The sequence below is a fragment of the Streptomyces sp. Rer75 genome (assembly GCF_013414305.1).
In the GTDB taxonomy this organism is placed as follows: Bacteria; Actinomycetota; Actinomycetes; order Streptomycetales; family Streptomycetaceae; genus Streptomyces; species Streptomyces himastatinicus.
Genome location: NZ_CP058693.1, coordinates 5,852,451 through 5,909,200 on the forward strand (window position 1 = coordinate 5,852,451; position 56,750 = coordinate 5,909,200).

The window sequence follows — 56,750 nt, forward strand, 5'->3', positions numbered from 1 at the left end:
CTACGAGCTGGACGTTCCGGTCATCGTGGGCGGCTGCGCCACGTACACCGCCGCGCTGCACCTCATGCGCACCGGCGCGGCCGGGGTGCTCGTCGGGTTCGGCGGCGGCGCCGCCCACACCACCCGCAATGTGCTGGGCATCCAGGTGCCGATGGCCACGGCGGTGGCCGATGTCGCCGCCGCCCGCCGGGACTACATGGACGAGTCCGGCGGCCGCTATGTGCATGTGATCGCGGACGGCGGGGTCGGCTGGAGCGGCGATCTGCCGAAGGCGATCGCGTGCGGCGCCGACTCGGTGATGATCGGCTCGCCGCTGGCCCGGGCCACGGACTCGCCGGGCCGTGGCCACCACTGGGGCATGGAGGCCGTGCACGACGAGGTGCCGCGCGGCAAGCGCATGAACCTGGGCGTGGTCGGCACCACCGAGGAGGTCCTGCTCGGCCCCTCGCACACCCCGGACGGTTCGATGAACTTCTTCGGCGCGCTGCGCCGGGCGATGGCGACCACCGGCTACTCGGAGCTGAAGGAGTTCCAGCGTGTCGAGGTGACGGTGGCCCCGTCGAACGACAAGCGCTGAGCGCACCCACCGAATACGCATGGGGAAGGCCCCGACCGCGATGCGGTCGGGGCCTTCCCCATGTCTGCCGTGCTGTGCCCTGCGGGCGCTCCGGTCAGCGGTTGCTGAGCCGGAACGCGGTACCGGCGGCGGCGATCGGGGAGAGGATCATGAAGATCCAGGTGATCGCGTCGGCGTCTTCCTTCCAGGTGTCGAACAGGTCGCCGAAGTGCTCGAAGAAGATCTCGTTCGCGGACGGGATGTTGGCGGAGGCCGCGGCGGCACCACCCATCTTGTCCAGGTAGTTCGAGGCCGCCTCGTTCATGATCATGGCGTAGCCGTACAGCTCGCCGAGGAACACGGCGGCGAGCGCCAGAACCGCGCCGACCACCCACAGCGCCACGTTGCGGCCGCCGAGCTTGAAGACCACGAAGCCGACGAGCGCGCCGAGGGCGACACCCGCGTAGGCGAACTTCGTGACCTCCGGCGGGTTCGAGTCGGTGTCGGCGAGCGAGCTGAGCAGGAACGCGTACGCCACCGCACCGATGAGAGCGGCCACGATGGCGGCACCGACAGCGGCGAGCGGGTTGCCCTGGCGGCCGACCTGCGGCGCGGGCGGCGGGAAGCCGCCACCGGCGAACTGCGGCTGGGGAGCGCCGGGCTGCGGCTGCTGGGGCTGCGCCTGCGGGTAGCCGTAGCCGGGCTGCTGCGCACCGGGCTGCTGCGGGTAACCGCCCTGCTGCTGCGGGTAACCGCCCTGCTGCTGCGGCTGCTGCCAGTTCTGGCTCATGAAATCCCCCGGGGATGAAGGTGATTCGCGTTCAGGGACAGCCGTGGCCCAGGTGCGGCGACAGCGGGGAACGCGAATGATTCGAGCCATAAAGTAACAGGAGTGCATGACAACCAGACAAGTCGCGTCTGGGGTCCGTGACACGCCTGGGACCAGACGGAGACATGGTGTCCCGGTAAAGGCGGATATTGATCCGCTATTCGGCGATGCGCTTGGCGACCAGATAACTTTCCACGCCCGCCACGGCGTAGAAGGTGATGTCGTTGCGCCCCAGGACATCGCTTCGCCAGGAGTCCATGACCAGGCCGAAGTGTCCGATCAGGGTGTCCGCCGTGGGCCAGGAACTCTGGTCCCCCATCTGCACCGCGACGCCGATCAGTTGCGCGAGCGAGACGCCGACCAGCGCCAGCGGTATGCCGATCAGGGCGAGAAGCGGGGCCCGGCCGCCCAGTTTGCCGAGCGCGGCGCCGATCAACAGGCCGATGCATAACGCCCAATAGCCGACTTCCTGCCCGCGGTGGCCGATCTTTCCCTGTACAAAGCCGAAGAGGGCGGCTGCGAGGAGGGTGGTCGCGATGCCCGCGGCGAGGCCGCGGCCGGGTCGTGCGTCGGGCGAAGCGGATGATGCGCACGCGATCATGCCCGCAAGGTAGCAGTGAGGATCCGCACGGTGGAGCGAATCTCGGCGGTGGCAGGACAGAATCCGGCATAAGCAATAATGTCAACTTATGGCGCAGAACAAGTCGTTCACTGGGCGAGACATGGGCATCGACCTCGGCACCGCGAATACGCTGGTGTACCTGCGGGGCAAGGGCATCGTGCTCAACGAACCGTCGGTCGTGGCGGTCAACACGGCCGACGGCAATGTGCTGTCGGTGGGTTCGGCGGCAAAGGAGACCATGGGGCGGACCCCGACGAACATTGTCGCCGTTCGACCGCTCCGCGATGGGGTCATCGCCGATTTTGAGGTCGCCGAGCGCATGCTGCGGTACTTCATCAGGAAGGTGATGGGCAGCAGGCGGCTGGCCCGTCCCCGCGTCGTCGTCTGTGTGCCGTCCGGCATCACCGGTGTCGAGCGGCGCGCGGTGATGGAGGCCGCGACCCAGGCCGGGGCGCGGCAGGTGCATCTGGTCGAGGAGCCGATCGCGGCGGCGATCGGCGCGGGCCTGCCGGTGAGCGAGCCCACCGGCTCGATGGTCGTCGACATCGGCGGCGGTACGACGGAAGTCGCCGTCGTCTCGCTGGGCGGCATCGTCACGGCGCGCTCGGTGCGCACGGCGGGCGATGCGATGGACGTCGCGATCAGCACGTACGTCAAGAAGCAGTACGCGCTGGCCATCGGCGAACGGACCGCCGAGGAGATCAAGGTGTCCATCGGGTCCGCCTCACCGACCGGCTCGTGGTCGGCGCCGCGGGCCGGGGCCTTCGTCCGGCAGATCGAGCGCAACGTCGAAGTGCTCGACAACGCTGACAACGAGGACACCCAGGCGCTGCTGCCGCCCGACCGCTGCACCATCCGCGGCCGGGACCAGGCCACCGGACTGCCCAAGGTCCTCGAACTCACCGCGGACGAGGTGCGGCACGCGCTCGCCGAGCCGGTGGACAGCATCGTCGCCGCCGTCCGGTCCACGCTGGACGAGACCCCGCCGGAGCTGGCGGGCGACATCATGGACCGCGGCATCGTGCTCACCGGCGGCGGTGCGCTGCTGCGCGGTCTGGACGTACGGCTCGGCCGCGAGCTGGACATCCCGGTGCTGGTCGCCGACGACCCGCTGGACTGCGTCGCCGTCGGCACCGGCCGCTGCGTCGAGGACTTCGCGTCGCTGCGGGCCGCGATGGACGCCAGCCCGCGCCGCTCCGACACCGTGCGGGTCTGACGCCGTGCGCGTCTGAGGCCGTACGGTCCGATGCCGTGCGGGTCCGACGCCGCACCGTCCCACCATCGGGCCGCCTGGGCGTGCGGCCCGGGTGCCGCCGTGGTGGGCTGGTGAGCGGGCCGGATCGTCAGGCGGGAGGTACGGCGGCGAGGTGACGGCAGGAGCACGGGCGTACGGGCGGACGATCGCCGTGGCGATCGCGCTGCTCCTGCCCGGCGGGCCCGCCACCGCGGCCACCCCGCCCGTGCGCGCGCCCGCCGTACGGCATCCGCCCGCCACCCGGGACGCGGCCGCCCCGCGCCCGTACCCGCTCGCCGTCGCACTGCGGTCGCTGAGCCCCGCCGTGGTCCGCCACGACGGCGAGGTCAGGATCAGCGGCACCGTCACCAACACCTCCGGGCGGCGCGTCACCGGAGCCCGCATCGGCCTGCGCATCGGCGCGGCCGGGGCCGCCGACACCCGCGGCGCGCTCGCCGTCCACGCCGGGCGCACCGTCCTGACCCGCGCCGACGGCACCGAACTCACCGCCCACACCGCCCGCCTCGCCCGGCTCGACGCACACGCCGGGCGCCGCTTCCACCTCACCGTGCCCGTCTCCGGCCTCGGGCTGGAGGGCGCGGGCGCGTATCCGCTCACCGTGACCGCGTCCGGCGCGGACGGCCGGGTGCTCGGCCTGACCCGCGGTCAGCTGCCCGTCTATCCCGACGGCACCGCCCTGGAGCGGCTGCGCACCACCGCCCTGTGGCCCCTCACCGACGTTCCGCACATGGAGGCGCTGACCCGGCGCACCGGCGACGACAGCGTGCTGCCGGTCTTCCGCGACGATGCGCTGACCGCCGCGTTCGGCCCCGGCGGGCGGCTGCGGCGGCTGGTCGAACTGGGCGAGGACGAGCCGGTGACCTGGGCCATCGACCCCGATCTGATCGTCCAGGCGCAGGCCATGACGCGCGGCTACCGGGTGGCCCGCACGCCGGGCAGCAGCGACCCGCAGGAGGCCGGGCCGGGCAAGGGCGGCAAGGCGGCGGCGGGCTGGCTGGCCGCGCTGCGCAAGGCGGTGCGCGGCCGCGACGTGATCGTCCTGCCGTACGCGGACCCCGATCTGGCCTCGCTCGCCCGCCGCGGCGACCCGGCGCTGGCCGCGCTGCTGCGCCGCGCGTCCGCCACCGGCACCGCCGTGGTGAACCGGGCGCTGGACGTCCGCGCCCGCGACGGGCTGGCCTGGCCCGCGGCCGGTCAGCTGGACGCCGGGATCGCCGGGTACGCGCGGCGGCTCGGCCTGGACACGGTGCTCGCCTCCGGCGAAGGGCCCGGCCCGTACGGCGCGTCGCTCGTCGCCGGGGGCGCCACGGACGACGGCGCGGTCGCGCTCGGCGGCGGGAGCACCGCGCTGACGTACGACGCGACCATCGCCTCCCTGCTGTTCCGCAGCCACCCGGCCGCGGGCGCCGCCGGGGAGCCCGCCCGGCTCGCGCTGCGGCAGCGGCTGCTGGCCGAGACCCTGACGGCGGTACGGGAGCTGCCGTACGCGGCGCGCGACCTGGTCGTCGTACCGCCGCGCCGGATGCCGGTCGGGGTCGCGCGGACGCTGCTGTCGGCGCTGGCCGCGGGTCAGGAGGCGGGCTGGCTGGGGGCGTCGCGGTTCGAGGTGGCGCTGCGGGAGCCGGAGGCGGGGGAGTTGCGGGACAGCGGCGGCCAGCCGGCCGGGCTGCGCGCCTCCGAGCTGCCCCCGGAGCGGCTGGCCGCGGTCGCCCGGGACCGGCGGCGGCTGCGCGCGCTGGCGAAGGTGCTGTCCGACGCGCGGGCCACGGTGGCATCGGTGCGCGCGGCGCTGGCCCGGTCGGTGTCCACGGGGTGGCGGGGCGACGCGGCGGGGGCGCGCGCGTACCAGGAGGGCGTGGCCCGCTATCTGACCGCGTCGATCGCCTCGGTGCGGCTGGTGCCCAAGTCGCGGGTGGTGGTGACCGGCGGTTCCGCGACCATCCCGGTCACGGTCGCCAACGGGCTCCAGCAGGACCTCACCGGCGTCGAGCTGCGGGTGCTCTCCAGCCGCCCCGAGCGGGCCCGCGCGGTCGACCGCGCCGTGGCCGTGCGGGCGTCGCGGGCGGTGAGCCGTACGGTACGGGTCCGGGTGAGCGCGCACGCGAACGGGCCGGTGCGGCTCACCGCCCAGCTCTACACCCGCGCCGACGGGCGGCCGTGGGGAGCGCCGATGACGTTCACCGCCGATGTGCGCTCGGTGCCGTCGGGCGCGGTCGCGTTCGTGGCGGGCGGGCTGGGCCTGATCGCGCTGGCGGCGGCCCTGCGCCTGCGGACCGCCCGGCGCCGGGCCGGCGGCGGCTGAGGGCTTTACAGCCGGTGGGCGGTGCCCGCCGGGCTGGCGCCGCGGGTGTCCAGCAGCAGCTGTGCCTTGGCCGCCAGGCCCTGGAGGTCGTAGGTGCGGTGGTGCTGGAGCAGCACGGTCAGGTCGGCCTCGGCCGCCGCCTCGTACAGCGCGTCCGCGCGCGGCACCGGGCGGCCCAGGACCCGCCAGCCCGGCACATACGGATCGTGGTAGCCCAGCTGGGCGCCCAGCTCCATCAGCCGGGCGGCGATCTCGCGCGCCGGGGAGCCCTCCTCGTCCGCCACGTCCGGCTTGTAGCTGACGCCGAGCAGCAGGACGTGGGCGCCGCGCGCCGACTTGCCGTGCTCGTTGAGGAGCGCCGTACAGCGCTGGGTGACGTAGCCCGGCATCCGCCCGTTGACCTGCTGCGCCAGCTCGACCATGCGCAGCGGGAGGCCGAGCCCGCGCTGCGGGTGCGTCATCCCGTCGCACTCGATCGGCGCGCCGTGGCCGCCGACGCCGGGGCCGGGGCGGAAGGACTGGAAGCCGAACGGCTTGGTCTCGGCGCAGCGCACCACGTCCCACAGGTCGACGCCGTTGTCGTGGCAGAACGCCGCCATCTCGTTGACCAGGGCGATGTTGACGTGCCGGTAGTTGGTCTCCAGGACCTTCACGGTCTCGGCCTCGCGCGGCCCGCGGGCGCGGACGACCTTCTCGGTGAGGCGGCCGTAGAACGCGGCGGCCGCCTCGGTGCAGGCGGCGGTGAGGCCGCCGATGACCTTGGGGGTGTTGGCGTAGCCGTAGACGCGGTTGCCGGGGTCGAGGCGGCCGGGGGAGTAGGCGAGGTGGAAGTCGCGCCCGGCCCGCAGCCCGGATCCCTGCTCCAGCAGCGGGCGCAGGAATTCCTCGGTGGTGCCGGGGTACACGGTGGATTCCAGCAGAACAGTGGTGTGCGGGCGCAGCCACCCCGCCAGCGTGCGCGCCGCCTCGCCGACCGCGGACAGATCCAGCCGGCGGTCCTCGCCGAGCGGGGTGGGGGAGCAGATCACGGCGGTGCGGACCCGGCCCAGCTCGGCCGCGTCGGTGGTGGTCCGGAAGCCGCCGGAGATCATCCGGCGCAGCTCGGCGGCGGTCAGCGAGCCGTCGCCCGCCCCGGTGGGCAGCCGCCCGGCCCGCAGCTCGTCGGCGGCCCGGGAGTCCGGGTCGTAGCCGACCGTGCGGACACCGGCGGCGGTGGCGGCCTGGGCGAGCGGGAGGCCGAGGTGGCCGAGTCCGATGACGGCGAGATCTGCGGGCATGACTTCGAGCCGTCCTTCCCGAGGCGATTCCGGATGGCGCAAAGGCAGACTAAGCGGAAATATGACTCGTATTCAGTATTGACGGAGGGTGGCGACGCGGTGTTGCGGTCACCGGCAGGGGACGGTCTGCGCGGCGGCCCGCCCAGGGCCCGGACCGGCATGGCACAGCGGCATGGCACGGCGAGGAGAAAGCCAGGAAAATCATCAGGCGAGCGTCGTGACGTCGATCACAACGGGAGGCAGCGGTGAAGACACCGGCACTGGGACCGGCCGAGCGCGGCGAGGCGCTGGCCCGGATGGCGGACCGTGAGCTGGACGTACTGGTCGTGGGCGGCGGCGTGGTCGGCGCGGGCACCGCGCTCGACGCCGCGACCCGCGGCCTGGAAACCGGACTGGTCGAGTCCAGGGACTGGGCCTCCGGCACCTCCAGCCGCTCCAGCAAGCTGGTCCACGGCGGCCTGCGCTACCTGGAGATGCTCGACTTCGCCCTCGTCAGAGAGGCGCTGAAGGAGCGCGGACTGCTGCTGGAGCGGATCGCTCCGCACCTGGTCAAACCCGTCCCGTTCCTCTACCCGCTCAAGCACCGGGGCTGGGAGCGGGTCTACGCGGGGGCGGGCGTCGCGCTCTACGACGCGATGTCGGTCTCCTCCGGGCACGGCCGCGGACTGCCCGTCCACCGCCATCTCTCGCGCACCCGCGCGCTGCGCGTCGCCCCCTGCCTCCGCAAGGACGCCCTGGTCGGCGCGCTCCAGTACTACGACGCCCAGGTGGACGACGCCCGCTTCGTCACCTCGCTGGTCCGCACCGCCGCCCGGTACGGCGCGCACGTCGCCAACCGGGCCAGGGTGGTCGGCTTCCTGCGCGAGGGGGCACGCGTCGTCGGGGCCCGGGTGCACGATCTGGAGCAGGGGGGCGAGTTCGAGGTCCGGGCCCGCCAAGTGGTGAACGCCAGCGGGGTGTGGACGGACGAGACGCAGGCGCTGATCGGGGAGCGCGGCCAGTTCCATGTGCGCGCGTCCAAGGGCATCCACCTCGTCGTGCCCAGGGACCGCATCCACTCCACGACCGGGCTGATCCTGCGCACCGAGAAGAGCGTGCTGTTCGTCATCCCGTGGGGGCGGCACTGGATCATCGGCACCACCGACACCGGCTGGGACCTCGACAAGGCCCACCCGGCCGCCTCCAGCGCCGACATCGACTACCTGCTGGAACACGTCAACGAGGTCCTCGCGGTGCCGCTCACCCGCGACGACGTCGAGGGCGTCTACGCCGGGCTGCGCCCGCTGCTGGCCGGGGAGTCGGACGCGACCAGCAAGCTCTCGCGCGAGCACACGGTCGCCCATCCGGTGCCGGGCCTGGTGGTGGTCGCGGGCGGCAAGTACACGACGTACCGGGTCATGGCCAAGGACGCCGTGGACGAGGCGGTGCACGGCCTCGACCGGCGGGTCGGGCCCTGCGTCACCGAGGACGTGCCGCTGGTCGGCGCCGTCGGCTACCAGGCGCTGTGGAACGCGCGGGCGCGCATGGCCCGGCGCACCGGGCTGCACGTCGCCCGCGTCGAACACCTGCTGAACCGATACGGCGCACTCACCGAAGAGGTGCTGGAGCTGGTCGCCGCCGACTCGTCGCTGGGCGAACCGCTCACCGCCGCCGACGACTATCTGCGCGCCGAGGTCGTCTACGCCGCCTCCCACGAGGGCGCCCGCCACCTGGACGACGTCCTCACCCGGCGCACCCGCATCTCCATCGAGACCTTCGACCGGGGCACCCGCGGCGCCCGCGAGGCAGCTGAGCTGATGGCGCCGGTGCTGGGCTGGGGGCCGGAGCAGATCGACAAGGAGGTCGAGCACTACGAGAAGCGGGTGGAGGCGGAGCGCGAATCGCAGCGGCAGCCGGACGACCTGACGGCGGACGCGGCCCGGCTGGGCGCACCGGACATCGTGCCGCTGTAGGGCTCGCGCCGGTACGGGCCGGGCCCGGGGCACCGGCCCGGGGTCATCGGTCCGGGGTCATCGGTCCGGGCAGAACTCCGCCGTGAGCAGGGCGGTCTCGGCGTCCGGGTCCGGTGGCCCGTCGCTGTTGAGGCGGTAGACGAGGGTGTGGCTGCCGTCGCGGGTGGACACGGCCAGCGCATAGGAGCCGTTGACCTGGCCGTTGTGCCCCCAGACCGTCCTCCCGCACGGCAGCTTCACCGGGAACAGGCCCATCCCGTACCGGCCGCCGGACGCCGAGGTGTCCTCCATCCGCCGCAGCTGGGCCTTCGGCACCGCCTTGCCGCGCAGCAGCGAGCCGAGCAAACGGGACAGATCGTCCAGCGTGGATATCATCTCGCCCGCCGCTCCGGCGGCGGAGGGGTCGAGGTCGGTGACGTCGCGCCAGTCGCCGCCCTCCGCGTCGTACGCGTGGCCGTGCGGGGCCGGGAGGGTGGTGCGGGCGCCGGGGAACGAGGTGTTGCGCAGCGCGAGCGGAGCGAGGACCCGGCGCCGGGCCTCGGCGGCGTACGAGCGTCCGGTGACCCGCTCGACGATCATGCCCAGCAGGACGTAGTTGGAGTTGGAGTAGCTCCACTCCGTCCCGGGCGCGAAGGCCGGGCGGTGGGCGAGGGCGGCCCGCACCAGGGAGGCGGGGCTGTGGGTCTTCGTGTCGTCCGTGTCCTCCCCGGGCGACAGTTGAGGCGCCAGCACCGGATCGGCGGTGTAGTCGAACAGCCCGCTGGTGTGGGTGAGGAGCTGGCGGACGGTGATTTTTCGGCCATTGTTGCCGTGGCCGCGCACCAGTCCCGGCAGATGCTTCTCCACGGTGTCGGAGAGGTTCAGCCTCCCCTCGACGGTCAGGCGTAGCGTCAGCGCCGCGATGACGGTCTTGGTCACGCTGCCCGCCCGGAAGTGATCACCCCGCTGGATGCGCCGCCCGCTCCGGGTGTCCGCGACCCCCACCGTGGTGAACCGGGTCACGCCCCCGTCCCGGACCAGCGCCGCCGCCCCCGGTGCCTCACCGTCGGTCACCAGCCGCCGCAGGGCCGTCCGTACGGCCCGGCGCTTCTCCTCCGCGGCGGCCTTCCGGCCTCCGCCGCCGCTGCTGCCGCCCGCGCTCGCCCGCGCGTCCGCGTCCGCCGTACAGCCCATCAGTGCCACGGCCATGGCCGCGACCAGCGCCACAGCGGTCGGCATACGGCCTCGCCTGTGCCATCGTATGGCGGAGATGGGCATGACACGGGCCTTTCCGTTCCCTGCGGACCTCCGATGTTCGCAGGTGCCGGGACGGCCGCCGCACCGTGCCCGCTCCGCGCCCGGACCCCGGGCTTTCCCGGGGTCGTGGATGAGAGACAATGGGGGCTCTCCCAGGGTGGGTTCAGGGTGGGTTGATTTGCAGAGGGGTCGCATGTCGGAGGCTGAGAAGACGCAGGGTTCGACTGGGCGCCTCCTCGCCGGGCGTTACCGGCTGGGGGAGATTCTCGGTCAGGGCGGCATGGGCACCGTCTGGCGCGCGAGCGACCAGACCCTCGGCCGTACGGTCGCGGTCAAGGAGCTGCGCTTCCCGTCCAGCGTCGAGGAAGACGAGAAGAGACGGCTCATCACCCGCACGCTGCGCGAGGCGAAGGCGATCGCCCGGATCCGCAGCAACGGCGCCGTCACCGTCTACGACGTGGTCGACGAGGACGACCGCCCCTGGATCGTCATGGAGCTGATCGAGGGCCGCTCGCTCGCCGACGTCGTCCGGGACGACGGGCCGCTCACCCCGCAGCGTGCCGCCGAGGTCGGGCTCGCCGTCCTCGACGTGCTGCGCGCCGCCCACCAGGCGGGCATCCTGCACCGCGACGTGAAGCCGTCCAACGTGCTGATCTCGGACGACGGCCGCGTCGTCCTCACCGACTTCGGCATCGCCCAGGTCGAGGGCGACCCGTCCGTCACCTCCACCGGCATGCTCGTCGGCGCGCCCTCCTACATCTCCCCGGAGCGGGCCCGCGGCCACAAGCCCGGCCCGCCGTCCGACCTGTGGTCGCTGGGCGGCCTGCTGTACGCGGCGGTCGAGGGCGTACCGCCGTACGACAAGAGCACGGCCATAGCGACCCTCACCGCGGTGATGACCGAGCCGGTCGAGCCGCCGAAGAACGCGGGCCCGCTGGAAGAGGTCATCTACGGCCTGCTGAACAAGGACCCCGACCAGCGGCTTGACGACGCCGGGGCTCGGGCGCTGCTGGAGCACGCCCTGAGCGCACCCGAGGACACCGCGAAGACCCCGCCCGCCGACGCGACCCGCACCATGAGCCTGCCGCCCGCCCCCTCGGCGGAGGACGAGGCCGCCGCGGGGGCCAAGTCCGCGGCTGTCGCGGAGCGGGCCCGGGGTGCGCTGAAGTCCGTACGGAACGCGAAGACCGAGCAGAAGGCGGACACGGCGAAGAAGCCGGAGACGTCGAAGAAGGCCGAGTCGGCGAAGTCCGCGGCCTCCGCGCAGGCCGCGCAGGCCGCGCAGTCCTCGAAGGCTTCCGAGTCTTCGCAGTCCTCGCAGGCCGCGAAGTCCTCGAAGAAGGGGGAGTCGGCCGCCGGTTCGGCTTCTTCCGCTTCCGCTTCCTTCTCCTCTTCCTCCTCTTCGTCCTCCGGTTCCGGGAAGCCCGAGGGCGCGTCCAGCCCGTACCCCGCGGTGCCGCCCCGCGCACCGATCACCGATGTGGTGTCCAAGCGGACGCTGATCATCATCGCGGTGGTCGTGGTCGTCATCGTGGGCACCGTGCTCGCCGTCGCCTTCAGCGGCGGCGACGACGGCGACAGCGCCAAGGGCGGGTCCGGCGCCAAGGCATCCGCGTCGTCCGGGGCATCGGGCGACCGGCAGAACGGCAAGGACGCCGGTTCGTCCGGCCGGGCGAACACCCAGGCCCCGGACGGCAAGACCTCCGGGGGATCGACGGAGCAGGCCGACGCGGACACGTCCAAGGGCGGCGACGCGGACGACGACGGCGGCAAGGGCAAGGACGGGAGCGGGGACGACGGCGGAAGCGGCGGCAAGGAGGAGGGCAAGGGCGCCTCCGTGCCGTCCGGCTACGAGACCGTCAACAGCTCCGACTTCCCCTTCACCATGGCGATGCCCAAGGGATGGTCGGTGCACAACGGGAGCTACAGCGGCAGCCGAAAGTACTACGGCGGCTCCAGCATCCCGCGTATTCAGATCGACTTCACCTCCTCCCCGAAGTCCGACGCGGCGGCCGAGTGGCGCAAGGGCGAGGCCGCCGCGCGGAGCAGCATGTCCGGGTACAAGGGCCTGGGCATCAAGTCGGTCGAATGGCGGGGCTACCCGACCGTCGCGGACTGGCAGTTCGAGCGTGACCAGGACGGCAAGCACGTGCGGGTGCTCAACCGCGGCTTCAAGGTGGACGACAGCCATGGCTTCTCCATCATGATCACTTGCGAGGCGAGCAAGTGGGACGAGAAGGAGTGCCGGACGCTGCGCGACACCGCGTTCAAAACCTTCGACATCACGGACTGAGCACTCCTGTCGGCGAAGCGTCGCGCGGGCCCGTATCGTGAGTGCCCGTAGACCGTGCGCAGTCGCATGAACCCGCCAAAACGACCACAATTGACGGCTTAGCGCTGTGCTGATCGCATAAAGGGACGTTGATCGCGCTGATCGTGCGCTAGGGGAGGCGTCGTGGACGAGTACGCGGGCCGGGTGCTGGCCGGCCGCTATCGCCTGCCCCTGCCGCCCGCCGACGCGTACGAGTTCGCCGAGACCCGCGCCTTCGACACCTACAGCGGCCAGCAGGTCCATCTGCGGCAGATACCGCTTCCGGAAGTCGTCGACGCCGAGGTCGTCGACGACGACGGCCACCCCGGCGGGGCGCTGAACGGGACATCCCGTACCGCCCGGGGCGGCGGCGACCCCGCCGTACGGCGCGCCCTGGACGCGGCGACCGCCGCCGCGCAGGTCCCCGACCACCCGAGGCTCGGCCAGGTCTTCCACGTCTTCGCGGAGGCCGGAAGCCTGTGGATCGTCAGCGAACTCGTCGCCGGGCGCCCGCTCGCCGCGCTGCTCACCGAGCGGAACCTGTCCCCCCACCGCGCCGCCGAGGTCGCCAACGACGTGCTGACGGCGCTCCGCGCGCTCCACGCCCACGGCTGGACGCACCGCAACATCACCACCCGCACGGTGCTGTTGTGCGACGACGGCCGCGCGATGCTGACGGGCCTGGCGGCGGGCGCCGCGGAGGAGGCGCTGTGCGGCTACGACCCGGTGCCGGGGCCGCCGGACGCGGACGCGGGCGCGGCCGGGCCCGGTGCCGGGCCCGGGACCGGCACCGCGGCCGGACCCGCGTCGCCGCGGGGCACGGCCGCCGAGGACGAGGGGTATACCCCCACGCCGCCCGACGGCACTCTCATCGGCGGCACCACCCCCACCCCGGCACTCCCGCAGGGTTACGAGAGCGCCGCCCCCGACCAGCGGCCCGGCGGGCGGGGCGCGGTCTACCGCGACCAGGGCGCGGCGGGCGGCTTCCCCGCTCCGCGCGCCGCGGACGACGCCGACCGGGGGGCCGGGCCGGGCGCCTGGGACGGGCCGGAACCGGACGCCGCATGGGCCGCCGACGGGGCCGGGTACATTCCGGCGCAGGGCGCGGGCGATGACGTACAGGGCGGCGCCGCGGACGACGCGCAGGGCGCGGCCGCGCGCGCCGCGCGGGCGAGGGCCATCGCCGCCTATGCGGCAGGAGCCCGTGCGGCCGCCGCACGGATCGGCGTCGACGCCCCCCACCACCACCCCGTCCAGGAGCCGGAGCCGCTCACGGGCGGCGGCGCGCCCTGGCCCGACCCTTCGTCCACCGCCGACTCCGCTTCCGGTTCCGGTTCCGGTTCGCCGGAAGGCGCCACGGTGCCCCGGCAGCCGAACGGGGAGGACGGCGGCGTTTCCTGGGACGGCGGCGGTACGGCGGACGACGGCCCGCCGCGCGGCCCCACCACCGCGCTCGCCGCCGAACGGGCCCGGCATGCGCGGATCGTCGTGGTCGGCGCCGTCACCGAGCGCTGGGCGCCCGAGCAGGCCGGTCCCGTCCACGAGAACTGGCGGCTGGCGCCGCCCGTCGGACCCGCCGCCGACCTGTGGGCGCTCGGCGTGCTGCTCTTCCGCGCCGTCCAGGGCCACGCCCCGTACCCGGAGGAGAACGCCGCCGAGCTGGTGCAGATGGTGTGCGCGGAGGCACCCGCCTACGCGGAGGAGTGCGGTCCGCTGCGCCCCGTCGTCGAGTCGCTGATGCGGCAGGACCCCACCGAGCGGCCCGACTTCGAGGAGCTGCGCGGCTGGCTGCGCTCGCTGATCAGGTCGGCGCCGGAGCCGGACGTCGGCAGCAGTACGGTCACCGTTCCGTCGATCGGTCCGGGCGGCGCGTCCGATCCGAAGCGGCTGCCGATCGTGCGCCGCCGCGGCTGGCTGGTGCGCAAGGGCCGGGCCCGCCCGGACCGGGCGGCGGCCGCGCACGGGCGGCACAAGCGGGCGAAGCAGGCCGCGCGCGAACCGGGCCCGGCTCCGCGGCGGGAGCGGGCCCCCGGCCGCAAGCCGCGCAGGCTGGGGCGGGTGCTGCTCCTGCTGATACTGCTGGGCCTGGCGGCGGCGGTGCTGTACGCGATGATGTTCATGCCGCGCGCCGAGGACACCGGTGGCCAGGACCGTACGGGGTCGGCGGGCGCGGGGAGTCCGGCGCCCACCAGCGCCCACGACCCGGCGTCACCGTCCGGCCAGGACGGCGAGGGCAGCCAGGGCGGCGACGGTGCGTCGGATCCGGGCTCCGACGAGCCGCAGTCCACCGAACCGGCCGGACTCGCGAAGGGCTTCGCGGTCCGCAAGGACCCCAAGGGCTTCGCCGTCGCCGTCCACGAGGGCTGGACCCGGCGCGGCGAGAACGCGCGCGGCCAGATCCGGTACATCGGCGGCGACATCGAGCTGGTGATCGTGGCCGGGCGGGACAAGGTGTCCGAGTTCGGCGCCGACCCGATGGCGTACCAGCAGAACCGGGAGTCCGAACTGGCCGCCTTCCGCGACTCGGCGTGGGCGTCGTCCTCGGGGCTGAAGCGGATCGACGTCGGGAAGACGGCGATGGCCGAGGGCCAGTTCAGCTGGCGGGACAGCAGCGGCCGCAACGTGTACGCGCGCAACCTGGCGATGCTGATCGGCGGCCGCTACCACGTGGTCCTGGCGATAGGCCCCGCCGACGAGCGCCGCGCGGTCAACCGCCACTTCGAGCAGGCGACGGCCACGTACAGCACATCAGGCTGACACGCGCTAACGGACCGCTCCCCCGAACCGCTCCCGCAGCCGGTACTTCAGCACCTTCCGCAGCGTCTCGTTGCGCGGCAGGGCGTCCACCACCTCCACCCGCTCCGGCACCTTGTGCACCGACAGCCCCACCCCCCGCAGATAGGACCCGACCCCCTCCACCGTCAGCGGCGCCGCCCCCACCGGCTGCTCCACCACGGCGCACACCACCTCCCCGCGCTCCGCGTCCGGCAGCCCGATCACCGCCACGTCCCCCACATCCGGATGCCGGTACAGCAGTTGCTCGATCTCCTTCGCGGAGATGTTCTCGCCCTTACGGATGATGATGTCCTTGGCACGCCCCGTGAGCACCAGATGACCGCTTGCCGTCAGATGGCCGAGATCGCCGGTGCGGAAGAAGCCGTCGGCGTCGAACGCCTCCCGGGTCTGTGCCTCGTCCAGATATCCGGCGCACACCGCCTCGCCCCGCAGCCGCACCTCCCCGTCCACGACGCGGATCTCCATTTCCGCGGGCGGTCGCCCCTCCGTCGTCGCCAGCAGCTCGTCACCGTCGTCCGGCGACCCCATGGTGATCATGGGAACCTCGGTCATCCCGTAGCCGTGGGTCAGTTGGCACCCCAGCTCCCGCACCACCTCGTAGTACAGCTCGGGCGGCTTGGGGGCGCCGCCACCGGCCAGCAGCCGCAGCGTCGGGATGAGCCGGTGCGCGGGATCCTTGCGCTGCTCCGCCAGGAACATGGAGTAGAAGGCGGTGCTGCCGCCCGCGACCGTCACCCCGTGCCGCCGGTACGCGGTCAGCGAGTCCGGCAGCGCGAAGTGCTCCAGCAGCACGGCGGGGAAGCCGTACAGCAGCAGCATCACCGTGTAGTCGGGCCCGGCGACATGGGCGTACGGGAAGGCCATCGACCCGATGTCGTCCGGTCCGAGCCGCAGCGCGTGGGCGAGACACGACCCGGCGGCGATGAGGCTGCGGTCGGTGTGCAGCACCCCCTTGGGGTCGGAGGTGGTGCCCGAGGTCCAGTAGATCCAGCGGACGGCGGTCCCGTCGGTGGGCGGCGGCGGCAGCTTCGCCGCCTTCGGATCGGCGACCGGAAGCACGTCGTACGCCTCGAAGACGCGCGGCGGCTGCGGCAGCCGGGCGGCCAGCTGGTGCGCCATCGCCGTGTGGTCGAAGCCGCGCCAGGTCCCGGGGACGGCGAAGAAGCGCGCGCCCGAGGCCCGTAGCGCGTACCCGACCTCGCGGTCGCGGTAGTACGGGATGAGCGGGGTCTGTACGGCGCCCAGCCGGGCCAGCGCCATGGTCAGCACGACCGTCTCCAGCCGGGTGGGCAGCTGCCAGGCGACCCGGCTTCCGGGGCCCACCCCCATCGCGTACAGTCCGGCCGCCGTGCGCTCCGCGCGGGTGCGCAGCGCCTGGAACGTCAGCCTCCGGTCGTGCCGTCCGCTGGCGGCGGCCTGGATCAGCGCGGGGGCGTCCGGGGTGAGCGCGGCGCGCCGCTCCAGCAGTTCCCACAGCGTCGCCGATGCGCCGAGGGCGTGTGCGGTGTCGGTCGTCCCGGCTGCGGTGTCGGTCATCCCGGCCTCCCGTGACCATGAATCTGACGGCTAGTCAGATAATGCGGGAAGCGTAAGGCCGTCCGTCTTGTCGGTCCAGGGGGCGCGGATTAGCCTTCCCCTGCCGCCTGATCTGACGCGACATCAGAAAGGGAGGACGGCCGCCGATGGATCTCGCCTTCACGGAGGACGAGGAGGACTTCCGGCACGGACTGCGCGCCTGGCTCGCGGACGTCCTCCCCACCCTGCCCGACCGCCCCGACCCCGCCGACTGGCCCGCCCGCCGCGCCTACGACTGCGGCTGGCAGCGCATGCTGTACGACGCCGGATACGCCGGACTGCACTGGCCCGAGGACGCCGGAGGCCGGGGCGCCACCCCCACCCAGCACCTGATCTTCCTGGAGGAGACCGAACGCGCGGGCGCACCCTACGTCGGCGCCAACTTCGTCGGACTGCTGCACGCGGGCCCCACCATCGCCGCCGAGGGCACCCCCGCCCAACGGGCCCGCTGGCTACCGCCGATCCTCCGCGGCGACCAGGTCTGGTGCCAGGGCTTCTCCGAACCCGACGCCGGATCCGACCTGGCCGCATTGCGCACCCGGGCCGTACGGGACGGCGACAGCTACGTCGTCAGCGGCAGCAAGATCTGGACCTCGCACGCCGAGGCCGCCGACTGGTGCGAACTCCTGGTGCGCACCACGCCCGTCGGCCCCGAGGCGCCGAAACACCGGGGCATCACCTGGCTCGCCCTGCCCATGGACGCGCCCGGCGTGACCGTACGGCCGCTGCGCACCCTCGCCGGGACCGCCGAGTTCGCCGAGGTCTTCCTCGACGAGGTGCGGGTGCCCGTCGACCACCGGATCGGCGCCGAGAACGACGGCTGGCGGGTGACCATGGTGACCCTCTCCTTCGAACGCGGCACGGCCTTCGTCGGCGAGGTCATCGCCTGCCGACGCGTACTGGAAGCCCTCGCCCGTACCGCCAAGGCCAACGGGCGGTGGGACGACCCCGTGCTGCGGCGGCGGCTCGGGCGGCTCGCCGCCGCCTGCGCGGCGCTGTGGCGGCTCACCCAGTGGAACGTGAGCGAGGCGCAGCGCACCGGCGGGGTGCCGGGCGTCGGCGGCTCGGTCTTCAAGCTCCGCTTCTCGGAGGTGCGGCAGGAGCTGTACGACGCCGCCGCCGAGGTACTGGGCCCGGACGCGCTGGACGCCGGGCACCCGTGGGTCGCGGACCGGCTGTCGTCCCTCTCGTACACCATCGCCGCCGGAACCTCGCAGATCCAGCGGAACATCGTCGCCGAGCGCATCCTCGGCCTGCCGAAGGGGCGGTGACCCGGACCCATGGACTTCCAGCTTGACGACGACCAGCGGGCGCTGCGGGACGGGATGCGCGACCTGCTGGAACGGCGCTTCCCCCGCGCCCGGTTACGGACGGTGGTGGACGGCCACGGGGAGACGGCGCCGCTGGACCGTGCCCTGTGGCGGGAACTCGGCACGGCCGGATTCTTCGCGCTGCGACTCCCCGAGGCGGCGGGCGGGGTCGGGCTCGGCCTGCCGGAAGCGGTGCTGGCCATGGAGGAGGCGGGCCGGGCGCTGCTCCCGGGGCCGCTGGTCGCCACGCAGCTCGCGGCGGGGCTGGGTACTGTGCACGCCGCCGAGGGTGCGGCCGCGAATGCCGTCGCTCAGGCCGCCGAGGGCGCGGCCGAGGGTGCGGCCGTGGTGAGCGCGCTGGACCTCGGCCCCGGGGCGGACCGGCTGGTGGAGCATTTCGCCTCGGCCGACGCCGTGCTGGTGCTGAGCGGCGAGGACGCCGAGGTGCTTCCGGCCGCCGCGCTCGCCGACCCGGCACGGCCGATACGTTCCGTCGACCCGGCCACACCGCTGCACCGGGTGCACCAGACCTCCGAGACCGTGGCGGGCACCCGGGCCGTGGGGGCCGCCGCCCGGCTGCGCCGCGAGGCGGCCCTGCTGACCGCAGCCCAACAGCTCGGCAGCGCCTCCCGTACGGTCCGGATGGCGGTTGACCACGCCACGGCGCGCACCCAGTTCGGCCGCCCGATCGGCGCCTTCCAGGCCGTGCAGCATCTGTGCGCACGGATGCTCGTACGCGCCGAATCAGCCAGAAGCGTGGTGTACGCCGCCGCGGTCACGGAAGAGGCGAGCGACATCGCCGCCGCCAAACTGCTCGCCGACGAGGCGGCCGTCCACAACGCCCGCGATTGTCTTCAGGTGCACGGTGGGATGGGCTTCACCTGGGAAGCCGATGTCCATCTGCACCTCAAGCGGGCCTGGGTGCGCGCCGGGCAGTGGCAGACGGCGGCCGCGGCCGAGGAGGAACTTGCCGCCGGACTCCTGTTGACCGGTGAAACAGGTTTGTAACCGGGCTCCATGGATACGCCTGAATTGTTGGGATGTCGCATTCTCTGGGGAGATCCCCGGAGGCTTTGAGGTGACCGAGCGTTGATATCGGGTTGTTTCCTAGGCGTGACTCGTCACAGGGGGGAGTCGGGCTCCGGCTCGGGTACTCTCCGTTGGGTGCGAGCGGTTTTGGGGTGCAACGAACCCGGCGTGGCCCGTGGGGCGACTCCGGGCACGCCGATGTGCCCCGCTCGCACGGGGCGCGCTCCGATCTTGCCTCGCTGTTCGAGTCCTCGGGGCGTGCGTCGCACAGTATGCCCCACGCATACTCCTTGGCGCTGGAATATGACCGAAGCGCTTGTTGGGGTGACTGTACGTCAACCATGCTCTCTCTCAAGGGGGTACCTCCCAGCGGCAGCTGGGGGAGAGTCACGTTCCGTGACCTCTTCGAGGACCTCTTGGAGGTATGAGGCGATGTGTCCGCCGGTTCGGATGGTGTGAGCGGTGCAGGTGCTTCAGATGCAGATGGAGGTCCGACCCGACCCCGCGGAGGTGAGCCGTGCCCGTCGGTGGGCGCGTTCGCGGCTCGCCGGGTCCGGTATCGGGGCCGACGAGCCGCTCGCCGAGACATTGATTCTGCTCATCTCCGAGCTGGTCACCAACGCCGTGGTGCACACCGGCTGTCCCGCCGTGCTGCGCATGCGCTTCCCCGCGCAGAGCGGCGCCGCCGGCGGCGATGGTGCCGCGGAGCCGTCCACGGACAAGGGGCCCGAGCTGGGCACGGTCCGGGTCGAGGTCGCGGACGCCAGCGCCCGCGCACCGCGTCAGCGCCGCGCCCATGAGGAGGCCACCAACGGCCGCGGGCTGGAGCTGGTCGACGGGCTCGCGGACCGCTGGGGCTGGCAGCCCGAGGGCGCGGGCAAGCGCATCTGGTGCGAAATCGACCGCGGTCGGCGCGAGGAGTGCGCGGACGGCGCGGAGCGCGTCGAGCGCGGCGATCACGGGGCGCGTGAGAAGCCTCTTCTGACGGGCCATGGCGCCTCCCGTGCGCCATCGCATCTGGGGCGGACCCCACAAAGTCCAGACCAGGTGTTGACGTGACGTGGCCGAGTGATCACTCTAGGATCAGCGATTCGTCGCGAGGGGACGCCGAGGTCCATGTGGTCCCAGTGAACCGTGTGTTCACGGGACCGTACCTTGGCGAGTGCGGGTCGCGGCCCGGTGCCTGATCAGGGCTCGGCGCCGGAGCCGGGTGGCGGTGCGCGATGCCGTGCTCGGGGTGTGCATGAGCGCACCGCCGCCCGATAGACCCGTCCCGCCCGTCCCCTCGCGCCCGCTCGTCTGCCGCGGCGCGAGCGTGCCTGGTCACGCCGGCGTCCTTCTGGTTTCCGGTGTCAGAGGATCGCCACGGGCGCGACCGGGGCACCGGTCCCGCCGCTGAAGGGCTCCGGCGTGGCCGACAGCAGAAAGGCGTAGCGCCCCTCCTCGGCGCAGGCCGCCGACAGCTCCTCCAGATTCCAGTTCTGGCCCTGCATCATGCCCATCTCGACCAGGTCGAGGGCGTGGACGGGCAGCCACAGGTTCTCGATCTCCGGTGGGAAGATCTCGAAGGTGAGCGTGTCGTTGGCGACCGCGGCCACGTCGCGGGCGTGGAACCACTCGGGCGTGCGCAGCGACAGGCCCGGCGACGGAAACGCGTACGCCTCCCTCTCGCCCGCGAGATACCGCTGGATCTGCCCGGTCCGTACGAGCACGATGTCGCCGGGCCGGACCGGGACCTGAGCCAGTTCCTCGGCGGCGGCGAGGTCTTCGGGGGTGACTGGATGCCCCTCGGGAAGCCGGTCCGCGCCCCGGGCGCGCGCGACGTCGAGCAGCACCCCGCGCGAGACGATGTGCCGCGCCGTGTCGATGCCGCTGAAGGCCGCGCGGCCCTGGGCGGTGACGGACGCGGCGGGGCGGCCGTTGTAGAGCCTGCCGGAGTGCGAGACATGGGCCAGCGCGTCCCAGTGGGTACCGGCCTGAAGCCCCATCGTCACGGCGTCGTCGCTGGTGGCGACCGTGCCCGGGCCGAACATCTCGGCGTTCACGGCGACCATGGTGTGCAGCGGGTTGACCCTTCCCGGGACCATCCCGGTCTGGATGCCGTCCTGCCGCAGCGGAACCGCGAGCGGGACGCGGCGGCCGGTGCGCACCGCCGCGGCGGCGTCTCGGACCACGCCGTCGGTGATCAGGTTGAGCGTGCCGATCTCGTCGTCGGCGCCCCAGCGTCCCCAGTTGTTGACGCGTTTGGCGATGTCGTGGAACTCGGGCGGCAGCGACATGGCGCCTCCTTCGGTCGGTTCCGTTCCAGGGCTTGTACTCGGGGCGGGTCTGCTCAAAAATCTAACGGTCCGTCAGAAACTGCGGGAGGGGACGCGACGTGGGCAACTTCTTGGACGGCAAGGTGGTCGCCGTCACCGGGGCCGGGCGCGGCATCGGACGAGCCGTGGCCCTCGCCTGCGCGGCCGAGGGCGCGAAGGTCGTCGTGAACGACTACGGCGTCTCGATCGAGGGCGGCGCACCCACCAGCGAGATCGCCGAAGCGGCGGTCAAGGAGATCGTGGCGGCGGGCGGAGAGGCGGTCGCGGTCGCCGACGACGTCTCCACCATGGCCGGGGGCCAACGGATCGTGGACACCGCCGTCGAACGGTTCGGACGGCTCGACGGCGTGGTGTGCGTGGCCGGAATCCTGCGCGAACGGATGCTCTTCAACATGACCGAGCAGGAGTGGGACCCGGTCGTCGCCACCCACCTCAAGGGCACCTTCACCGTCTTCCGCGCCGCGTCCGCGGTGATGCGGCGGCAGCGCTCCGGCACCCTGATCGGCTTCACCAGCGGCAACCACCAGGGCAGCGTCGCGCAGGCCAACTACGCCTCGGCCAAGGGCGGCATCATCTCGCTGGTCCGCAGCGCGGCGCTCGGCCTGCACAAATACGGCGTCACCGCGAACTGCGTCGCCCCGGTCGCCCGCACCCGCATGTCCGCCAACGTGCCGATGGAACTGAAGGAGATCGGCGAACCGGAGGACGTCGCGGCCCTGGTCGTCTACCTGCTGAGCGAACGCGCCCGCGAGGAGAAGATCACCGGGCAGGTCTACACGATCGCGGGCCCCAAGATCGCGGTCTGGGCCCAGCCGAGGGAACTGCGCGCCGGATACGCCGAGGGCGCCTGGACCCCGGAGAAGATCGCCGACTTCTTGCCCGGCACGGTCGGCACCGACCCCATGCCGCTGCTGGCCCAGCTCGAAGCCATGGCCCAGGCCGCCGCCGCCCAGCAGCGCCCCAACGCGTAAGGGGAGAAGCCGTGGACTTCGCCTTCGGGCCCGGGGACGAACGCTTCCGCGACGAGGCACGCGCCTGGCTCGACGCGCATCCGCCCGGCCGCTCCACCGAACCCGCGAACACCGCGGCACAGCGCGCCTGGGAACGCGAACTGGGCGGCGGCGGCTGGATCGGGCTCGGCTGGGACCGGACCCACGGGACCTACGGAAACCGGGCCGCCACCCTCACCCAACAGGTCGTCTGGGCCGAGGAATACGCCCGCGCCGGAGCCCCCGCCCGGCTCGGCCACATCGGCGAGAACCTCCTCGCCCCCACCCTGCTCGAACACGGCGACCCCGCCCAGCGCTCCCGCTTCCTGCCCCTCATCGCCCGCGGTGAGGAACTGTGGTGCCAGGGCTACAGCGAACCCGACGCGGGATCGGATCTCGCCGGAGTGCGCACCCGCGCCGTCCGCGACCCGGGCGACGGAACGTACCGCGTCACCGGCCAGAAGATCTGGACCTCCCACGCCCGCGAAGCCGACTGGTGCTTCGTCCTGGCCCGCACCGAGGAGGGAACACAACGCCACCACGGGCTGTCCTTCCTACTGGTGCCGATGGACCAGCCGGGACGCATCGAGGTCCGGCCGATCCGGCAGCTCACCGGCACCGCGGAGTTCAACGAGGTGTTCTTCGACGGGGCCCTCGCCCACCCCGACCACCTCGTCGGCGGCCCGGGCCGGGGCTGGAGCGTGGCCATGAGCCTGCTCGCCGTGGAACGCGGCGTCTCCACCCTGGTCCAGCAGATCGGCTTCGCCCAGGAACTCGACCGCGTCATACGACAGGCCCTGGAGACCGGCGCCGCACGCGAACCCGTACTGCGCGACCAGCTGATCCAGCAGTGGGCCGAGCTGAAGGTCATGCGCTGGAACGCCCTGCGCACGCTGGGCGCCGCCGGGACCCCGGCCTCCGGGGGCCCCACCCCCACCCCCTCCCCTCCCACCTCCTCCGCCTCCGCTCCCCATCGGTCCGCTCCGCACGACGCCGGGGCGCCCAGTGTGGCCAAGCTGCTGTGGGGCGGCTGGCATCGGCGGCTGGGCGAGCTGGCCGTGCAGGTGCGGGGCGCCGCGGCCGCGCTCGGCCCGGTGCGCTGGACCGAGGGCCGGCCGTATGAACTCGACGCCGCCCAGCGCCTGTTCCTCTTCTCCCGCGCCGACACCATCTACGGCGGCTCGGACGAGATCCAGCGCAACATCATCGCCGAGCGCGTACTCAACCTCCCCAAGGAGGCCAGATGAAGACGTACGGGCACTGGATCGGCGGCTCCTGGCGGGCGCCCGGAGCCGGGCATTACGCGGTCGTCAATCCGGCCACCGAGGAGACCGTCGGCCGGGCGCCGGAGGCCGACGACGCCGATGTCGACGCCGCGGTGCGGGCCGCGCGGGCCGCGTACGACGGCTGGTCGCGCACCGCCCCCCGGGAGCGCGCCGCCGTACTCGACCGCGCGGCCGACCTGCTGGCCGAGCGCGCCCCCGACCTGGTGCCCCTCGTCCAGGCCGAGACCGGCGCGACCCTGCGGGTCACCGCGGCCCTCCAAGTGCCCCCCGCGGCCGACCGCTTCCGCCGCTATGCGCGCGGCGCGATGGAACCGGACACCGTCCCGCTCGCCCCGCTGCCGGTCGCCGCCAGCCCGCTGGCGCCCGGCGGGCTGATCGGCGCGGCGGCGGTCCGCCGTCCGGTGGGTGTCGTCGCCTGCATCACCTCCTACAACTTTCCCCTCGCCAATCTCGCGGGCAAGGTCGCCCCGGCGCTCGCCATGGGCAATACGGTCGTCGCCAAACCGGCCCCGCAGGACCCGCTGGCCTGTCTCGAGCTCGGCCCGCTGCTGACCGAGGCCGGGCTCCCGGACGGTGTCTTCAATGTCGTCACCGGCTCGCGCGCGGCCGCGGGCGAGGCGCTCGTCGCGCACCCCGGTGTCGACATGGTCAGCTTCACCGGATCCACCGCCGTGGGGAAGAAGATCGCCGAATCCGCAGGCCACTCGATGAAGCGCACCCTGATGGAACTGGGGGGCAAGGGCGCGGCCATCGTCCTTGGGGACGCCGACAAGCGAGTGATCGCGTCGGCGGTCGGGGCGGTCGGTTCGACCTTCTCCTTCCACAGCGGGCAGATCTGCACGGCGCCGACTCGGGTGCTCGTCCATCGATCGCTGTACGAGCGGGTGGTCGCCGCACTCACAGATTACGCAAAGTCACTGACCGTGGGGGACCCTGTGGATAACTCCACGATCGTGGGTCCGCTGATCTCCGCCGCCCAGCGCGACCGGGTCGAGGCGTACCTCGCCGGGGCCCGTGAGCAGGGCGCCCGCCTCGTCACCGGCGGTGAACGCCCGCCCGTCGCGCCCGGGTTCTACGTCGCGCCGACCCTCGTCGCCGACGCCGAACCCGGCATGACCGTGGCCCGCGAGGAGCTGTTCGGCCCGGTCGTCGTGGCCCTGCCCTTCGACGACGAGGACGAGGCGGTGCGGATCGCCAACGGCACCTCGTACGGCCTCTACGACTACGTCTTCAGCGCCGACGCGGGCCGCGCCTGGGCGCTGGCCGCCCGGCTGCGCAGCGGAAACGTCGGCATCAACACGGTCCAGCGCCACCCCGAGACCCCGTTCGGCGGCTTCAAGCACAGCGGTGTCGGCCGCGACGGCGGCTCGTTCGGGCTGCACGCGTACAGCGAACTCCAGTCGGTGGTCTGGGCCTCCTGAAGGCCCCAGAGGTGGGGGAGAGCGGGTATGAGAGGCGTTGTTCTCGACGGCAAGGGGCCTCGGGTGGTCGACGACCTGGAGGTACGCGACCCGGGCCCGGGGGAGGTGCTGGTGGCCGTGGCCGCCGCCGGGCTGTGCCACAGCGATCTGTCCGTCATCGACGGCACCATTCCGTTTCCCGTGCCGGTGGTGCTCGGCCACGAGGGCGCGGGCGTGGTCCAGTCGGTGGGACCCGGCGTCACCCATGTCGCCCCCGGCGACCACGTCGCCCTCTCCACCCTCGCCAACTGCGGCGCTTGCGCCGACTGCGACCGCGGCCGCCCCACCATGTGCCGCGCCGCGATCGGCAGGCCGGGGCGCCCGTTCCGCCGCGAGAACGGCGAGCGGCTGTTCAACTTCGCCTCCAATTCGGCGTTCGCGCAGCGCACGCTGGTCACGGCCGTCCAGGCGGTGAAGATCCCGGACGAGATCCCGCTCACCTCCGCCGCCCTCATCGGCTGCGGCGTCCTCACCGGCGTCGGCGCCGTCCTCAACCGGGCCCGGGTGGAACACGGCGAGTCGGTCGTCGTCATCGGCACCGGCGGCATCGGGCTCAACGTGCTCCAGGGGGCCCGGCTCGCCGGGGCGACCACCGTCGTCGCCGTCGACAACAACCCGGCCAAGGAGCCGCTGGCCCGGCGCTTCGGCGCCACCCACTTCGCAGCCACGCCCGACGCCGTACGGGAGATCCTGCCCACCGGCGCCGACCACGCCTTCGAATGCGTCGGCTCCACCCGGCTCATCCGGCAGGCCGTCGACCTCCTCGACCGGCACGGTCAGGCGGTGCTGCTCGGGGTTCCGCCCGCGGACGCCGAGGCGGCCTTCCGGGTCTCCACCCTCTACCTGGACAAGTCCATCCTCGGCTGCCGCTACGGCTCCGCACGCCCGCAGCGCGACATCGCCCGGTACGCGGAGCTGTACCGGCAGGGCCGGTTGCTGCTGGACGAACTCGTCACCCGCGTCTACCCGGTGGAGGAATTCGCCACGGCCGTGGACGACGCCCGCGGCGGGCGGGTGGCGCGGGCCGTGCTCACGTTCTGAGCGTTCCGAGCGTTCCGCGCGTTCTGAGTGTTCTGATCACTCCGATCGTTCCGGACGGGCCCGCCCTCGCCCGCGGAGGCCCGGAAGGTGCGCCGGTATGTGGTGGGGGAGACTCCGAGCGCGGCCTGGAGATGCTGCCGCATCGACGCGGGCGTGCCGAAGCCCGCGTCCCGCGCCACCTGGTCCACCGACAGGTCCGTGTCCTCCAGCAGATGCCTGGCCCGTTCCACCCGCTGCTGCGTCAGCCACTGGCCGGGGCTGACGCCGACCTCCTCGCGGAAGCGGCGGGTGAAGGTGCGGACGCTCATCGCCTCCTGGGCGGCCAGCTCGCGCAGCGTGAGGGGGCGGTCGAGGCGGCCGAGCGCCCAGGCGCGGGCCGAGGTGGTGGTGGCCTGCTGCGGTTCGGGCACCGGGCGGCGGATGTACTGGGCCTGGCCGCCGTCGCGGTGCGGTGGCACCAGGCTCTGCCGGGCGACCTCGTTGGCGACGGCGGTGCTGTGGTCGCGTCGTACGAGGTGCAGACACAGGTCCAGGCCCGAGGCGACTCCGGCGGAGGTGAGGACGTCGCCGTCGTCCACGAACAGCACATCCGGATCGACCGCGATGGCCGGGAAGAGCCGCTGGAAGTGGTCGGTGCTGCTCCAGTGGGTGGTGGCGGGGCGGCCGTCGAGCAGCCCGGCGGCGGCGAGCACGTACGAGCCGGTGCAGATGGACACCCAGCGGACGCCCGGGCGGGCGTGGGCGAGGGCGGCGGCGAGGGGTGCGGTCAGCCGTCCCTCGTCGTAGACCGGCCCGAGTTGGTAGGAGGCGGGCACCACGATGGTGTCCGCCTCGGCAAGGGCTTCCGGACCCCGCTCGACCATGATCGGGAAGTCGGCGTTGGTGGGGACAGGTCCGGGCTCGGGGGTGCAGGTCACCACCTCGTACAGCCGACGGCGGGCGGCCGAGCGGGCCATGCCGAAGATCCGGTAGGGGATGCCCAGTTCGAAGGGGATCACACCGGGCAGGGCGAGCACGGCGACGCGATGCGGCGTCGTCCCGGTCGTCTCGGGCTGGGGCATGGTCGGGCCTCCCGTCGCAGCGGCGTGGCCCGATCCTAGCGAATGCTGTCCCACGGGCCACTCGTTCGTGGGGAGCCGCCGCCCGATGCTGATCCAGTGACGCAGACAATCAGACCTCGTCAGGCTCCCGCCCCCGGACAGGGCGAGCAGCCGACCCGCCGGGCCCGCATACGCCGTCCGCACCGGGCGTGGCTGGTCGCCGCCGTCACCTTCATGACGATCACCATGGCGGCCGGATTCGCCTCCCTGCCCGGGCTGCTGGTCGACCCGCTCCATGAGGAGTTCGGCTGGTCGCGCGGCACCATCGGCTTCGCCGTGTCCGTCAACCTCGCGCTGTACGGGCTCACCGCGCCGTTCGCCGCCGCCCTCATGGACCGCTTCGGCGTCCGTCAGGTCGTCGCCGCCGCGCTGACGGTCATCGCCCTCGGCGGCGGTCTCACGGTCTTCATGACGTCCCCCTGGCAGCTCATCCTGTGCTGGGGCGTGCTCGTCGGCCTCGGCAGCGGGGCCATGGCGCTCGCGTTCGCCGCGACCGTCACCAACCGGTGGTTCGTCGCGCGGCGCGGTCTGGTCACCGGTGTCCTCACCGCGGGCGGCGCGTCCGGTCAGCTCGTCTTCCTGCCGCTGCTCTCCTGGCTCGTGGAGCGGCAGCACGACTGGCGTCCCGCCGCCATGACCGTCACGGTCGCGGCCCTCGCCATCGTGCCGTGCGTGGTGCTGCTCCTGCGCGACCACCCGTCCGACGTCGGGCTGACCGCGTACGGGGCCGACGGCCCGCCCGCCCCCAAGCCCGCCCCGCAGCGGGGCGCCGCCCGGCGCGCGGTGACGGCCCTCGTGTCGGCCTCGCGGACCGGTACGTTCTGGCTGCTCGCCGGGACGTTCGCGGTCTGCGGCGCCTCGACGAACGGCCTGGTCAAGACCCACTTCGTGCCCGCCGCGCACGACCACGGCATGCCGGTGACGGCGGCCGCGAGCCTGCTCGCGGTGATCGGCGTCTTCGACATCGTGGGGACGGTCGCCTCCGGCTGGTTCACCGACCGCTTCGACGCGCGGCGGCTGCTGGCCGTGTACTACGCGCTGCGCGGGCTGTCCCTGATGGTCCTGCCGCTGCTGCTGAACGACGCGGTGCACCCGCCGATGATCTTCTTCATCGTCTTCTACGGGCTCGACTGGGTGGCCACGGTGCCGCCGACGATCGCGCTGTGCCGGGAGTGGTACGGGGAGGACAGCGCCATCGTGTTCGGGTGGGTGCTGGCGTCGCACCAGGTGGGCGCGGGACTCGTGGCGTTCGTCGGAGGGGTGGCGCGGGACGCGTTCGGCAGTTACGACCTGGTCTGGTACGGGGCGGGCGGACTGTGCGCGGTGGCGGCCCTGATGGCGCTGATGATCCGGCGCGCTGCCGTTACCGCCCCGGTGCCAGGCGTGTGAACGCGCCGCGGTGGAAGAGGAGAGGGCCGTCGGCCGCCGCCTGTTCGTCGGTGTCCAGCGCGCACACCCGGCCCACCACCACCAGATGGTCGCCGCCGGTGTGGACCGTGTGAACGGTGCAGTCGATCCAGGCCGCGGCTCCCGTGAGGCGGGGGGACCCGGTGACGGGGCACGGGGTGTGCGGGACACCGGCGAACTTGTCCGGGCGGTCGGCGGAGCTGATCGCGAAGGACCGGCACAGCTCGGCCTGGGCCGCGCCCAGGATGCTGACGCAGAAGACGCCGCTCCGGGCGATCCGCGGCCAGGTCGTGGACGTACGGGCGACCATGAAGGCGATCAGCGGCGGGTCGAGCGACAGCGAGGTGAACGACTGGCAGGCGAAGCCGGTCGGGCCCGCCTCGTCGGTGGTCGCGACCACGGTGACGCCGCTCGCGAAGTGGCCCAGGACCCGGCGGAACTCCGCCGGGCTCAGGGGCGGGCGCTCATCCTCCTGTACGGCGCGCAGCGCGCGGCGCGCGCTGGGCGGAGGCGGTGGCCCGGCGGTGGTCGGCGAGCCGGCCGAGCGCAGATAGCGGACGGCGGTGGCGGCCATTCCGGCGTGTCCCATCATGGTTCTGTATCTCTCCTGTTCGCGGTTGTCGCGGTCCTGCGGTCCGTTCAGCGGCCCCGGTACACCGGGGCGCGGCGTTCGACGAAGGCCCGTACGCCCTCCTGCGCATCGGCCGTGGTCATGTTGGTCTCCTGGGCGGCGGCCTCGGCGGCGAAGGCGGCCGCCCGGCCGGACTCCAGCGACGCGTTGACCAGCGCCTTGGTGGCCGCGAGGGCGCGGGTGGGGCCCGCGGCGAGGCGTTCGGCCCAGGCGCGGGCGGTCTTGGCCAGGTCGCCGTCCGGTACGACGCGGTTGACCAGCCCGAGCCGTTCGGCCTCGGCGGCGGGCAGCGCGTCGCCGAAGAACAGCAGCTCCTTCGCCCGCTGGGGGCCGACCAGCCGGGGGAGGAGGTAGGCGCCGCCGCCGTCGGGGACGAGGCCGCGGCGTACGAAGACCTCGGTGAACGTGGCCGATTCGGCGGCCAGGACCAGATCGCAGGCGAGCGCGAGATGGGCGCCGAGCCCGGCGGCGGTGCCGTTGACGGCGGCGATGACGGGCTTCTCGCAGTCGAGTACGGCGGTGATGAGCCGCTGCGCCCCGCCGCGGATCAGCCGCGCGACGTCGCCGGCGACGCGCTCGGCCGGAGCGGACGGGGCGCCGCGCAGATCGGCGCCCGCGCAGAAGCCCTTGCCGGTGGCGGTGAGCACGACGGCCCGCACGGCCGGGTCTGCGGAGGCCTGATCGAGCCGGAGGATCAGGCGTTCCCGCTGGTCAGGGGTGAGGGCGTTGAGGGCGGACGGGCGGTCGAGGGTGATCCAGGCGACCCCGTTGTCAGTGGCGTGCCGTACAACGGAGTCGAGCACTTCTTCGGGGGAGGGAGACGTCATGGGGAGGCTCCTCAGGCTGTGGGCGCGGTGTCGACCGCGGGGCGGCGCGCGCCGCGCGCGACGCGTGCGCTGCATGCGCTCAGCGGCAGATCGCCAGCGCGTCGAGGGCCACCGCGCCCTGGCCGCGGGGCAGCACCATCAGGGGGTTGACGTCGAGTTCGGCGAGCTGGTCGCCGAGTTCCAGGGCCATGCGCTGCACCCGCAGCACGACCTCGACCAGGGCGTCCACATCGGACGGCGGCGCGCCGCGGACGCCATCGAGGAGGGCGTGGCCGCGCAGTTCGGCGAGCATGGCGCGGGCCTGGTCCTCGCCGAACGGGGGGACGCGGACGGCGGTGTCGCGCAGCACCTCGACGAGCACGCCGCCGATGCCGACGGTCACGGTGGGCCCGAAGAGGCTGTCGTGGGTGACGCCGACGACCATTTCGACGCCGCGCTCGACCATCTGGCACACCAGGACGCCGTCCAGCTCGACGCCTTCGTAGCGGGCGATGTCGGTGAGTTCGCGATAGGTGTCGCGGACCTGGCTGGCGGAGGTGAGGCCCAGCCGGACCAGACCGAGTTCGGTCTTGTGGGCGAGCTGGGGCGCGGACGCCTTCATGACGACGGGGTAGCCGACGAGTCCGGCGGCGCGCACGGCCGCGGCGGCGCTGGTGACGAGCTGTTCGCGCGGCACCCGGATGCCGTAGGCGCGCAGCAGCTGCTTGGCGGCGTGTTCGCTCAAGCGCTGGCCGGGGCGCAGCAGTCCGTTCGCCTTGCGCATCGACGGGGAGGGGGTGCGCGGGGCGTCGTCGAAGGGGGAGCGGTAGGAGGCGGTGAAGCGGTGGTGGCCGAGATAGGCGCGGACGGCGGTGATGCAGTTGCCGACGGTGCGGAAGGTGGCCACGCGGGAGGAGCCGAGCAGGGTGGTGCGGTAGGCGTCCTCGGTGCCGACGGGCGAGCCCCACACCACGCAGACGAGTTTGTCGGTGCGTTCCGCGGCGTCGACGAGGTCTTGTGCGAGCTTGTCGCTCATCGGCGGGAAGGGGCCGGTGATGGGACAGATCAGCACGCCCACGGCCGGGTCGGCGAGGATCGCGTCGATGATCTTCGGGCCGCGCCAGTCGCCGACGGGGTGACCGCCGTTGTCGACCGGGTTGGCGACGCGGAGGTCGCCGGGTATCCACTGGTGGAGTTCGGCCTGTTTCTCGGCGGAGAGGGTGGGCATCGGGAGCCCGGCCGCGGTGGCGAGGTCGGCGACGTGGGCGCCGGTGCCCCCGGAGATCGAATACACCACGACGCCCTCGGCGCGCGGGGGCCGGGCGCGGGCGAGCAGCGCGGCCGTGTCCTGGAGTTCGTCCAGGCCGTTCACCCGGATCACGCCGAACTGGCGCATGGCCGCGTCCACGACCGCGTCCGCGCCGGTCAGCTTGCCGGTGTGGGAGGCGGCGGTGCGGGCGCCGGTCTCGGTGCGGCCGACCTTGACGGCGACGACGGGCACCTTGGCGCGGGCGGCCCGGTCGGCGGCGAGGAGGAAGCCGCGGCCGTCCTTGAGCCCCTCCGCGTACAGGGCGATGGCACCGACCTCGGGCCGGGTGGCGAAGTACGAGAGGAAGTCGGCGCTCTCCAGGTCGGCCTCGTTGCCGGTGGGCGCCCAGTGGCTGAGCCGGATGCCCAGTTCCTGGAGGGTGTAGAGGGGGCGTCCCTGGTGGCCTGACTGGGTGATGAGGGCGATGGCGGGCCCTTCGAGGTCGTCGCGGAACTCCTCGAAGGCGTTCAGGTTGGTGTTGGGGCCCAGCAGCCGCAGCCCGGCGCGGCGGGCCGCGGCGGCGAGCCGGGCCTGGGCGGCGGCGCCCTCGTCGCCGGTCTCGGCGAAGCCGGAGGCGAAGACGACGGCGAACTTGACCTTGGCCCGGCCCAGTTCCTCGATGACCGGGAGGGGGTCGCGGACGAGGAGGACGGCGAGGTCGACGGGTTCGGGCAGTTCGGCGACGGACGGGACGCACGGGAGGCCGAAGACGGCCGGACGGGAGGGGTGGACGGGGTGCAGCCGGGCGCCGACGCGTTCGGCCCAGGCGAGGAGCTGCCGGGTGATGCCGGTGCCGGGGCGGCCTTCGGTGTCGGAGGCGCCGATGAGGGCCACCGACCGGGGGCGGAAGAAGCGGTCCAGGTCGGGGACCTCGGAGTGCAGCGGGCGGCCGCTGACGTCCAGGTCCTCGGCGTCGTCGAGGGCCGAGGCGCGCTGGTGGACCTGGACGGCGGGGCCGGGTGCCCGCCCGCAGGCGACGGCGCGGGCGTGACGGGAGTTGGTGGTGAGGGTGCCGTGAGTCGATCCAAGCATTGGGTATCCGCCACTCCTGCTCGTTGGCCAATAACCAGGTAACTGACGCCCAGTCACATTACTGAGTAGTCAGGCTACAGAGCTGACGGGCTGTCAGGAATGCTCGGTGCACGGAGAACACGCAGGGTGACGGCGCGGCCGTTACCGGCGGTACGGCGCGACGGCAACAAGAGGGTGCCCGCCCGGCGGCGTGCTCACGCCGCCGCGCGGGCGGCGAAATCAAGCCGTCGTGCGGGACACCGTCGACGCGATCTTCCTCGCGTCGAGGGCCAGCTCGCGCAGCATGCCGCTGATCGGGTTCGTATAGCCGGTGAAGTACAGGCCCGGTGCGGTGGGCAGGGTGCGCCTGCCGTGGGTGAGCGGATGCCCGCGGCCGTCCAGCACGCCCAGATGTCCGACCAGGTCCTCCAGCCCGCGCCGGTAACCGGTCGCCGCGATCACCGCCTCGGGGCCGATGCGCGAGCCGTCGGCCAGCACCACCTTGTCCTGGTCCAGCGACTCGACCGCGGCGACCACCTCCACCCGCCCCGTCCGCACCGCGTCGACCAGCCCCACGTCCTGTACCGGGATCGCGCCCTGCCGCACCCGGGTGTAGAGCCCGGCCTCCGGCCACGGCAGCCCCTGCGCGGTCAGGTCCGGCATGCTCAGTCGGCACATCAGCCGCGCCGCCCGGTCCACCACGCCCCGCGGCAGCCGCCGCACCAGGATGCCGGTGCGCTGTGCGGGCCAGCCCGCCGTCGAGCGGCGCAGGATGTGCGGCGCGGTACGGACCGCCAGCCGCACCCGCGCCGCGCCGCCCTCGACCAGGTCGACCGCGATCTCCGCGCCCGTGTTGCCGACCCCGACCACCAGCACGTCCCGGCCCTCGTACGGCCGGGCGTTGCGGTAGCGGTGGGCGTGCAGCAGCTCGCCGGTGAAGGTGTCCCGGCCCGGCCAGTCCGGCAGCCGCGGCGTGTGGTTGTAGCCGGTCGCGACCACGGCCACCGGCGAGGTCAGCTCCCGCCCGCCACCGGCCCGCAGTACCCAGCCGGTGTCATCGTCGGCCCGGTCGATACGGGTCACCTCCACACCCGTGACGATCTCCAGCCGGTGGTGCTCCGCGTACCGCTCCAGATAGCGCACCACGTCGTCCCGGGCGACCCAGCGCCCGAACGCGCGCGGCATCGGCAGGCCGGGCAGCGCGGAGAGGCGGCGCGTGGTGTGCAGATGCAGCCGGTCGTAGTGGCCGCGCCAGGAGGCGGCGACCGTGTCGGACTTCTCCACGACCACGGCGTGGATACCGCGTCCGCGCAGCGCGGCGGCGGTGGCGAGCCCGCCCGGGCCGCCGCCGATCACATAGACGGGTGAAGGGGATCTCGCGGGGAGACTGTCGGCCATGGTGGGGAGCGTAGTCCGGCTGCTTGACGGGTTTCGGTCAAAGGAATTCCGAATCGGTTGCGGATCGGCCACGGAGGCGGGCGCCCGCCCCTTGCGTCGGTCCACCCGTGCCCTCGTGCCCGTCCGCCCGCCCCTTGTGCCCATCCGCCCGCCCCCTTGTACTCGTCCATCCTCCCCTTGTGCCCGTCCGCCCCGGCACCGGAAACTGATGTGCCGTCAGAAACGGCGGTCGGAAGGAGTACGCGCATGAGCGGCCCCGACACCTCCGGCGCCCCCGCGGCGCCCCGCTTCGACCTGCCCGAACCCGACCCCTTCAGCCGCCCCTACTGGGACGCCGCAGCCCGCGGCAGGCTGCTGATCCGTCGCTGTGCCTCGTGCGGCCGGGCCCACCACTACCCCCGCGAGTTCTGCCCGCACTGCTGGAGCGAGGACGTCGCCTGGGAGGAGGCGAGCGGCACCGCCACCCTCTACACCTGGTCCGAGGTGCACCGCAACGACCTCCCGCCCTTCGGCGCCCAGGTCCCGTACACCGCCGCCGTCGTGGATCTCGCCGAGGGGCCGCGGATGATGACCCGGATCGTCGACCACCCCGCCGACGGGCTGCGCGCCGGGATGCCGCTGCGCGTCACCTTCCGCGTACTCGGGGAGGGCGCCCCGGCCGTTCCGGTCTTCCGGCCGTGCCGGGCGGCCCGTATGAATGATCAGGCCGAATTCTCATCTGGCGGCGAAGAAAATCGATGATCAATCTTGAACAAACGCTCGGCCGGATGCCTAGACTGACCGCCTAACTTCCGCCTTTTACCGAGGACTTACTCTTCAGGCGCCCGGCGGCTGTTGCCTGCTCGACCCACCGGCCGCGAGGAATCGATGACTCCGATACATCCCGATCAGCGTGAGCGGTCGCGTGCCCGCCGGTGGAACTCCCCCGCCAAGCGGGCCCTCCTCGGCCTCCTGGTGACGGCCCCCGTACTCGGCATCGCCGGGTGGACGGCGGCGGCAGCCGCACCCGAAGCGGCGAGACCCGCGGTGGCCGGGTGCGCGGTGGCGGCCGGGGCGCTGGTGAGCGCCGCGGTCGCGGCGGCGGCGCACCGCGGCGCGGCCCTCAGACGTGCCCGAGCCGAGGTCCGGGAGCTGAGGGCCCGGGTCGCCACGTCCGAGCAGCGGGCCGCCTCCGCGGAGCAGCGGGCCGCCGCGTCCGAGCGGCGGATCGCCGCCGCGGAGCGGGAGCTCGACCACACCGTCGGCACCGCGTTACCCGCCCTCGTCGAGCAACTGCGCGGCCGGGTCCCGGCGGACCAGGCCCTGGCCGGGATCGAACGGCCCGCCACCGGGCCGCTGCGCGCCCTGCTGGAGACCATGGGCGGCGAGCTGTCCCGGGAGCGGCAGAAGCGCACCGAGATGGTGGCCGCGTTCCGCAGCATCGCCGGTCGCCTCCAGGCGCTGGTCGCCGGAAACCTCGCCCGGCTGCGGGAGATGCAGGACCGCTACGAGGCCGACGCCCTCGACGACCTCTTCCAGCTCGACAGCACCACCTCGCAGACCGGCCGGATGGCCGACCGCATCGCCGTCCTCACCGGCGCGCTGTCGGGCAAGCACTGGCCCAGGCCCATCGTCATCTGGCGGGTGCTGCGCGCCGCCACCTCCCGCATCGAGGGGCTGGAGCGGGTGGAGATCCGCTGCACCAGCGAACAGGCCGTGGTCGGCGCCGCGGCCGAGAAGGTGATCACGCTCCTCGCCGAGTTGATCGACAACGCCGTGAGCTTCTCGCCGCCCTCCACCGCCGTGAACGTCTACGTCCAGGAGGTCCCGCGCGGGATCGCCGTCGAGATCGCGGACAGCGGCCTGGCCATGCAGCCCGACATGCTCGCCCGGGCGCAGCAGGCGGTCGCCGCCGACCCGTCCAGCATGCTGAAGCTGTCCGGCACCCGGCAGGGTCTGCTGGTGGTGGGCATGATCGCCCGGAAGTTCGGGCTGCGCGTCAGCTATCAGGCGTCCGCGACCGGCGGTACGGCGGTCACGGTACTGATCCCGCAGCAGCTCCTCACCGAGGCCCGAGCCGACCACCACACCCCGGGCCACGACGCCCCGGGCCACGACGCCCCGGGCCACCACGCCACGGTCTCGCCCACTCCCGAACGCCGCGCCACGGTCCGCCGCGCCACCGCGCCGCCGCTTCCCTCCCGCAGACCGCCGTCGCCCGGGGAGCGATCCGAAGAGCGGTCCGGGGCCCATTCGCTCACCCCCGAGGGGCTGCCGAGGCGCCGTCGCAAGCAGGTCGAGACCGGCACCGAGCGGGGCGCCGAGCCCCCGGCGCCGCCACCTCCCGTACGCAAGAAGCGCGCGGAGGCTGGGAACCGGTTCGGTTCGTTCCACACCGCCGTCAAGCAGGACCGCACTCGCACGACACCACGCTCGGAAGGCACGACCTGATGAACCCGCATGATCTCGACTGGAAGCTCGACGCCCTGCTGGCGAAGACCCCGGGGGCGCGGCACGCGCTCGCGGTGTCCAACGACGGACTCGTCATCACCCACTCCTCCGACCTGTCCCAGTCGGAGGCGGAGACGCTGGCCGCCATCGCCTCCGGGATCCAGAGCCTGGCCAGAACGGTGTCGACCAAGTTCGGCGACGGCACCGGCAGCGTGGAGCACTCCCTGGTCGCGGTCGGCGGCGGACTGCTGATGACCGTCGAGGCGGGCGAGGGCGCCCATCTCGCGGTGCTCGCCCGGGAGGACGCCGACCCCGGGATCGTCGGCAACAGCATGTCCGTACTGGTCGACGGCCTCCTCGCGTACATCACCTCGCCGCAGCGCGTGCCCGGGGAGGAGGGCGGCGCGACGGCATGATGCGCTGGGACGTCCATGAACAGCCGGACCGGCTGTTCGCCGCGACGGGGGGACGTAGCCGCGCGTACACGGAGTTCGATCTGGTGTCACTGGTCGTCAGCGAGTCCGAACCGGCTGTGGGCATGGCCCCGGAGGCGGTTCAGATCCTGAGGCTGTGCCGCCATCCGATGGCGCTGGTGGAGGTCTCCGCGCGGTTACGCATGCCCGTGGGCGTCGTCGCGATCCTGCTGTCCGATCTGCTCGCCGAGGGCCGGATCTCGGTCCGCCATCCCAGCAGCGGGGCCGGTGGCGGCGGGCCGTCCGCTCCGCGGGGCGTGGCGGCCGCCCCGGCGCGGCTGCCCGACACCGGCCTGGTCCGAGAGGTTCTCGTTGCACTCAAAAATCTCTGACACGGCCGACGCCGAGCCACAGGCCCCCTTGGGCGGCGCCGAAGCGCCCTTGGGCGACGTCGAGGCCCCGTTGAGCGATACGGCCCGTGACGCGGTGAAGATCGTGATCTCCGGCGGCTTCGGCGTCGGCAAGACGACCTTCGTCCGGGCCGTCAGCGAGATCGACCCGCTGACGACCGAGGCCGTGATGACCGAGAAGGGCGTGGGAGTCGACGACGTGGCCGGGGTGGAGGGCAAGTCGGCCACCACGGTCGCCTTCGACTTCGGCCGGATCAGCGTCACCGAGCGGATCGTGACGTATCTGTTCGGCGCCCCCGGGCAGAGCCGCTTCCGGTTCCTGTGGGACAACCTGTTCCTGGGCGCCTGGGGCGCGGTGGTCCTGGTGGACACGCGGCGGCTGGAGGACTCGTTCCCCGTCATCGACCACCTGGAGCGCAAGGGGATGCCGTTCGTCGTCGCCCACAACCGCTTCGACGACAGTCCGGACCACACCCTGGACGGCATACGCGGCGCGCTCGATCTCGCGGACGGGATACCGCTGGTCGCCTGCGACGCCCGTTCCCACACCTCGGGCAAGGACGTCTTGGTGGCGCTGCTCGACCATCTGCACACCCTGTCCGCCGCCCAGGAGGCCGCCTCGTGACCCAGCCGACCTCACCGTCCGACCCGTCCGACCCGTCCGGCGTACTGGACGAACCCGGCGCACCGGACGGGCCGGGTTTACGCGGCGACCCCGGCGTCCCCTCCGCCCCCGGCGTCCCCTCCGACCCCGGCGCCCCCTCCGAATCCGGCGCCCCGACCGAACCAGAGCCCGCGGCCCCCGCGCCGCCCGCCATCGAGCAGCCCGCGTCCCACCGGGACGCCGTCGAGCTGTTCGGCCCGCGCTTCCAGGACACGCCCGCCGAGGTGTACCGGGAGCTGCGGAACGCCTACGGGCCGGTCGCGCCCGTGCTGCTCCCCGGCGGCGTCCCCGCCTGGCTGGTCCTCGGCTACCGCGAACTGCTGCGCGTCACCGAGAACACCAAGGTGTTCGGGCGCGGTTCGGCCCGCTGGAAGCTGTGGCCGCAGATCCCGCCGGACTGGCCGCTGCGTCCCATGGTCGAGGACAACGGATCGCTGCTGTACCGGGAGGGCGACGATCACCGCAGGCGCGCCGGAGCGGTCGGATCGGCCCTCGAAGCGGTCGATCTCAATCAGATGCAGGACGCCACCCAGTCGTTCGCGCAGGGCCTGATCGACAAGCTGAGCGAGGGCAGCCGGGCCGATCTGGTCGCCGACTACGCCCATCCGCTGCCCGTGCTCGCCCTCAGCCGCGTCCTCGGCCTGTCCGACTCCGAGGGCGTCGCGCTGGTGAAGGCGATCAACGACATGGTCGACGGCGGCCCCGACGCCCTGCGCGGGCAGCTCGAGGTGCGCGGCACCATGGAGCGGCTGGTGGCCCGTAAACGCGCCGACCCCGGCCCGGACGCCACCTCCCGGATGCTCGCCGACGGCGCCGGTCTCACCGACCAGGAGGTGGTCGAGGACCTGATGGTCCTCACCCTCGCCGGACACCAGCCGTGCACGGACTGGATCGGCATGACCCTGTGGCTGCTGCTCACCGACCACGACTACGCCGCCGACATGGGCGGCGGCCGCCGCTCGGTCCGCCAGGCCATGCACCAGGTGCTGCGCGACCACACCCCGGTGCAGATCTTCGCGGGCCGCTTCACCACCCAGGACACCGTCCTGGGCGCGACCCGCATCCCGGCCGGGGACCTGGTGCTGCTCGGGCTCGCGGGGGCCAACACCGACCCCTATATACGTCCGCAGGCGGGCGGGGTGGCGGGGCCGGAGGGCCACAACGCCTATATGTCGTACAGCCACGGCGAACACCGCTGCCCGTACGCGGGGCAGTGGATCGCCGAGGTCGTCGCCCACACCGCCGTCGAGACCCTGCTGGAGCACCTGCCGGACGTGGAGCTGGCCGTGCCCGCGGACGAGTTGCGCTGGCGCCCCTCGCCCTGGCTGCGCGGTCTGACCTCGCTGCCCGTCACCTATACGCCCGCCCACTCATACACCGGAGGCTTCGGTTGGGACTGACAGAGGACGACCGCCCCGTTCTGCTCGACCCGACGATCCGTACGTCCGCGGAGGAGAGCGAACTCCTCTACGCCGCAGGTCCCGTGGTCCGGGTGGAGCTGCCCGGCGGGGTGCCCGCCTGGGCCGTCACCCATGACGCGCCCGCCCGCGAGGTGATGCGCGACAGCCGCTTCGTGAAGGACATCAACCGGTGGGGTGCCTGGAAGCGCGGTGAGATCCCCGCGGACTGGCCGCTGATCGGCCTGGTCGACCTGGGGACCTCCCTGGTCAGCACGGACGGCGCCGAGCACCGGCGGCTGCGCAGGCCGGTCGCCCGGGAGTTCACCCCGCAGCGGGTGGAGGCGCTCCGCGGCCGCGTCGAGGAGATCACCCGCGAGCTGCTCGACCGTACGGAGCGTGCCGCCGCGGCCGAGGGCTCGGGCGGGGTGGTGGACCTCAAGGACACCTTCGCGTTCCCGCTGCCCATCACCGTGGTCGGCGAGCTGTTCGGCATGCCGACCGAATGGCACCGGCCGCTGCGGGAGCTGTACGACAGCTTCTTCGACGACAAGGCCGCCCCCGAGACCGTCCTCGCCACCCTCCAGGGGCTGTACGACTACATCGCCCGACTGGTCCGGCTCAAGCGCGACGAGCCCGGCGCCGACCTCACCAGCGCGCTGCTGTCGGAACTCGGCGACGAGCCGTCGGAGGAGGCCGTCGAGGAGCTGATCGCCACCATCCAGGTCATGATCACGGCAGGGCACGAGACCAGCGTCCATCTGATCGTGAACGCCGTACGGTCGCTGCTGGGCGACCCCGCACAGCTCGAACTCGTCCACACCGGCCGCTACAGCTGGGACGATGTGGTCGAGGAGAGCCTGCGGCTGGACTCCCCGACGCTGAACTTCCTGTTCCGCTTCGCCACCGAGGACATCGACATCGCCGGAACCCTCGTCCGCGAGGGGGAGGGCGTGGTCATCAGTTACGGCGGCATGGGCCGCGACCGCGGCCAGCACGGCGCGGACGCCGACCGCTTCGACATCTCCCGCCGCCCCCGGCACACCTCCTTCGGCCACGGCCCGCACAGCTGCCCGGGCTCGGCGCTCGCCCGGCTGGAGACCACCATCGCGCTGCGCGAACTCTTCGCCCGCTTCCCCGGTCTGCGGCTCGCCGACCCGGACGGGCCGCCGGAGCGCTCCCCGTCGGTCATCGTCAACGGCCAGCGGGCGCTGCCGGTGCGCCTGGGCTGACCGCAGGTTTCACGGCCAGAGCAACTCGCGCCGCCAGCCGCCGCGTTCCTCCAGGGCGCGGCGGTAGCGGAGCCGGACGTGCCGGCGCCGCGCCTCCTCCTGGTAGAACTCCACCTCGTCCGGTTCCAGGACGTACAGCGTCCAGGTGGGGGCGGTGGCGCCCGGGTCGCGTTCGGCCCGCTCGTGCGCGTCCTCGAAGGCCCGTTCCAGGTCCTCGTACGCACCGAGCACCGCGCTCTGCCGTCCCGCCCCGGCCAGCGCCGCCGCCAGCGCGGCGGGGGAGCGGCCGCGCAGGTCCGCCGCGCTCTCCTCGGGCCCGGCCTCCGTGACGCGCCCGCCGATCCGGACCTGCCGTCCGCTGCGCATCCAGTGGAAGCCCAGCGACGCGTACGGGTGCTCGGCCAGCTCGCGGCCCTTGCGGCTGGTGCGGTGGGTGCCGAAGTGCCAGCCGCGGGCGTCGGCGTCGTGCAGCATCACCGTGCGCAGGGACGGGCGGCCGTCCGCGCCCGCGGTGGCGAGCATCATCGTGTGCGGGCCCGGTTCGCCGCCCCCGGCGGCCTCGCGCAGCCACCGCCGGAAGAGCGGAAGCGGGGCGTCCGGAGCCTGGGCGGGGTCGAACACGGGCAGCTCGTCGGCGTGCGGGACGCGCAGGCCCCGCAGCAGCTCCCGGAAGGCCTCATCGTCGTGTGCGTCGCTCATCGGGTCCCCATCCGATCACCCGGCGCCGGTCCGGGCAAGCGGAAGCCCCAGAGGGCTCAGCCGCGGCCGAGCACCACCGTGCCCGACGAGCAGAACCAGCCGCCCGTCCCCGACGCCACGGCCAGCTCCGGCAGTCGCCCGCCCGCCTTGCGGACCTGCCGGGCCCCCGCCTCGCCGCGCAGCTGCCGTACCGCCTCGACCAGCAGGAACAGCCCGCGCATCCCGGGGTGGCAGGCGGACAGGCCGCCGCCGTCGGTGTTGACCGGCAGCGCGCCGCCGAGCGTCAGCCGCCCGTCCGCCGCGAACGAGCCGCCCTCGCCCTTGGCGCAGAAGCCGAGGTCCTCAAGGGTCACCAGGGTCATGTAGGTGAACGCGTCGTACAGCTCCGCCACATCGATCTCCGACGGCCGCACCCCCGCCCGCGCGAAGGCGTCGCGCCCGGAGGCCGCCGCGGGCGAGACGGTGAAGTCGTCCCACTCCGACATGGCCGAGTGCGAGACGGCGGTGCCCGAGCCCAGCACCCACACCGGGGGCCGGGCGGTGTCCGTGACGAGGTCCTCGGCCGCCAGCAGCACCGCGCAGCCGCCGTCCGAGCGGATGCAGCAGTGCAGTTTGGTGAAGGGGTCGGCGATCATCGGCCCGCTCAGCACGTCATCGACCGTGATCGGTTCCCGGTACATCGCGTCCGGGTTGTGCGCGGCGTTGGCGCGTGCCTGTACGGCGATGTCCGCGAGCTGTTCGAGCGTGGTGCCGTACTCGTGCATATGGCGACGCGCGGCCATCGCGTACTTGGCGACGAGGGTGTGGCCGTACGCCACCTCGAACTGATGCGGTCCGCGCGCCCCGAAGGAGAGGTTCGCGGTCCGGCGGCCCGCCCGGATGTCGGCGCGGGCGGTCGAGCCGTAGACGAGGAGGACGGCGCGGGCGTGCCCGGTGGCGATCGCGTCCGCCGCGTGCGCCGCCATGACCTCCCAGGTGGCCCCGCCGACGGCGGTCGAGTCGGTCCAGCCGGGCCGCAGCCCCAGGTACTCGGCCACCTCCACGGGCGCCAGCGTGCCGAGCCCCGCCGAGGCGAAGCCGTCCACCACGGACCGGTCGAGACCGGAGTCGGCCAGCGCCCGGCGGGCGGCCTGGGCGTGCAGGGTGTAGGGGGTGGGGCCGTCGACGCGGCCGCAGTCGGCGAGGGCGACGCCGACGACGGCGACCTTGCGAGGGGCATGCGTCATGTATCTGACGGTACATCAGATCTCTGCGTTAGTATGACGGATCGTCAGGAACGGGAGGTGCTCGTCCGATGGATGTCGCGCTCAGCGAGGAGCAGGAGGAGATCCGGCGCACCCTGCGGGAGCTGCTGCGGGGGCGGTGCGGCGGTGACGAGGTCAAGGCCGCGGTCCGCACCGCGGCCGGATACGACGAGGCGCTGTGGGGCCGTCTCGCGCGACGGCTGGGCCTCCCCGGGCTCGCCCTGCCCGCGGCGTACGGCGGCGTCGGCTGCGGGCCCGTCGAGCTGGCGCTCGCCTGCGAGGAGACCGGCCGCGCACTGCTGCCCTCGCCGCTGCTGGCCACCGCCGTGCTCGCCGCGCCCCTGGTCGCCGCCCTCGGGACCGGCGCACAGCGCGCCGGGCTGCTGCCGCGGATCGCGGGCGGCGAGCTGACGGCGGCGCTCGCGGTGCCGGGCCGGGCGCTCTCCCGGGCGCTGGGACTCGACCAGCCCGACGGCCGTGACGCGGCGGACTGGGCGGGCGGGGGCCGCGCGGGCGGCGTCCAGGCCCGGATCCGGGACGGCGGCTGGCGGCTGTACGGGCAGGTGGAGCAGGTGCTCGACGGCCACAGCGCGCGGCTGCTGCTGGTCGCCGCCCGCGCCGGGGGCTATACGCGCGGCCGCACCCTCGTCTTCGCCGTGACCGCGGACGCGGCCGGGCTGGTCCGCACCCGGCTGACCGCGCTGGACGAGACCCGGCCGCAGGCCCGCATCGAGCTGCGGGACGTCCCGGCCGAGCTGCTGGGCGAGGACGGCGCGGACGTGGCGGGCGCGCTGGCCGGGCTGGGCGGCCCGGCGGCGGCCGTCCTCGCGGCCGAGGCGGTGGGCGCGGCGGACGCGGCCCTCACCCGTACGGTCGACCATGTACGGACGCGGGAGCAGTTCGGGCGGCCGATCGGCTCCTTCCAGGCGGTCAAGCACCGGCTGGCCGATGTGTACGTCGCGATTCAGGCGGCGCGCTCGGCCGCGTACTACGCGGCATGGGCGGCCGACGGGCCGGAAGCCCCGGTCGCGGGCCCGCTGGCGCTCGCGGCCGCGCTGGAGGCGCAGCGTGCGGCCGCGGGCGAGGCCGTGCAGCTGCACGGCGGCATCGGCATCACCTGGGAGCACGACGCGCACCTGTACCTCAAGCGGGCCGCCTCCGACGAGCTGCTCTTCGGCCCCGCCCACCGGCTGCGGGCGCGGGCGGCAGACCGGGACGGGGTCTTCGCCCCGGCCGCCGCCGCGGCGGTGACGGTCTGATGCCGCCGGGGGAGCGGATGACCCGGCTCGTCCAGAAGGTGTCCTCGGGGCGCGTCTTCGCGCGGCTCGCCCCGCACGTCGTCCCGGCCTTCGACCGCGCCGTCCACCGGCTGACCCGCGGCCGGGTGCTGCCGAGCGCGCGGATGCTGCCGGGGGTGGTCCTCACGGCGCGCGGCGCGCGGTCCGGGCTGCCCCGCCGTACGCCGCTGGCCTGCATGCCGGAGGACGGCGGCTGGATCCTGGTCGGCAGCAACTTCGGCCGCCCCGGCCATCCGGCCTGGACCGCCAATCTGCTGCGGCACCCGGACGCGGAGATCAGCTGGCAGGGCCGCGACATCCGGGTCCGGGCCCGGCTGCTGGAGGGCCCGGAGCGGGAACGGGCCTGGTCGGCGGTGGTGGCCTTCTGGCCGCCGTACGAGCGCTACCAGGCGCGGGTGGAGCGCCGGATCCGCCTCTTCCGCCTGGAGCCGGTGCCGGTGCCCGGGCCGGAGGCGTAAGGGGGCGCGGCGCGTGTTCACCTCGGCGGAGGGGCTGGATTTTGCGTACCCGGAACGGGGTGGGGGCGCGGTGGGTCCGGTGGGTGGTGCCGGGGCGGGGCCTCCGGGGCGGGGTCCCGGACCGTATATTTACGGCGCCGGTGCGGTGGAGCGTTGGGTGGGCCGGGAGTCCACGGCGCCACAAATACACGTCAGCGTCCGGAACCCCACCCCTGCGACCCCGCCCCTCCGCCGCATGGCGGCTCCCCGCCGGTGGCACCACGCGCGGGGCCTGGGGGGCCACACCCAGTCCCGGCCGGAACATCCCAGCCCCTCCAGGGGATACCTCCCAGCGGTAGCTGGGGGGTCTGAGGGGCGGGGTTCAGGGGCGGTGATGCCCCACCCCCAGCCCCTCCGGCGTTTGAGGAGCGGGGTTCAGGGGCGGTGATGCCCCACTCCCAGCCCCTCCGGCGTTTGAGGAGCGGGGTCCAGGGGCGGAGCCCCGTCGGTGTGGGGCGGAGCCCCTCAGGTCCGGGCGGAGCCCCAGCTGGCCGCGGCGGACCACTCGTGTCCGAGTGATCCGCCGTGACATGACAGGACGTGCTGGCCCGCCGACCGGGCCCGACCGGCGTCGGCGCGCGGATGTGCGCGGGGGCGCGTACGAGCGCGCTGGCGCCGTGGTGCCGCGGTGCGCGCCGCGGTGCTATTTCGGCGGCTTGCGGCCGGTGATCCCCAGGTGCACCAGCAGCGCCAGGCTCGGCTTGAGGTCGGCCTGCTTGACGCCCCAGCTCTGGAACCCCTTCTGGTGGGCGGAGACCGCCGCCAGCATGGCGACGAGCGAGCCCGCCACGGCCGCCGGCTGGACGTCCTTGTCGTACCTGCCCTTGGACTGAAGCTCCTTGATGGCGTCCGTCAGGGAGTTGGTGACGGAGTTCAGGATCTTCATGCGGATCTTGTAGAACCGCTTGTCGCCCTCGGCCGCGCCGAGGTCGACCACGCGCAGAATGGCGTCGTGTTTGCGCCAGAAGGAGAGGAAGCCGTCGACCAGCTCGTCGGCCGCCGTGGCGCCGGACTTGCCCGCCCAGGAGCGTCCGGAGACGAGTTCGGTCAGACCCGCGCCCTCCTTCGCCATCTCCTCGGCGATCTCGAGGACGGCGCCCTCCACATCGGGGAAGTACTGGTAGAACGTCGCCGGTGAGGTGCCTGCCTTGCGGGCGACATCGATGACTTTGACGTCTCGGTACGGGGATGTGCTGAGCATCTCGCCGAGGCAGTCGAGCAGCTTCTGCCGCGTCGCCTGCCCGCGACGACCGGCCACCCGACCGTCGACGGTGCGTACTTGTCCTGTCATGCCGTCAGCTTACCGAGGGGTGATCGAAGCGCGATTCGACTGCGTGCAAATGGGGTTCGTACGGGATGAGAGGGTTTGTGAGTCCTCTTCCGCAGCTCGGAATGGCTGATTCCGGCCCCAACCGGTGGCCTCTCGGACGTCGTCAAGCCGTCAATCACCGCTCCGTCATGCGGGTGAATCGTGTTATCAACAGGCTGTGGATAAGAAGCGTGGATGACCCGGTCGGGACCTGGTGATCCGGGCCAAGGATTGGCCAAATATTTCGACTTTCGAAGCGGGCACCCGGGGCGATCCCCCGTTAGCGTGGCAAACGCGGTAAAAGCCGCGAACAGGAGGACGCGGGAGGACTCGGGTCATGGCCGCACACGCGGAAGGCGTGCCCTGCTGGGTGGACGCGATGCTGCCCGATCTCGCGGCGGGCCGCCGCTTCTACGGCGAGCTGTTCGGCTGGACCTTTGCCGAGGGCACCGCGGGCTACCGCCCGTACACCTGGGCCAGGCTCGACGGGAAGGACGTCGCGGCGCTGGTCCCCAAGTCCGACGGCCGGATGCCCACCGTCTGGAACGTCTACCTCGCCACCGGGGACGCCGCCGCGGCCACCGCCCGGATCCGCGAGGCGGGCGGCCGGGTGATCGTCGCGCCCCGGTGGATCGACGACCTGGGCGTCATGGCGACGGCCGCCGACCCGGGCGGCGCGGTCTTCGGGCTCTGGCAGGCGGGCAGCCACCCCGGCTTCGCCCGCCGGGACGTCCCCGGCGCTTACGGCTGGACCGAGGTCCACACCCGGGAGCCGCGGGTGGTGGACGCCTTCTACCGGACGGTCTTCGGGTACGGAGCGGCTCCGGCGCCCGGCACCGAAAGGGCCGGGGAGAAGGGCCCCGCCGACCTCCTGCTGTGGTCGCCGCGCGGTGAGCCCGCCGACCCGGACCACGCCGTCGCCGCACGGGTCGTGATCGGTGAAGGGCCCCCGGCCGAACTGCCCGCGCACTTCCTGACGTACTTTGTGGTGGCGGACTGCGATCATGCGTCGCGTACGGCCCAACGGCTGGGCGGGCGGGTTCTCAATGGGCCCGAAGATACGCCGTACGGGCGTTTCGCGGTCCTTGCGGACAATCAGGGCGCGGTCTTCGCGGTCATCGACACCTCGCAGGAGGGCTCCGGAGCAAGGGAGAACAGGGCGGGGCGGGACTGAGAGCGGTCCGTCGGCGGACAGTCGAACCGGATGGGCTCCGGCTCCGTATCGCCCGATGACACGACGAATCGCCCCCGGGTTCGCAACCGCCGCCTTCGCCAGAGAGAATGCAGGATGCGTGCCGCCGGTTGGTTTGTCGGTGAGACGCTGCACGGGGCTGTATTTTTTCAAGCCCCCACGGGGAGGTGGCAGGCAAGTGGTGGAGCAGCTGACGCAGCACGATCCGAGGCGGATCGGTCCCTTCGAGGTGCTGGGCCGGCTTGGCGCGGGCGGCATGGGGCTCGTCTATCTGGCACGTTCGGCGTCCGGCCGACGGGTCGCGATCAAGACGGTCCGGACCGAGCTGGCCGAGGACCAGTTGTTCCGCGTCCGCTTCACCCGCGAGGTGGAGGCGGCCCGCGCGGTCAGCGGCTTCTACACGGCCGCGGTCGTGGACGCCGATCCGCGCGCCGCGGTGCCCTGGCTCGCCACGGCCTACGTCCCCGCGCCGTCGCTCGAGGAAATAGTCAATGAGTGCGGGCCGATGCCGGCCCAGGCGGTGCGCTGGCTGGCGGCCGGGGTCGCCGAGGCGCTCCAGTCCATCCACGGCGCGGGCCTGGTGCACCGGGATCTGAAGCCGTCGAACGTGCTGGTCGTCGAGGACGGCCCGCGCGTGATCGACTTCGGTATCGCCTCGGGCGTCTCCAACACCCGGCTGACGATGACCAACGTCGCCGTGGGCACGCCCGCCTACATGTCGCCCGAGCAGGCGCGCGACTCGCGCAGCGTGACGGGCGCCAGCGACATCTTCTCGCTCGGCTCCACCCTGACCTTCGCGGCCACCGGACACGCCCCCTTCCACGGCGCGAACCCGGTCGAGACCGTGTTCATGCTGCTGCGCGAGGGACCGGACCTGACCGGGCTGCCGGACGAGCTGCGGCCGCTGATCGAGTCGTGCATGCAGATGGAGGCCGACCGGCGGCCGTCCCCGGCCGATTTGCAGTCGCAGCTGGCCCCGCACCTGTTCGCCTCCAACGCCGACGACAGCGGTACGGCCTCGGCGTGGCTGCCGGGCGGCGCGGTCGCGCTCATCGAGCGCAAGCGCAGCGGGCGCAACCAGGTGGCCCGCTCCGCGCGGCCCGCGTCCGGCTCCTCCCGCCCCTCCGGGGGCGGCGGGGCCGGAAGCCCGGCGTCCGCGCCGCTGCCGCCCGAGCGGCCGCCCGCACCGCCGTCGTACGCCCCTGCCGCGGCCGACGGGCGCGGCGGCGGGCGGCACGGCGCGCCCGCCGGAGCGGGCGGCTGGGAGCCGGTGGGCGCGGGCGATCCGCGCGGCGGCCTGCGGGCGCCCGACGCGGGCGGCCCGTCGAACGCGCTCAGCTCCATCGGCCCCGGGCGGCATGCCGCGCCGCCCGCGCCCGCCCCGTCCGCTCCGTCCCCTCCGTCCGCGAGTGCTCCGGCCCCGGCACCCGCCCCCGCCCCGCTGCCCACCGGGGCCGACGGGCCGGTCCGGCTGCACAACTCCCAGGTGGCCATCGGCCCCGGGCTGCGCGCCGCCGACGCGCGCGACCCGCAGCCGCGGCATGACACCGGCCCCGCCACGGGCTGGGTGCGGCCGCCGGGCGGGCTGACCACCGGCGGGGGGAACGGGGGCGACGCCGCCGTCCCGCCGCCCTCCCACTCCCCGGCCACCGACGCGGCCGAGCCGCCGGGCGCGGCGGGCCACGGCCGCTGGCGGCCCTGGCGGTTCCGCATGTCGAACGATGTGTGGGGCACCCCGGCCGTCGCCGGTGATCTGCTCTATGTGACCTCCTTCGAGGTGCACGCGCTGGATGTGGGCACCGGGCGGCGGCAGTTCAAGACCCGCGACGTGGCCTGGGCGATGGCCGTGGAGGACGGCCGCATCCACGCCTCCGACGGCCCCACCCTGTACGCGCTGGACGCGACGGACGGCTCGGAGCGGTGGCGGCTGTCCACCGACGGCTGGGTCTACTCGCTCAAGGTCGACCGCGGCACGGTCGTCACCGGCACCCGCGGCGGCGGCGTCCAGGCATGGGAGGCGGCCAACGGCGAGCTGCTGTGGGAGATGCAGGGCATCCAGACCGACTTCGAGACGCCCGAGTCCGGTCCGGTCGTGCACGACGGCACGGTCTTCGTGTGGTCGGACGCCCGGCTGCGCGCCCTGGAGGCGCGTACGGGCGCGGAGCGCTGGTCGTACCCGGTCGGCGACACGGCCTCCTGCGGCGGCGTGCCGCTGCGGCTGCTCCCGGCGCCCGACGGGATCGTGTACGTGTCGGCCGGTACCCGGGTGCTGGCGATCGACATCGCCCGCGGGGATGTGCGGTGGCGTTTCGAGGCGCCCGCCGTCTTCCTGAGCGCCCCCGCGTACGCGCCGGGGCCCGCGGTCACCGGCGGCGGTGTCTACATCGCCGACTACCTGGGCACGGTCTACGCCCTGGACGCCACGAACGGCCGCGACCGCTGGCGCATCGCCACCGAGGCGCGCGGCTCGATCGAACCGGTCCTGGTCGCCGACGGCTCCGTCCACCTGGGCAGCGGCAGCGCCCTGTACACGCTCGACGCGGTCACGGGCACCCCCAAGTGGCGCTTCGCGGCGGGCGGCGAGGTCATCGGCTCCCCGGTCGTCGCCGACGGCCGCGTCCACTTCGGCTCGGCCGACCACTGCCTGTACACAGTGGACGCGGCGGGCGGCCAGCTGCGCTGGAAGCTGGCCACGGGCGGCGAGATCACCGGCTCGCCGGTGGCGGCGGGCGGTGTGGTGTACGCGTGCAGCAAGGACCGCTGTGTGTACGCGCTGGACGCGGTGAAGGGCACCGGCCAGTCGCGCCCCTCGGCCCGCGCGTGAAGGCGGAACGTCGACGACAAGACCGGTCGTGAGGTGACCGGGGGAGCGCGAAGGTGCGCGTTCCCCGTTACCCGGGCGCCCGATGTGACTTTGGGGTAGGAAGCCCTGTTGCTAGGGTGGCGTGCACTCGTCAATCGACTGCCGATTGGCTTGATTGCAGCTTTTCACGGGGGTAATTCCATGCAACGCCGTTCCTTGCGCCTGTTTGCCGTCACCTTGGTCGGAGTTCTCGCGCTCACCGGATCGCTCACCGGATGCGGAAAGAAGAAGAGCAGCGGCCTCGGCGGGAGCGACAGCGGGTTCGTCTCCGGCGGCACCGGTGGCGGCGACGAGCCCGCATCCGGCCCCAGCGGACTGTCCAGCGACATCCCCACCGATCTGCCGAGCGGGGCCTCGGACCTGCCGTCGTACGGCTCCCCGACCACGTCGGACCCGTACTCCTCCTCCGCGCCGTCCACCTACAACCCGGACGCGACCAGCGAGACGAGCGGCACCAACTGCCGCTACGACCAGTCGACCAGCCAGTTCAAGTACGACGTGACGGTCACCAACACCGACGCCACCCGCAGCTTCCGCTACTCGGTCAGCACCAAGTGGAACGAATACGGGAGCGACGGGCTGCTCGGCTACGACAGCCAGGACGTGACCGTGCTGCCCGGCCAGAGCGAGACGTTCACGGCCGCCGCGAGCTACACCATCACCAAGCGCACCCAGTACACCTGCCAGATCAGCCTGGCCAGCAAGACGCCCGCGAGCAGCTGACGCACGCCCCGCTCACCGGACGCGGAAGCCGGGCGTGCGGGCCGCGAAGAGCGCGGCCTGGGCGTCCGGCGGCCGGTTCCCCAGGGCGATCAGCTGCGGGGCCCGGGCGAGCGCCTGCGTCAGCGCCGCCTCCTTCGCCGCCCACAGCGCCCGTACGGTGCCCTGGACCGCCTCCGTCGGGTACGACGCGATGACGGCGGCGGCCCGCACCGCGGCGGCCACCGCCTCGCCCCGCGGCACCACCTCGCTGACCAGCCCCGTCTCGTAGGCCCGCCGCGCCGAGACCCGCTCGGCCGTCCCCATCAGCGCCATCCGCGCGACCTCCCCGGCGGGCATGCGCTGCGCCATGTAGACGGCCTCGTACGCGCTGACCATTCCGTAGGAGGTGTGCGGGTCGAAGAAGGTCGCGGTCTCGTCGGCGACGATGAACTCGGCCTCGCCCAGCAGATAGAACGCCCCGCCGCACGCCATCCCGCCGACAGCCGCCACGACCGGCTTCCACAGGTCGTTCGCCTTGGGGCCGATGTCCCGCAGCGGATCGTCCATCGCGTACGGGGACGGCGGCTGCGGGACGGTGACCGAGCGGTCGATCCCGGTGCAGAACGCCCGCTCGCCCGCCCCGGTGAGCACCACGGCCCGCACCGACTCGTCCCCGCGCAGCCGCCGCCACACGGAGGCCAGTTCGGCGGCGGTCGCCAGGTCGATGGCGTTGTGGCGCTCGGGCCGGTCCAGGGTGACGACCGCGACCCCGTCGCCCCCCGCCTCCGTCGCGACCGTCATGGCCGCTCCAGCAGCCAGCGCACCACGGTGGGCCCGCCCGGCATCGCGTGGAAGACGGCCTGCACGGGCGCCCCGATCCGTATCCGCACCGGGTCGACGGAGTCGAGCGCGGCGTCGGCGGAGGCGACCAGGTTGCCCACCAGCCGGATCCGCGGGGCCTCCGCGAGTTCGACGAGGACCACGTTGTACGGGGCCTGGGCCGCGTAGGCGGGCAGCAGCGGCGGATGCGGCAGCACGTACGACCAGATCCGGCCACGCCCGCTCGTCTTCGTCCACAGGCTGTCGAAGGACTGGCAGTGCGGGCAGCAGGGCCGGGGCGGGAAGCGCGGTTCGTGGCAGCCGGTGCAGGTCTGGACGCGCAGCTCGCCGCGGGCGGCGTAGTCGAAGAAGGGCGCGCCGTCCTCGTCGGGCACGGGCTGGAGCAGCTCCCGCGTCGCGTCATGGGTGGTCATCGGTCGTCAACTCCTCAGCAGCAGGGCCGATGTGGGAACCCCCTCGCCCGCCGTGACCAGGCAGGTGCTGGCGTCGGGGACCTGGGCGGTGCTGGTTCCGCGCAGCTGTCTGACCCCCTCGGTGATGAGGTTGAAGCCGTGTACGTACGCCTCGCTCAGCCCGCCCCCGCCCGTGTTGAGCGGCAGCCGTCCGCCCACCTCCAGCGCGCCGCCCTCGGTGAACGCGGCGCCCTCGCCGCGCCCGCAGAAGCCGTAGCCCTCCAGGGACAGCGGGATCAGCGGGGTGAACGCGTCGTAGATCTGCGCCACGTCCACGTCCTGCGGACCGAAGTCGGCGGTTTTCCACAGGTGACGGGCCGCGGTCCAGGCGGGCCCGGTGAGCGGGTCGTCGTTCCAGTAGTTGACCATGCCGTGGTGCTGGGCGGGCAGCCCCTGGGCGGCGGAGTGGACGTACACCGGCGGGCGGGCGCAGTCGCGGGCCCGCTCGGCGGAGACGACGACGCAGGCCAGCGCGCCGTCCGTCTCCAGGCAGTTGTCGAAGAGGCAGAGCGGTTCGCTGATCCAGCGGGCGGTCATGTACATCTCGCGGGTCAGGGGCCGTTCGTACATCATCGCGGCGGGGTTCTGGTTGGCGCGGTTGCGGCAGGCCAGCGCGACGTTGAAGAAGTGGTCGCGGGTGGCGCCGTACTCGTGCATGTAGCGGCGCGCCAGCAGCCCGATCTCGTCGGCGGGCCGCAGCAGCCCGTACGGCCGGGTCCACTGGGCGGGCGTGGGCAGCTGGACGCGGGTGTTGGTCCAGGGCCGGGGCCCGCTGCCGCGTTTGCGGGAGCGCCAGGCCACCCCGACGCCCGCCTGCCCGGTGGCGATCGCGGCGGCCAGGTGCGCGACGGTCGCGCAGGAACCGCCGCCCCCGTAGCCGACCTTGCTGAAGAACGTGACGTCGCCCGCGCCGATGGCCTTGGCGACCTCGACCTCGTCGGTCTCCTCCATGGTGTACGAGGCGAAGGCGTCCACCTCGGAGGGGGCGATTCCGGCGTCGTCGAGGGCGGCCAGGATGGCGCGGCAGGCGAGGGTCTTCTCGGATTCGGGGAGGCGTTTGGCGAACGCGGTCTGGCCGATGCCGACGATCGCCGTCGCGTCCTTCAGGCCCATGGCCACCTCCATGCGTCGCGGTCACCGGTGCTGACAGCGGGGAAGGCTACCGCTAATCTGACGGGTAGTCAGCTAGTGGGAGTCGCTGTGCTGGAGGTTGGTGTCATGGCGGAGTGGCAGACCATCCCGGCGCTGATACGGGACGCGGCGCGGCGCCACGGCGACGCGACCGAGGCAGTCGTCGAGGGCCGCGCCCGGATCTCCTACGCCGAACTCGGCGCCCGTATCGAACGCGCCGCCGCCGCGTGCATCGCCTCCGGCGTCGAGCGGGGCGACCGGGTCGCGATCTGGGCGCCCAACACCACCGACTGGATCGTGGCCGCCCTCGGCGCGGTCACCGCGGGCGGTGTCCTCGTCCCGGTCAACACCCGCTTCAAGGGGGCCGAGGCGGCGTACGTCCTGCGGCGCACCCGGGCCACCCACCTGTTCATCACCGGCACCTTCCTGGGCGCCTCCTACGTGGCGTCGCTGCGCCGGGCCGCGGAGCGGGGGCCGGGCCAGGGGGTCCCGCTGCCGGGGCTGCCCTATCTGCGCGAGGTGATCGTCCTCGCCGGGGACGCACCCGAAGACTTCCGCACCTGGAAGGACTTCCTGGCGGCGGGCGAGTCCGTACCGCCGGACGCCGTACGGGACCGGGCCGACTCCGTACGCCCCGACGACCCCTCCGACATCACCTTCACCTCGGGCACCACGGGCGACCCCAAGGGCGTGGTGATCACCCACGCGCAGACCCTGCGGGTCTACGACACCTGGAGCGAGGTGACGGGACTGACGCACGGCGACCGCTATCTCATCGTCAACCCGTTCTTCCACACCTTCGGCTACAAGGCGGGCATCATCGCCTGCTTGATGCGCGGCGCGACGATGGTGCCGCAGCCGGTCTTCGACGTGGACACCGCGCTCACCCGCATCGCCGCCGAGCGCATCAGCGTCCTGCCCGGCCCGCCCACCCTGCACCAGGCGATCCTGGACCACCCGGCGCGCGACGCCCACGACCTGTCCACGCTGCGCCTGGTGGTCACCGGCGCCGCCGTCGTCCCGCTGGAGCTGGTGGAACGGCTGCGCTCCGAACTGCGCGTCGCCACCGTGCTGACGGCGTACGGACTGACCGAGGCGTCCGGCACCGTCACCATGTGCCGCCGGGGCGATCCGCCGGAGGTCATCGCCGCCACCTCCGGCCGCGCCATCCCGGACACCGAGATCAAGGTCGTGAGCCCCCTGGGCGGCCCGCGCCGCCCGGGCGCTCCCGGCGAGGTCTGGGTCCGCGGCTACCACGTGATGCGCGGCTACTTCGAGGACCCGGTCGCCAACGCCCGTGCCATCACCCCGGACGGCTGGCTGCGGACGGGCGACATCGGCGTCCTCGACGCGGACGGCAATCTGCGGATCACCGACCGGATCAAGGACATGTTCATCGTCGGCGGCTTCAACGCCTACCCCGCCGAGATCGAGCAACTCCTCGCCCGCCACCCCGACATCGCCGATGTCGCCGTCGTCGGCGTCCCGGACGCCCGCCTCGGCGAGGTCGCCAAGGCCTACGCGGTCCGCCGCGCATCCTCCGCGCTGACCGCCGACGAGCTGATCGCGTGGGCGCGCCGCGAAATGGCCAACTACAAGGTGCCGCGCCACGTGGAGTTCCTGCCCGAACTCCCGCGCAACGCGAGCGGCAAGGTGCTCAAGCACCGCCTGCGCGGGCGGACGGCGTGAAACGACGGCGTGGGGGCGAGCCGGTACGGCTCGCCCCCACGCCGGAGGTGTTCGGCGGCGTGTGGTCAGCCGTCCGTGCCCTCGGCCTGGTTGGCCCCGGAGATGGGCTGGGGGCTGTCCGGGTGGGCGTCCTGCGTCGTGATACCCGCGCGGTCCGGATGGGCGTCGGCCAGGGCCGGAACGGCGGTTCCGGCGGCTATCGCTGCTGCGAAGGCGAAGGAGACGAGGGCCTTCTTCGAGTAGGTCATACCAACTCCTGAAGCTGCACGGGCGTTTGCTGAGTGAAACGCAAAATTATTGATATGTGAATAAGTGTTCGATGAGCATGTCTTGAAGTCATCGATAAATGGCGCAAGCAGCGACATGTGCGACTCGCTATGGCGAGGACCGGTGTTGGTGGCCTCCCCTCCGGCCCACCAACACCGGTCCCCGCCGTGCCGTGCTCCGTCGGTGGTCGCCGACGGTCTCTACTTGGTCGCGCTGTCCGGGTGGCTGTCGAGCGTCTCGATGCCCGCGCCGTCCGGGTGGCTGTCGGCCTGGAGCGGCTTCGGGCTGTCCGGGTGGCTGTCCGCCTGGAGCGGCTTCGCGCTGTCCGGGTGGCTGTCGAGCGTTCCGATGCCCACCCCGTCCGGGTGGCTGTCGGCCTTCAGCGGCGACGGGCTGTCCGGGTGGCTGTCGAGCGGCCGGTAGGCGTCGGACGTGGGCTTCTTGTCCTCACTCACGAGGATCAACTCCATTGAACTCGGTCGGTTTGGGGTGCACAACACCCGTCCGGCGACTCCCCCGTGGGTCGCCGGACGGGCACACAAGGCCGCTCACCCTAAAACGAGGCAAGGAGTGGCCTCTTCACCGACCCGTCTGCCCCCCGCGGGGACGGATCGACAGCAACAACACTGCCGGTCCGGGATAAACGATTGATGAACGCGCCGCGGTAACCCTGCTACGCGGTCGCCAGGGGCGCCATCAGGGCCCGTACTTCCTCGGCCTCCGCGGGGTTGTTCAGCTGCTCGTAGATGGTCAGGGCCTCCTGCCAGCAGGCCCGGGCCCGGTCCGTCTGGCCCATCAGGTCCAGTGCCTGGCCCAGCACCTTCAGCACGGTGCCGCGGCGGAACTCACCGCCGACGAAGCGCAGCGCGAGCGCCTGTTCGGCATGGGTGGCCGCCTCCGGCGGGCGCCCGGCCGCGAGGTGGACCTCGGCCAGCCGGGCGTGGGTGGAGCCCTCCCAGAGGCGCTGCCGGTTCTCGCGGAACAGCGCGATCGCCTGCGTCAGCTGGTCGAGCGCCTCGTCGTACCGCCCGGCCTGGTGGAGGGCGATGCCCAGGGCGAATCGTCCGTTGGCGACCCGCAGGGCGAGCCCCAGGCTGCTGTAGATCTCGACGCCTTCGGCGGCGAGTTCGATGGCACTGTCGGTGCGGCCCATCGCCGAGTGGGCGCGGGAGATGTTGCACAGGGCGCCGGCGATGCCCGGCAGGTTGCCATCGGCGCGGAAGGCTTCGAGCGCCTGGCGGAAGTACGCCTCGGCGTCTTCGTACCGCTTCTGGTAGAGCGCGATGATGCCGCGTTCGTTGGGCACCTCGCAGCCGGGGATCGGGTCCTCGGCCGCCAGGGCGAGCTGCATGGCGTGCCGCCCCTCGTACTCGCCCTGCTCGTACCGGCTGGCCATCCAGTGCAGATGGGAGAGGGTGAAGCGGGCACGCCCCTCCGCGCGCGGGTCCCCGGCCAGTTCACCCGCGTCGCGCACCGTCTGGGCCGCCGCCTCGTACTGCCGGGAGTTGGCGCCGGACTCGCCCAGGTCCTTCGCCGCCACCAGGAGGTCGGCCGCACGGCCCAGCGTGTCTCCCGTCGCCGACTGCTGGATGCAGGCCAGCAGGCAGTGCGCCTCGGTGAAGATCCAGTCGAGTGCGGCCGCCGAGTCCGGGAAGTCCAGCCCCGGGTACCGCGTCGGCTCCAGGTGGTCCACCAGCCGGTCCCCGGGCCGGGCCAGGGCGAAGACCCGGGCGGCGGAGGACAGGTAGAAGTCCAGCAGCCGGGACAGCGCGGCGTCGCGCTCGGCCGGCGGCATCTCGTCGCGCTCGGCGCACGCACGCGCGTAGAGCCGGACGAGGTCGTGGAAGCGGTAGCGGCCGGGGGAGGCGGATTCGAGGAGGGACGTGTCGACCAGGCTCTCCAGCAGGTCTTCCGCGTCGTCGACGTCCATGTCCAGCACGGCGGCCGCCGCGGCGAGCGAGATGTCGGGGCCGTCGGCCAGGCCCAGCAGGCGGAAGGCGCGGGCCTGTTGCGGTTCGAGCTGGCCGTAGCCGAGTTCGAAGGTGGCCTTGACCGCGAGGTCACCGGCGCGCAGCTCGTCCAGCCGCCGCCGCTCGTCGCCGAGCTTGCCGGCCAGGGCGGAGACGGTCCAGGTGCGGCGGGAGGCCAGGCGGGAGGCGGCGATGCGGATGGCCAGCGGCAGGAAGCCGCAGGCCGCGACGACGTCCATGGCGGC

Annotated in this window: 47 protein-coding genes (2 of these 47 cut by a window edge); 27 read left to right on the plus strand and 20 right to left on the minus strand. The window is 73.3% G+C overall.

Annotation, left to right across the window (positions count from 1 at the left end; all coding sequences use genetic code 11):
* Positions 1-577: the 3' portion of a GuaB3 family IMP dehydrogenase-related protein gene (locus tag HYQ63_RS25225; RefSeq protein ID WP_063736842.1), read on the plus strand. The gene continues 548 nt to the left of window position 1, outside the view; only the last 577 of its 1,125 coding nucleotides appear in the window; its start codon lies beyond the left edge, outside the window; the stop codon is at positions 575-577.
* A 94-nt stretch (positions 578-671) separates the two neighbouring features.
* Here the strand turns inward: HYQ63_RS25225 and HYQ63_RS25230 are convergent, their stop codons facing one another.
* Together HYQ63_RS25230 and HYQ63_RS25235 are read right to left on the minus strand one after the other, a co-directional pair.
* Complete coding sequence (locus tag HYQ63_RS25230; protein ID WP_257232084.1) at positions 672-1,346, minus strand: hypothetical protein; 675 nt, start codon at positions 1,344-1,346, stop codon at positions 672-674.
* 196 nt (positions 1,347-1,542) lie between these two features.
* Entirely contained in the window at positions 1,543-1,986 is a 444-nt protein-coding gene (locus tag HYQ63_RS25235; protein ID WP_179936095.1) for a hypothetical protein, read from the minus strand.
* An 88-nt stretch (positions 1,987-2,074) separates the two neighbouring features.
* On the opposite strand from HYQ63_RS25235, the gene HYQ63_RS25240 reads away from it, so the two are divergent.
* Both HYQ63_RS25240 and HYQ63_RS25245 read left to right on the plus strand, forming a co-directional pair.
* A complete protein-coding gene (locus HYQ63_RS25240) occupies positions 2,075-3,223 on the plus strand; it encodes a rod shape-determining protein (RefSeq protein WP_179936097.1) in 1,149 nt (382 codons plus the stop codon).
* A 151-nt stretch (positions 3,224-3,374) separates the two neighbouring features.
* Positions 3,375-5,564 (plus strand): DUF6049 family protein, encoded by a 2,190-nt coding sequence (locus HYQ63_RS25245; protein WP_179936099.1) that lies wholly within the window; start codon positions 3,375-3,377, stop codon positions 5,562-5,564.
* 5 nt (positions 5,565-5,569) lie between these two features.
* On the opposite strand, the gene HYQ63_RS25250 is transcribed toward HYQ63_RS25245, so the two are convergent.
* A complete protein-coding gene (locus tag HYQ63_RS25250; RefSeq protein WP_179936105.1) occupies positions 5,570-6,841 on the minus strand; it encodes a nucleotide sugar dehydrogenase in 1,272 nt (423 codons plus the stop codon).
* A 245-nt stretch (positions 6,842-7,086) separates the two neighbouring features.
* On the opposite strand from HYQ63_RS25250, the gene HYQ63_RS25255 reads away from it, so the two are divergent.
* The gene (locus HYQ63_RS25255) at positions 7,087-8,793 is read left to right on the plus strand and encodes a glycerol-3-phosphate dehydrogenase/oxidase (protein WP_179936107.1); all 1,707 of its coding nucleotides are present in this window, start codon (positions 7,087-7,089) and stop codon (positions 8,791-8,793) included.
* Between the two features lie 57 nt (positions 8,794-8,850).
* Here the strand turns inward: HYQ63_RS25255 and HYQ63_RS25260 are convergent, their stop codons facing one another.
* On the minus strand, positions 8,851-10,011 hold the full coding sequence (locus tag HYQ63_RS25260; RefSeq protein WP_257232085.1) for a serine hydrolase: 1,161 nt from the start codon (positions 10,009-10,011) through the stop codon (positions 8,851-8,853).
* A 211-nt stretch (positions 10,012-10,222) separates the two neighbouring features.
* Here HYQ63_RS25260 and HYQ63_RS25265 point away from each other — a divergent pair, with 211 nt between their 5' ends.
* Positions 10,223-12,322, plus strand: a complete 2,100-nt coding sequence (locus HYQ63_RS25265; RefSeq protein ID WP_179936111.1) for a serine/threonine-protein kinase — start codon at positions 10,223-10,225, stop codon at positions 12,320-12,322.
* Between the two features lie 162 nt (positions 12,323-12,484).
* Positions 12,485-15,097, plus strand: a complete 2,613-nt coding sequence (locus HYQ63_RS25270) for a protein kinase (protein ID WP_179936113.1) — start codon at positions 12,485-12,487, stop codon at positions 15,095-15,097.
* 6 nt (positions 15,098-15,103) lie between these two features.
* On the opposite strand, the gene HYQ63_RS25275 is transcribed toward HYQ63_RS25270, so the two are convergent.
* Complete coding sequence (locus HYQ63_RS25275; RefSeq protein ID WP_179936115.1) at positions 15,104-16,672, minus strand: class I adenylate-forming enzyme family protein; 1,569 nt, start codon at positions 16,670-16,672, stop codon at positions 15,104-15,106.
* A 146-nt stretch (positions 16,673-16,818) separates the two neighbouring features.
* On the opposite strand from HYQ63_RS25275, the gene HYQ63_RS25280 reads away from it, so the two are divergent.
* From HYQ63_RS25280 to HYQ63_RS25290, 3 genes are all read left to right on the plus strand, one after another.
* Complete coding sequence (locus HYQ63_RS25280; protein WP_179936117.1) at positions 16,819-17,982, plus strand: acyl-CoA dehydrogenase family protein; 1,164 nt, start codon at positions 16,819-16,821, stop codon at positions 17,980-17,982.
* A 9-nt stretch (positions 17,983-17,991) separates the two neighbouring features.
* Positions 17,992-19,029, plus strand: coding sequence for an acyl-CoA dehydrogenase family protein (locus HYQ63_RS25285; protein WP_179936119.1), 1,038 nt, complete (start codon positions 17,992-17,994; stop codon positions 19,027-19,029).
* Between the two features lie 483 nt (positions 19,030-19,512).
* Positions 19,513-20,109, plus strand: a complete 597-nt coding sequence (locus HYQ63_RS25290; RefSeq protein ID WP_179936121.1) for an ATP-binding protein — start codon at positions 19,513-19,515, stop codon at positions 20,107-20,109.
* A 293-nt stretch (positions 20,110-20,402) separates the two neighbouring features.
* On the opposite strand, the gene HYQ63_RS25295 is transcribed toward HYQ63_RS25290, so the two are convergent.
* Positions 20,403-21,329, minus strand: coding sequence for a cyclase family protein (locus HYQ63_RS25295; protein WP_179936123.1), 927 nt, complete (start codon positions 21,327-21,329; stop codon positions 20,403-20,405).
* A gap of 98 nt (positions 21,330-21,427) precedes the next feature.
* Between HYQ63_RS25295 and HYQ63_RS25300 the strand changes: the two genes are divergently transcribed.
* The 4 genes from HYQ63_RS25300 to HYQ63_RS25315 are packed head-to-tail and all read left to right on the plus strand — an operon-like array spanning position 21,428 to position 26,144.
* Positions 21,428-22,339, plus strand: a complete 912-nt coding sequence (locus HYQ63_RS25300; protein ID WP_179936125.1) for an SDR family oxidoreductase — start codon at positions 21,428-21,430, stop codon at positions 22,337-22,339.
* Positions 22,340-22,350: 11 nt separating this feature from the next.
* The gene (locus HYQ63_RS25305; protein ID WP_179936127.1) at positions 22,351-23,604 is read left to right on the plus strand and encodes an acyl-CoA dehydrogenase family protein; all 1,254 of its coding nucleotides are present in this window, start codon (positions 22,351-22,353) and stop codon (positions 23,602-23,604) included.
* Positions 23,601-25,064: an aldehyde dehydrogenase gene (locus tag HYQ63_RS25310; protein ID WP_179936129.1), complete on the plus strand. Its 1,464-nt coding sequence runs from the start codon at positions 23,601-23,603 to the stop codon at positions 25,062-25,064. The genes HYQ63_RS25305 and HYQ63_RS25310 overlap by 4 nt, the downstream gene beginning before the upstream one ends.
* A 27-nt stretch (positions 25,065-25,091) precedes the next feature.
* Complete coding sequence (locus HYQ63_RS25315; RefSeq protein ID WP_179936131.1) at positions 25,092-26,144, plus strand: Zn-dependent alcohol dehydrogenase; 1,053 nt, start codon at positions 25,092-25,094, stop codon at positions 26,142-26,144.
* Here the strand turns inward: HYQ63_RS25315 and HYQ63_RS25320 are convergent.
* Positions 26,066-27,205: a GlxA family transcriptional regulator gene (locus HYQ63_RS25320; protein ID WP_179936133.1), complete on the minus strand. Its 1,140-nt coding sequence runs from the start codon at positions 27,203-27,205 to the stop codon at positions 26,066-26,068. The two genes, HYQ63_RS25315 and HYQ63_RS25320, sit on opposite strands and share 79 nt — an antisense overlap.
* 42 nt (positions 27,206-27,247) lie before the next feature.
* Between HYQ63_RS25320 and HYQ63_RS25325 the strand changes: the two genes are divergently transcribed.
* Positions 27,248-28,633, plus strand: a complete 1,386-nt coding sequence (locus HYQ63_RS25325; RefSeq protein WP_179936135.1) for an MFS transporter — start codon at positions 27,248-27,250, stop codon at positions 28,631-28,633.
* Here the strand turns inward: HYQ63_RS25325 and HYQ63_RS25330 are convergent.
* From HYQ63_RS25330 to HYQ63_RS25345, 4 genes are all read right to left on the minus strand, one after another.
* Positions 28,608-29,243, minus strand: coding sequence for a flavin reductase family protein (locus HYQ63_RS25330; RefSeq protein ID WP_257232087.1), 636 nt, complete (start codon positions 29,241-29,243; stop codon positions 28,608-28,610). The two genes, HYQ63_RS25325 and HYQ63_RS25330, sit on opposite strands and share 26 nt — an antisense overlap.
* A gap of 47 nt (positions 29,244-29,290) precedes the next feature.
* Positions 29,291-30,109 carry an enoyl-CoA hydratase/isomerase family protein gene (locus tag HYQ63_RS25335; protein WP_179936137.1) on the minus strand — a complete coding sequence of 273 codons (819 nt, stop codon included), beginning with the start codon at positions 30,107-30,109 and terminating at the stop codon, positions 29,291-29,293.
* A 79-nt stretch (positions 30,110-30,188) separates the two neighbouring features.
* Positions 30,189-32,429, minus strand: coding sequence for an acetate--CoA ligase family protein (locus tag HYQ63_RS25340; protein WP_179936139.1), 2,241 nt, complete (start codon positions 32,427-32,429; stop codon positions 30,189-30,191).
* Between the two features lie 219 nt (positions 32,430-32,648).
* Positions 32,649-33,806 (minus strand): NAD(P)/FAD-dependent oxidoreductase, encoded by a 1,158-nt coding sequence (locus HYQ63_RS25345; protein ID WP_179936141.1) that lies wholly within the window; start codon positions 33,804-33,806, stop codon positions 32,649-32,651.
* A 246-nt stretch (positions 33,807-34,052) separates the two neighbouring features.
* Here HYQ63_RS25345 and HYQ63_RS25350 point away from each other — a divergent pair, with 246 nt between their 5' ends.
* The 7 genes from HYQ63_RS25350 (at position 34,053) to HYQ63_RS25380 (ending at position 40,352) form a co-directional block, all read left to right on the plus strand.
* Positions 34,053-34,547, plus strand: coding sequence for a Zn-ribbon domain-containing OB-fold protein (locus HYQ63_RS25350; RefSeq protein WP_179936143.1), 495 nt, complete (start codon positions 34,053-34,055; stop codon positions 34,545-34,547).
* A gap of 126 nt (positions 34,548-34,673) precedes the next feature.
* Positions 34,674-36,236, plus strand: a complete 1,563-nt coding sequence (locus tag HYQ63_RS25355; RefSeq protein WP_179936145.1) for an ATP-binding protein — start codon at positions 34,674-34,676, stop codon at positions 36,234-36,236.
* Entirely contained in the window at positions 36,236-36,652 is a 417-nt protein-coding gene (locus HYQ63_RS25360; protein ID WP_106516416.1) for a roadblock/LC7 domain-containing protein, read from the plus strand. Before HYQ63_RS25355 ends, HYQ63_RS25360 begins: the two co-directional genes overlap by 1 nt.
* A complete protein-coding gene (locus tag HYQ63_RS25365; protein WP_218929579.1) occupies positions 36,649-37,041 on the plus strand; it encodes a DUF742 domain-containing protein in 393 nt (130 codons plus the stop codon). Before HYQ63_RS25360 ends, HYQ63_RS25365 begins: the two co-directional genes overlap by 4 nt.
* A gap of 49 nt (positions 37,042-37,090) precedes the next feature.
* On the plus strand, positions 37,091-37,684 hold the full coding sequence (locus HYQ63_RS25370) for an ATP/GTP-binding protein (RefSeq protein ID WP_257232088.1): 594 nt from the start codon (positions 37,091-37,093) through the stop codon (positions 37,682-37,684).
* On the plus strand, positions 37,681-39,123 hold the full coding sequence (locus tag HYQ63_RS25375; protein WP_257232089.1) for a cytochrome P450: 1,443 nt from the start codon (positions 37,681-37,683) through the stop codon (positions 39,121-39,123). The genes HYQ63_RS25370 and HYQ63_RS25375 overlap by 4 nt, the downstream gene beginning before the upstream one ends.
* Positions 39,114-40,352 carry a cytochrome P450 gene (locus HYQ63_RS25380; protein ID WP_218929580.1) on the plus strand — a complete coding sequence of 413 codons (1,239 nt, stop codon included), beginning with the start codon at positions 39,114-39,116 and terminating at the stop codon, positions 40,350-40,352. The genes HYQ63_RS25375 and HYQ63_RS25380 overlap by 10 nt, the downstream gene beginning before the upstream one ends.
* A 9-nt stretch (positions 40,353-40,361) precedes the next feature.
* On the opposite strand, the gene HYQ63_RS25385 is transcribed toward HYQ63_RS25380, so the two are convergent.
* Positions 40,362-41,051, minus strand: coding sequence for a pyridoxal 5'-phosphate synthase (locus HYQ63_RS25385; protein ID WP_179936149.1), 690 nt, complete (start codon positions 41,049-41,051; stop codon positions 40,362-40,364).
* 56 nt (positions 41,052-41,107) lie between these two features.
* Positions 41,108-42,277: an acetyl-CoA acetyltransferase gene (locus HYQ63_RS25390; protein WP_179936151.1), complete on the minus strand. Its 1,170-nt coding sequence runs from the start codon at positions 42,275-42,277 to the stop codon at positions 41,108-41,110.
* A 68-nt stretch (positions 42,278-42,345) separates the two neighbouring features.
* Here HYQ63_RS25390 and HYQ63_RS25395 point away from each other — a divergent pair, with 68 nt between their 5' ends.
* Both HYQ63_RS25395 and HYQ63_RS25400 read left to right on the plus strand, forming a co-directional pair.
* Entirely contained in the window at positions 42,346-43,554 is a 1,209-nt protein-coding gene (locus HYQ63_RS25395; protein WP_179936153.1) for an acyl-CoA dehydrogenase family protein, read from the plus strand.
* Positions 43,555-43,571: 17 nt separating this feature from the next.
* On the plus strand, positions 43,572-44,051 hold the full coding sequence (locus HYQ63_RS25400) for a nitroreductase family deazaflavin-dependent oxidoreductase (RefSeq protein ID WP_257232091.1): 480 nt from the start codon (positions 43,572-43,574) through the stop codon (positions 44,049-44,051).
* Positions 44,052-44,733: 682 nt separating this feature from the next.
* On the opposite strand, the gene HYQ63_RS25405 is transcribed toward HYQ63_RS25400, so the two are convergent.
* Positions 44,734-45,381: a TetR family transcriptional regulator gene (locus HYQ63_RS25405; RefSeq protein ID WP_063735950.1), complete on the minus strand. Its 648-nt coding sequence runs from the start codon at positions 45,379-45,381 to the stop codon at positions 44,734-44,736.
* Between the two features lie 355 nt (positions 45,382-45,736).
* On the opposite strand from HYQ63_RS25405, the gene HYQ63_RS25410 reads away from it, so the two are divergent.
* From HYQ63_RS25410 to HYQ63_RS25420, 3 genes are all read left to right on the plus strand, one after another.
* Positions 45,737-46,573: a VOC family protein gene (locus HYQ63_RS25410; RefSeq protein WP_179936157.1), complete on the plus strand. Its 837-nt coding sequence runs from the start codon at positions 45,737-45,739 to the stop codon at positions 46,571-46,573.
* 196 nt (positions 46,574-46,769) lie between these two features.
* Positions 46,770-49,415 carry a serine/threonine-protein kinase gene (locus HYQ63_RS25415; protein WP_179936159.1) on the plus strand — a complete coding sequence of 882 codons (2,646 nt, stop codon included), beginning with the start codon at positions 46,770-46,772 and terminating at the stop codon, positions 49,413-49,415.
* 180 nt (positions 49,416-49,595) lie between these two features.
* Positions 49,596-50,177, plus strand: coding sequence for a hypothetical protein (locus HYQ63_RS25420; RefSeq protein WP_179936161.1), 582 nt, complete (start codon positions 49,596-49,598; stop codon positions 50,175-50,177).
* Positions 50,178-50,189: 12 nt separating this feature from the next.
* Here HYQ63_RS25420 and HYQ63_RS25425 read toward each other — a convergent pair whose 3' ends face one another.
* Genes HYQ63_RS25425 through HYQ63_RS25435 form a run of 3 tightly spaced genes read right to left on the minus strand, consistent with a single transcriptional unit; the run spans position 50,190 to position 52,561 of the window.
* Positions 50,190-50,957 (minus strand): enoyl-CoA hydratase/isomerase family protein, encoded by a 768-nt coding sequence (locus HYQ63_RS25425; protein ID WP_179936163.1) that lies wholly within the window; start codon positions 50,955-50,957, stop codon positions 50,190-50,192.
* On the minus strand, positions 50,954-51,409 hold the full coding sequence (locus tag HYQ63_RS25430; protein WP_179936165.1) for a Zn-ribbon domain-containing OB-fold protein: 456 nt from the start codon (positions 51,407-51,409) through the stop codon (positions 50,954-50,956). The genes HYQ63_RS25425 and HYQ63_RS25430 overlap by 4 nt, the downstream gene beginning before the upstream one ends.
* A 6-nt stretch (positions 51,410-51,415) precedes the next feature.
* Positions 51,416-52,561, minus strand: coding sequence for a lipid-transfer protein (locus HYQ63_RS25435; RefSeq protein WP_179936167.1), 1,146 nt, complete (start codon positions 52,559-52,561; stop codon positions 51,416-51,418).
* A 105-nt stretch (positions 52,562-52,666) separates the two neighbouring features.
* Here HYQ63_RS25435 and HYQ63_RS25440 point away from each other — a divergent pair, with 105 nt between their 5' ends.
* Entirely contained in the window at positions 52,667-54,268 is a 1,602-nt protein-coding gene (locus HYQ63_RS25440) for a FadD3 family acyl-CoA ligase (RefSeq protein WP_179936169.1), read from the plus strand.
* A 65-nt stretch (positions 54,269-54,333) separates the two neighbouring features.
* On the opposite strand, the gene HYQ63_RS25445 is transcribed toward HYQ63_RS25440, so the two are convergent.
* The 3 genes from HYQ63_RS25445 to HYQ63_RS25455 form a co-directional block, all read right to left on the minus strand.
* Complete coding sequence (locus HYQ63_RS25445) at positions 54,334-54,516, minus strand: hypothetical protein (protein ID WP_123107355.1); 183 nt, start codon at positions 54,514-54,516, stop codon at positions 54,334-54,336.
* A gap of 219 nt (positions 54,517-54,735) precedes the next feature.
* Positions 54,736-54,990: a hypothetical protein gene (locus HYQ63_RS25450; protein ID WP_154685951.1), complete on the minus strand. Its 255-nt coding sequence runs from the start codon at positions 54,988-54,990 to the stop codon at positions 54,736-54,738.
* 218 nt (positions 54,991-55,208) lie between these two features.
* Positions 55,209-56,750, minus strand: partial view of a BTAD domain-containing putative transcriptional regulator gene (locus HYQ63_RS25455; protein WP_179936171.1) — the 3' portion only. The gene runs 1,395 nt beyond the window's last position; 1,542 of the gene's 2,937 nt are visible here — the last part of the coding sequence; the start codon falls outside the window, past its right edge — the gene reads right to left on this strand; its stop codon occupies positions 55,209-55,211.

Bases quoted from the DNA above. Each gene is read 5' to 3' on its own strand.
- HYQ63_RS25310 (WP_179936129.1), top strand. From the start codon at position 23,601: ATGAAGACGTACGGGCACTGGATCGGCGGCTCCTGGCGGGCGCCCGGA.
- HYQ63_RS25405 (WP_063735950.1), bottom strand. From the start codon at position 45,381: ATGACAGGACAAGTACGCACCGTCGACGGTCGGGTGGCCGGTCGTCGC.
- HYQ63_RS25445 (WP_123107355.1), bottom strand. From the start codon at position 54,516: ATGACCTACTCGAAGAAGGCCCTCGTCTCCTTCGCCTTCGCAGCAGCG.
- HYQ63_RS25265 (WP_179936111.1), top strand. From the start codon at position 10,223: ATGTCGGAGGCTGAGAAGACGCAGGGTTCGACTGGGCGCCTCCTCGCC.
- HYQ63_RS25285 (WP_179936119.1), top strand. From the start codon at position 17,992: ATGGACTTCCAGCTTGACGACGACCAGCGGGCGCTGCGGGACGGGATG.
- HYQ63_RS25280 (WP_179936117.1), top strand. From the start codon at position 16,819: ATGGATCTCGCCTTCACGGAGGACGAGGAGGACTTCCGGCACGGACTG.
- HYQ63_RS25295 (WP_179936123.1), bottom strand. From the start codon at position 21,329: ATGTCGCTGCCGCCCGAGTTCCACGACATCGCCAAACGCGTCAACAAC.
- HYQ63_RS25345 (WP_179936141.1), bottom strand. From the start codon at position 33,806: ATGGCCGACAGTCTCCCCGCGAGATCCCCTTCACCCGTCTATGTGATC.
- HYQ63_RS25355 (WP_179936145.1), top strand. From the start codon at position 34,674: ATGACTCCGATACATCCCGATCAGCGTGAGCGGTCGCGTGCCCGCCGG.
- HYQ63_RS25340 (WP_179936139.1), bottom strand. From the start codon at position 32,429: ATGCTTGGATCGACTCACGGCACCCTCACCACCAACTCCCGTCACGCC.
- HYQ63_RS25350 (WP_179936143.1), top strand. From the start codon at position 34,053: ATGAGCGGCCCCGACACCTCCGGCGCCCCCGCGGCGCCCCGCTTCGAC.
- HYQ63_RS25395 (WP_179936153.1), top strand. From the start codon at position 42,346: ATGGATGTCGCGCTCAGCGAGGAGCAGGAGGAGATCCGGCGCACCCTG.
- HYQ63_RS25425 (WP_179936163.1), bottom strand. From the start codon at position 50,957: ATGACGGTCGCGACGGAGGCGGGGGGCGACGGGGTCGCGGTCGTCACC.
- HYQ63_RS25390 (WP_179936151.1), bottom strand. From the start codon at position 42,277: ATGACGCATGCCCCTCGCAAGGTCGCCGTCGTCGGCGTCGCCCTCGCC.
- HYQ63_RS25365 (WP_218929579.1), top strand. From the start codon at position 36,649: ATGATGCGCTGGGACGTCCATGAACAGCCGGACCGGCTGTTCGCCGCG.
- HYQ63_RS25330 (WP_257232087.1), bottom strand. From the start codon at position 29,243: ATGATGGGACACGCCGGAATGGCCGCCACCGCCGTCCGCTATCTGCGC.
- HYQ63_RS25435 (WP_179936167.1), bottom strand. From the start codon at position 52,561: ATGGGCCTGAAGGACGCGACGGCGATCGTCGGCATCGGCCAGACCGCG.
- HYQ63_RS25420 (WP_179936161.1), top strand. From the start codon at position 49,596: ATGCAACGCCGTTCCTTGCGCCTGTTTGCCGTCACCTTGGTCGGAGTT.
- HYQ63_RS25235 (WP_179936095.1), bottom strand. From the start codon at position 1,986: ATGATCGCGTGCGCATCATCCGCTTCGCCCGACGCACGACCCGGCCGC.
- HYQ63_RS25230 (WP_257232084.1), bottom strand. From the start codon at position 1,346: ATGAGCCAGAACTGGCAGCAGCCGCAGCAGCAGGGCGGTTACCCGCAG.
- HYQ63_RS25335 (WP_179936137.1), bottom strand. From the start codon at position 30,109: ATGACGTCTCCCTCCCCCGAAGAAGTGCTCGACTCCGTTGTACGGCAC.
- HYQ63_RS25410 (WP_179936157.1), top strand. From the start codon at position 45,737: ATGGCCGCACACGCGGAAGGCGTGCCCTGCTGGGTGGACGCGATGCTG.
- HYQ63_RS25430 (WP_179936165.1), bottom strand. From the start codon at position 51,409: ATGACCACCCATGACGCGACGCGGGAGCTGCTCCAGCCCGTGCCCGAC.
- HYQ63_RS25250 (WP_179936105.1), bottom strand. From the start codon at position 6,841: ATGCCCGCAGATCTCGCCGTCATCGGACTCGGCCACCTCGGCCTCCCG.
- HYQ63_RS25385 (WP_179936149.1), bottom strand. From the start codon at position 41,051: ATGAGCGACGCACACGACGATGAGGCCTTCCGGGAGCTGCTGCGGGGC.
- HYQ63_RS25260 (WP_257232085.1), bottom strand. From the start codon at position 10,011: ATGCCGACCGCTGTGGCGCTGGTCGCGGCCATGGCCGTGGCACTGATG.
- HYQ63_RS25320 (WP_179936133.1), bottom strand. From the start codon at position 27,205: ATGCCCCAGCCCGAGACGACCGGGACGACGCCGCATCGCGTCGCCGTG.
- HYQ63_RS25325 (WP_179936135.1), top strand. From the start codon at position 27,248: ATGCTGTCCCACGGGCCACTCGTTCGTGGGGAGCCGCCGCCCGATGCT.
- HYQ63_RS25315 (WP_179936131.1), top strand. From the start codon at position 25,092: ATGAGAGGCGTTGTTCTCGACGGCAAGGGGCCTCGGGTGGTCGACGAC.
- HYQ63_RS25240 (WP_179936097.1), top strand. From the start codon at position 2,075: ATGGCGCAGAACAAGTCGTTCACTGGGCGAGACATGGGCATCGACCTC.
- HYQ63_RS25440 (WP_179936169.1), top strand. From the start codon at position 52,667: ATGGCGGAGTGGCAGACCATCCCGGCGCTGATACGGGACGCGGCGCGG.
- HYQ63_RS25275 (WP_179936115.1), bottom strand. From the start codon at position 16,672: ATGACCGACACCGCAGCCGGGACGACCGACACCGCACACGCCCTCGGC.
- HYQ63_RS25360 (WP_106516416.1), top strand. From the start codon at position 36,236: ATGAACCCGCATGATCTCGACTGGAAGCTCGACGCCCTGCTGGCGAAG.
- HYQ63_RS25400 (WP_257232091.1), top strand. From the start codon at position 43,572: ATGACCCGGCTCGTCCAGAAGGTGTCCTCGGGGCGCGTCTTCGCGCGG.